This window comes from Limoniibacter endophyticus (genome assembly GCF_014652835.1).
GTDB lineage: Bacteria > Pseudomonadota > Alphaproteobacteria > Rhizobiales > Rhizobiaceae > Limoniibacter > Limoniibacter endophyticus.
The window spans coordinates 56,530-112,901 of sequence record NZ_BMZO01000001.1; the positions used below are offsets into that span (position 1 = coordinate 56,530).

59 protein-coding genes (1 of these 59 running past the window's edge) are annotated in these 56,372 nt (G+C 56.7%); 19 read left to right on the forward strand and 40 right to left on the reverse strand.

Annotated elements, in window-relative coordinates; all coding sequences use genetic code 11:
• The 3 genes in view from folP to folK are tightly spaced (at most 3 nt apart) and all read left to right on the forward strand, a layout consistent with a single transcriptional unit that may run on beyond the window.
• Positions 1-575: the 3' portion of a dihydropteroate synthase gene (folP, locus tag IE151_RS00290; RefSeq protein ID WP_189486674.1), read on the forward strand. 313 nt of this gene lie to the left of the window's left edge; only the last 575 of its 888 coding nucleotides appear in the window; the start codon falls outside the window, past its left edge; its stop codon occupies positions 573-575.
• Between the two features lie 3 nt (positions 576-578).
• Positions 579-938, forward strand: a complete 360-nt coding sequence (gene folB / locus IE151_RS00295) for a dihydroneopterin aldolase (RefSeq protein ID WP_189486675.1) — start codon at positions 579-581, stop codon at positions 936-938.
• Positions 922-1,446, forward strand: coding sequence for a 2-amino-4-hydroxy-6-hydroxymethyldihydropteridine diphosphokinase (gene folK, locus IE151_RS00300; protein ID WP_244636548.1), 525 nt, complete (start codon positions 922-924; stop codon positions 1,444-1,446). Before folB ends, folK begins: the two co-directional genes overlap by 17 nt.
• Here the strand turns inward: folK and IE151_RS00305 are convergent.
• The 4 genes from IE151_RS00305 to IE151_RS00320 form a co-directional block, all read right to left on the reverse strand.
• On the reverse strand, positions 1,443-1,982 hold the full coding sequence (locus IE151_RS00305; RefSeq protein ID WP_189486678.1) for a hypothetical protein: 540 nt from the start codon (positions 1,980-1,982) through the stop codon (positions 1,443-1,445). The two genes, folK and IE151_RS00305, sit on opposite strands and share 4 nt — an antisense overlap.
• A gap of 61 nt (positions 1,983-2,043) precedes the next feature.
• Positions 2,044-3,135, reverse strand: coding sequence for a YcjF family protein (locus tag IE151_RS00310; RefSeq protein WP_189486679.1), 1,092 nt, complete (start codon positions 3,133-3,135; stop codon positions 2,044-2,046).
• Positions 3,132-4,589 (reverse strand): YcjX family GTP-binding protein, encoded by a 1,458-nt coding sequence (locus IE151_RS00315; RefSeq protein WP_189486680.1) that lies wholly within the window; start codon positions 4,587-4,589, stop codon positions 3,132-3,134. The genes IE151_RS00310 and IE151_RS00315 overlap by 4 nt, the downstream gene beginning before the upstream one ends.
• Positions 4,590-4,713: 124 nt before the next feature.
• Entirely contained in the window at positions 4,714-5,235 is a 522-nt protein-coding gene (locus tag IE151_RS00320) for a SixA phosphatase family protein (protein WP_189486681.1), read from the reverse strand.
• Between the two features lie 212 nt (positions 5,236-5,447).
• Between IE151_RS00320 and dksA the strand changes: the two genes are divergently transcribed.
• Positions 5,448-5,864, forward strand: coding sequence for an RNA polymerase-binding protein DksA (gene dksA / locus IE151_RS00325; RefSeq protein ID WP_189486682.1), 417 nt, complete (start codon positions 5,448-5,450; stop codon positions 5,862-5,864).
• Between the two features lie 75 nt (positions 5,865-5,939).
• On the opposite strand, the gene IE151_RS00330 is transcribed toward dksA, so the two are convergent.
• The gene (locus tag IE151_RS00330) at positions 5,940-6,713 is read right to left on the reverse strand and encodes a flagellar biosynthetic protein FliO (protein WP_189486683.1); all 774 of its coding nucleotides are present in this window, start codon (positions 6,711-6,713) and stop codon (positions 5,940-5,942) included.
• A 284-nt stretch (positions 6,714-6,997) separates the two neighbouring features.
• Here IE151_RS00330 and cckA point away from each other — a divergent pair, with 284 nt between their 5' ends.
• On the forward strand, positions 6,998-9,568 hold the full coding sequence (cckA, locus tag IE151_RS00335; protein WP_189486685.1) for a cell cycle histidine kinase CckA: 2,571 nt from the start codon (positions 6,998-7,000) through the stop codon (positions 9,566-9,568).
• 132 nt (positions 9,569-9,700) lie between these two features.
• Entirely contained in the window at positions 9,701-10,360 is a 660-nt protein-coding gene (locus tag IE151_RS00340; RefSeq protein WP_189486687.1) for a YiaD family glycine zipper/OmpA-like lipoprotein, read from the forward strand.
• An 84-nt stretch (positions 10,361-10,444) separates the two neighbouring features.
• On the opposite strand, the gene IE151_RS00345 is transcribed toward IE151_RS00340, so the two are convergent.
• Both IE151_RS00345 and IE151_RS00350 read right to left on the reverse strand, forming a co-directional pair.
• Positions 10,445-11,371, reverse strand: coding sequence for a pseudouridine-5'-phosphate glycosidase (locus IE151_RS00345; protein WP_189486690.1), 927 nt, complete (start codon positions 11,369-11,371; stop codon positions 10,445-10,447).
• A gap of 13 nt (positions 11,372-11,384) precedes the next feature.
• Positions 11,385-12,332 carry a carbohydrate kinase family protein gene (locus IE151_RS00350; RefSeq protein ID WP_244636549.1) on the reverse strand — a complete coding sequence of 316 codons (948 nt, stop codon included), beginning with the start codon at positions 12,330-12,332 and terminating at the stop codon, positions 11,385-11,387.
• A 274-nt stretch (positions 12,333-12,606) separates the two neighbouring features.
• Here IE151_RS00350 and recA point away from each other — a divergent pair, with 274 nt between their 5' ends.
• From recA to IE151_RS00365, 3 genes are all read left to right on the forward strand, one after another.
• Positions 12,607-13,689 (forward strand): recombinase RecA, encoded by a 1,083-nt coding sequence (gene recA, locus IE151_RS00355; RefSeq protein ID WP_189486692.1) that lies wholly within the window; start codon positions 12,607-12,609, stop codon positions 13,687-13,689.
• A gap of 406 nt (positions 13,690-14,095) precedes the next feature.
• A complete protein-coding gene (gene alaS, locus IE151_RS00360; protein WP_189486694.1) occupies positions 14,096-16,747 on the forward strand; it encodes an alanine--tRNA ligase in 2,652 nt (883 codons plus the stop codon).
• 154 nt (positions 16,748-16,901) lie between these two features.
• The gene (locus IE151_RS00365) at positions 16,902-17,525 is read left to right on the forward strand and encodes a hypothetical protein (protein ID WP_189486696.1); all 624 of its coding nucleotides are present in this window, start codon (positions 16,902-16,904) and stop codon (positions 17,523-17,525) included.
• A gap of 81 nt (positions 17,526-17,606) precedes the next feature.
• Here IE151_RS00365 and IE151_RS00370 read toward each other — a convergent pair whose 3' ends face one another.
• On the reverse strand, positions 17,607-17,984 hold the full coding sequence (locus IE151_RS00370) for a RidA family protein (protein WP_189486698.1): 378 nt from the start codon (positions 17,982-17,984) through the stop codon (positions 17,607-17,609).
• Between the two features lie 134 nt (positions 17,985-18,118).
• Positions 18,119-19,330 (reverse strand): NADP-dependent isocitrate dehydrogenase, encoded by a 1,212-nt coding sequence (locus IE151_RS00375; RefSeq protein ID WP_189486700.1) that lies wholly within the window; start codon positions 19,328-19,330, stop codon positions 18,119-18,121.
• 224 nt (positions 19,331-19,554) lie between these two features.
• On the opposite strand from IE151_RS00375, the gene IE151_RS00380 reads away from it, so the two are divergent.
• Positions 19,555-20,328 (forward strand): RNA methyltransferase, encoded by a 774-nt coding sequence (locus IE151_RS00380; RefSeq protein ID WP_189486702.1) that lies wholly within the window; start codon positions 19,555-19,557, stop codon positions 20,326-20,328.
• Positions 20,329-20,331: 3 nt separating this feature from the next.
• Positions 20,332-21,117 (forward strand): glutamate racemase, encoded by a 786-nt coding sequence (gene murI / locus IE151_RS00385; protein WP_189486704.1) that lies wholly within the window; start codon positions 20,332-20,334, stop codon positions 21,115-21,117.
• Positions 21,118-21,138: 21 nt separating this feature from the next.
• Here the strand turns inward: murI and IE151_RS00390 are convergent, their stop codons facing one another.
• Complete coding sequence (locus tag IE151_RS00390; protein WP_189486706.1) at positions 21,139-21,909, reverse strand: extensin-like domain-containing protein; 771 nt, start codon at positions 21,907-21,909, stop codon at positions 21,139-21,141.
• Positions 21,910-22,230: 321 nt separating this feature from the next.
• Between IE151_RS00390 and rpsD the strand changes: the two genes are divergently transcribed.
• Positions 22,231-22,848 carry a 30S ribosomal protein S4 gene (gene rpsD / locus IE151_RS00395; RefSeq protein WP_189486708.1) on the forward strand — a complete coding sequence of 206 codons (618 nt, stop codon included), beginning with the start codon at positions 22,231-22,233 and terminating at the stop codon, positions 22,846-22,848.
• Between the two features lie 149 nt (positions 22,849-22,997).
• Positions 22,998-23,816 (forward strand): tRNA 2-thiocytidine(32) synthetase TtcA, encoded by an 819-nt coding sequence (ttcA, locus tag IE151_RS00400; protein ID WP_189487558.1) that lies wholly within the window; start codon positions 22,998-23,000, stop codon positions 23,814-23,816.
• Positions 23,817-23,890: 74 nt separating this feature from the next.
• Here the strand turns inward: ttcA and IE151_RS00405 are convergent, their stop codons facing one another.
• The 5 genes from IE151_RS00405 to IE151_RS00425 all read right to left on the reverse strand — a co-directional run bounded on the left by IE151_RS00405 (position 23,891) and on the right by IE151_RS00425 (position 29,615).
• Positions 23,891-25,150 (reverse strand): multidrug effflux MFS transporter, encoded by a 1,260-nt coding sequence (locus IE151_RS00405; RefSeq protein WP_189486710.1) that lies wholly within the window; start codon positions 25,148-25,150, stop codon positions 23,891-23,893.
• A 92-nt stretch (positions 25,151-25,242) separates the two neighbouring features.
• A complete protein-coding gene (grxD, locus tag IE151_RS00410; RefSeq protein WP_189486712.1) occupies positions 25,243-25,572 on the reverse strand; it encodes a Grx4 family monothiol glutaredoxin in 330 nt (109 codons plus the stop codon).
• A 49-nt stretch (positions 25,573-25,621) separates the two neighbouring features.
• Complete coding sequence (locus IE151_RS00415) at positions 25,622-25,855, reverse strand: BolA family protein (protein ID WP_189486714.1); 234 nt, start codon at positions 25,853-25,855, stop codon at positions 25,622-25,624.
• Positions 25,856-25,866: 11 nt separating this feature from the next.
• Positions 25,867-28,077, reverse strand: a complete 2,211-nt coding sequence (purL, locus tag IE151_RS00420; protein WP_189486716.1) for a phosphoribosylformylglycinamidine synthase subunit PurL — start codon at positions 28,075-28,077, stop codon at positions 25,867-25,869.
• 128 nt (positions 28,078-28,205) lie between these two features.
• Positions 28,206-29,615: an aminotransferase-like domain-containing protein gene (locus IE151_RS00425; protein WP_189486718.1), complete on the reverse strand. Its 1,410-nt coding sequence runs from the start codon at positions 29,613-29,615 to the stop codon at positions 28,206-28,208.
• An 83-nt stretch (positions 29,616-29,698) separates the two neighbouring features.
• On the opposite strand from IE151_RS00425, the gene IE151_RS00430 reads away from it, so the two are divergent.
• Positions 29,699-29,944: a DUF1127 domain-containing protein gene (locus tag IE151_RS00430; RefSeq protein ID WP_189486719.1), complete on the forward strand. Its 246-nt coding sequence runs from the start codon at positions 29,699-29,701 to the stop codon at positions 29,942-29,944.
• A gap of 4 nt (positions 29,945-29,948) precedes the next feature.
• Here IE151_RS00430 and IE151_RS00435 read toward each other — a convergent pair whose 3' ends face one another.
• Genes IE151_RS00435 through purC form a run of 5 tightly spaced genes read right to left on the reverse strand, consistent with a single transcriptional unit; the run spans position 29,949 to position 32,807 of the window.
• Positions 29,949-30,602 (reverse strand): Pr6Pr family membrane protein, encoded by a 654-nt coding sequence (locus tag IE151_RS00435; RefSeq protein WP_189486722.1) that lies wholly within the window; start codon positions 30,600-30,602, stop codon positions 29,949-29,951.
• Positions 30,571-30,981 carry a hypothetical protein gene (locus tag IE151_RS00440; RefSeq protein WP_189486724.1) on the reverse strand — a complete coding sequence of 137 codons (411 nt, stop codon included), beginning with the start codon at positions 30,979-30,981 and terminating at the stop codon, positions 30,571-30,573. The genes IE151_RS00435 and IE151_RS00440 overlap by 32 nt, the downstream gene beginning before the upstream one ends.
• 26 nt (positions 30,982-31,007) lie before the next feature.
• Entirely contained in the window at positions 31,008-31,676 is a 669-nt protein-coding gene (gene purQ / locus IE151_RS00445) for a phosphoribosylformylglycinamidine synthase subunit PurQ (RefSeq protein WP_189486726.1), read from the reverse strand.
• A gap of 50 nt (positions 31,677-31,726) precedes the next feature.
• Complete coding sequence (purS, locus tag IE151_RS00450) at positions 31,727-31,969, reverse strand: phosphoribosylformylglycinamidine synthase subunit PurS (RefSeq protein WP_189486728.1); 243 nt, start codon at positions 31,967-31,969, stop codon at positions 31,727-31,729.
• Between the two features lie 46 nt (positions 31,970-32,015).
• Positions 32,016-32,807, reverse strand: a complete 792-nt coding sequence (gene purC / locus IE151_RS00455) for a phosphoribosylaminoimidazolesuccinocarboxamide synthase (RefSeq protein WP_189486730.1) — start codon at positions 32,805-32,807, stop codon at positions 32,016-32,018.
• 244 nt (positions 32,808-33,051) lie between these two features.
• Here purC and IE151_RS00460 point away from each other — a divergent pair, with 244 nt between their 5' ends.
• Entirely contained in the window at positions 33,052-33,369 is a 318-nt protein-coding gene (locus IE151_RS00460) for a DUF1476 domain-containing protein (RefSeq protein ID WP_189486733.1), read from the forward strand.
• A gap of 57 nt (positions 33,370-33,426) precedes the next feature.
• Here IE151_RS00460 and IE151_RS00465 read toward each other — a convergent pair whose 3' ends face one another.
• Positions 33,427-33,978: an RBBP9/YdeN family alpha/beta hydrolase gene (locus IE151_RS00465; protein WP_189486735.1), complete on the reverse strand. Its 552-nt coding sequence runs from the start codon at positions 33,976-33,978 to the stop codon at positions 33,427-33,429.
• A gap of 189 nt (positions 33,979-34,167) precedes the next feature.
• Between IE151_RS00465 and IE151_RS00470 the strand changes: the two genes are divergently transcribed.
• A complete protein-coding gene (locus IE151_RS00470; protein ID WP_189486737.1) occupies positions 34,168-34,971 on the forward strand; it encodes a VOC family protein in 804 nt (267 codons plus the stop codon).
• Between the two features lie 68 nt (positions 34,972-35,039).
• On the opposite strand, the gene purB is transcribed toward IE151_RS00470, so the two are convergent.
• From purB to IE151_RS00485, 3 genes are all read right to left on the reverse strand, one after another.
• On the reverse strand, positions 35,040-36,347 hold the full coding sequence (purB, locus tag IE151_RS00475; RefSeq protein WP_189486739.1) for an adenylosuccinate lyase: 1,308 nt from the start codon (positions 36,345-36,347) through the stop codon (positions 35,040-35,042).
• A 113-nt stretch (positions 36,348-36,460) separates the two neighbouring features.
• On the reverse strand, positions 36,461-37,471 hold the full coding sequence (locus IE151_RS00480; RefSeq protein ID WP_189486741.1) for a P1 family peptidase: 1,011 nt from the start codon (positions 37,469-37,471) through the stop codon (positions 36,461-36,463).
• Positions 37,468-38,565, reverse strand: a complete 1,098-nt coding sequence (locus IE151_RS00485; protein WP_244636550.1) for a branched-chain amino acid ABC transporter substrate-binding protein — start codon at positions 38,563-38,565, stop codon at positions 37,468-37,470. Before IE151_RS00485 ends, IE151_RS00480 begins: the two co-directional genes overlap by 4 nt.
• Before the next feature lie 106 nt (positions 38,566-38,671).
• On the opposite strand from IE151_RS00485, the gene IE151_RS00490 reads away from it, so the two are divergent.
• Together IE151_RS00490 and IE151_RS00495 are read left to right on the forward strand one after the other, a co-directional pair.
• Entirely contained in the window at positions 38,672-39,175 is a 504-nt protein-coding gene (locus IE151_RS00490) for a flavin reductase family protein (RefSeq protein ID WP_189486743.1), read from the forward strand.
• A gap of 352 nt (positions 39,176-39,527) precedes the next feature.
• Positions 39,528-40,442: an alpha/beta hydrolase gene (locus IE151_RS00495; RefSeq protein ID WP_189486745.1), complete on the forward strand. Its 915-nt coding sequence runs from the start codon at positions 39,528-39,530 to the stop codon at positions 40,440-40,442.
• A 216-nt stretch (positions 40,443-40,658) separates the two neighbouring features.
• Here the strand turns inward: IE151_RS00495 and IE151_RS00500 are convergent, their stop codons facing one another.
• The 14 genes from IE151_RS00500 to IE151_RS00565 form a co-directional block, all read right to left on the reverse strand.
• The gene (locus IE151_RS00500; protein WP_189486747.1) at positions 40,659-41,438 is read right to left on the reverse strand and encodes a TSUP family transporter; all 780 of its coding nucleotides are present in this window, start codon (positions 41,436-41,438) and stop codon (positions 40,659-40,661) included.
• Positions 41,439-41,530: 92 nt separating this feature from the next.
• The gene (locus IE151_RS00505) at positions 41,531-43,162 is read right to left on the reverse strand and encodes an ABC transporter ATP-binding protein (protein WP_189486749.1); all 1,632 of its coding nucleotides are present in this window, start codon (positions 43,160-43,162) and stop codon (positions 41,531-41,533) included.
• On the reverse strand, positions 43,159-44,019 hold the full coding sequence (locus IE151_RS00510; RefSeq protein ID WP_189486751.1) for an ABC transporter permease: 861 nt from the start codon (positions 44,017-44,019) through the stop codon (positions 43,159-43,161). Before IE151_RS00510 ends, IE151_RS00505 begins: the two co-directional genes overlap by 4 nt.
• Entirely contained in the window at positions 44,016-44,963 is a 948-nt protein-coding gene (locus tag IE151_RS00515; RefSeq protein WP_189486753.1) for an ABC transporter permease, read from the reverse strand. Before IE151_RS00515 ends, IE151_RS00510 begins: the two co-directional genes overlap by 4 nt.
• A gap of 49 nt (positions 44,964-45,012) precedes the next feature.
• Positions 45,013-46,497 carry an ABC transporter substrate-binding protein gene (locus tag IE151_RS00520; RefSeq protein ID WP_189486755.1) on the reverse strand — a complete coding sequence of 495 codons (1,485 nt, stop codon included), beginning with the start codon at positions 46,495-46,497 and terminating at the stop codon, positions 45,013-45,015.
• A gap of 75 nt (positions 46,498-46,572) precedes the next feature.
• Positions 46,573-47,835, reverse strand: coding sequence for an acetylornithine deacetylase/succinyl-diaminopimelate desuccinylase family protein (locus tag IE151_RS00525; protein WP_382344705.1), 1,263 nt, complete (start codon positions 47,833-47,835; stop codon positions 46,573-46,575).
• Positions 47,836-47,958: 123 nt separating this feature from the next.
• Positions 47,959-48,897: a lipid A biosynthesis lauroyl acyltransferase gene (locus tag IE151_RS00530; RefSeq protein ID WP_189486759.1), complete on the reverse strand. Its 939-nt coding sequence runs from the start codon at positions 48,895-48,897 to the stop codon at positions 47,959-47,961.
• Between the two features lie 6 nt (positions 48,898-48,903).
• On the reverse strand, positions 48,904-49,932 hold the full coding sequence (locus tag IE151_RS00535; RefSeq protein ID WP_189486761.1) for a zinc-binding dehydrogenase: 1,029 nt from the start codon (positions 49,930-49,932) through the stop codon (positions 48,904-48,906).
• Between the two features lie 51 nt (positions 49,933-49,983).
• Entirely contained in the window at positions 49,984-51,249 is a 1,266-nt protein-coding gene (locus IE151_RS00540) for a beta-ketoacyl-ACP synthase (protein ID WP_189486763.1), read from the reverse strand.
• Between the two features lie 13 nt (positions 51,250-51,262).
• Complete coding sequence (locus tag IE151_RS00545) at positions 51,263-52,444, reverse strand: beta-ketoacyl-ACP synthase (RefSeq protein ID WP_189486766.1); 1,182 nt, start codon at positions 52,442-52,444, stop codon at positions 51,263-51,265.
• Between the two features lie 4 nt (positions 52,445-52,448).
• Positions 52,449-52,736, reverse strand: a complete 288-nt coding sequence (locus IE151_RS00550; protein WP_244636551.1) for an acyl carrier protein — start codon at positions 52,734-52,736, stop codon at positions 52,449-52,451.
• Positions 52,737-52,874: 138 nt separating this feature from the next.
• Positions 52,875-53,453, reverse strand: a complete 579-nt coding sequence (locus tag IE151_RS00555; protein ID WP_189486767.1) for a histidine phosphatase family protein — start codon at positions 53,451-53,453, stop codon at positions 52,875-52,877.
• Positions 53,454-53,583: 130 nt separating this feature from the next.
• Positions 53,584-53,793, reverse strand: coding sequence for a hypothetical protein (locus IE151_RS00560; RefSeq protein WP_189486769.1), 210 nt, complete (start codon positions 53,791-53,793; stop codon positions 53,584-53,586).
• Between the two features lie 59 nt (positions 53,794-53,852).
• Positions 53,853-54,914, reverse strand: a complete 1,062-nt coding sequence (locus tag IE151_RS00565; RefSeq protein ID WP_189486771.1) for a phosphotransferase — start codon at positions 54,912-54,914, stop codon at positions 53,853-53,855.
• Between the two features lie 127 nt (positions 54,915-55,041).
• On the opposite strand from IE151_RS00565, the gene IE151_RS00570 reads away from it, so the two are divergent.
• Positions 55,042-55,218 (forward strand): hypothetical protein, encoded by a 177-nt coding sequence (locus IE151_RS00570; protein ID WP_189486773.1) that lies wholly within the window; start codon positions 55,042-55,044, stop codon positions 55,216-55,218.
• Here IE151_RS00570 and IE151_RS00575 read toward each other — a convergent pair whose 3' ends face one another.
• Together IE151_RS00575 and IE151_RS00580 are read right to left on the reverse strand one after the other, a co-directional pair.
• Positions 55,219-55,569 (reverse strand): DMT family protein, encoded by a 351-nt coding sequence (locus tag IE151_RS00575; protein ID WP_210310846.1) that lies wholly within the window; start codon positions 55,567-55,569, stop codon positions 55,219-55,221.
• A gap of 101 nt (positions 55,570-55,670) precedes the next feature.
• A complete protein-coding gene (locus IE151_RS00580) occupies positions 55,671-56,357 on the reverse strand; it encodes an ATP-dependent Clp protease proteolytic subunit (RefSeq protein ID WP_210310847.1) in 687 nt (228 codons plus the stop codon).
• Positions 56,358-56,372: the final 15 nt, after the last annotated feature.

Genomic DNA, 56,372 nt, shown 5'->3' on the forward strand with positions numbered 1-56,372 from the left:
GGACCGAGACGCTTAACAAAGCACTTGAAGAAGGTGCACATATTATAAATGATATCAAAGGATTGCAGGGAGATTCTGATGTTGCGAATCTCGCAGCGCGCACTGGCGCGGGGCTCGTCATCATGCATAATGGACGAGACCGCGAGAAGCATGCAGATGTCATCAGGGATCAGCTTGTTTTCTTTGAACGATCGCTTGAACTTGCGGCCAAGGCCGGAGTGAAGGATAGCCAGATTGTTCTCGATCCCGGCTTCGGCTTCGCCAAGGATGAGCACGAGAACCTCGAATTGATGCACCGGCTGGACGAGCTACATGTGCTTGGCAGACCGCTTTACGTAGGGACGTCGCGCAAACGATTTCTCGGTTTCGCGACAAATGGACTGCCGGCTAACGAGCGTGACATTGCTACCGCCGCGACCTCCGTCATGCTGCGGGAGCGTGGGGCCGCTATTTTCCGTGTTCATAACGTTACGGCAACCCGCGATGCGCTTGCAGTCGTGGACGCAATGCGCGACACGCTTGAATTTGATGACCTGACCAGCATTGCCTCCAGGAAGGCAAAAAGGAAGAGCTGAGCGATGTACACGATCCGGCTGAAGAACTGCGCCTTTTTTGCGCGTCACGGCGTGCATGACGAGGAGGAGCGCCTCGGGCAGCGTTTCTATGTCGACGCAGTTCTGGACGTGGAGCCCAACATTGCCATTGAAGAAGACCGTATCGAAAGTACGGTAGATTACGGCAAGGCGTTCTCCGCGATCGAAGCCATTGTGGCTGGTCGGCGGAAATTTCTAATCGAAGCGCTTGCCTTGGAGGTTGCTCGCGAACTGACCGTCCTTTTTCCGCAGATCAAGCGCACGGAAATCACTATTCGCAAGCCCAATGCACCGGTGCAAGGCGTGCTTGATCATGTCGAGGTGACGGTTGCCTGGCCGCAGTGAGAGGAGCCGCGTCGCTTATCTTGGTCTAGGCGGCAATATCGGCAATCCCCGGCGGCAGATGGCACAAGCGATCGCGCTGCTGGACGCTCATCCTGAGATTGCCGTAGAGGCGGTGTCAGCGCTTTACGCTACACCGCCTTGGGGCAAACTGGACCAGCCGGATTTCCTCAACGCCGCCTTGCGGATTTCCACGCGACTGAACGCAAATTCGCTTCTGGAGGTATGTCTCGAGACGGAAAAGGCCTTACTGCGAGAGCGACGCGAACGCTGGGGCCCGCGCCTTATCGATATTGACATATTACTGATCGAGGGAGAGGTGGTGGAGGAGCAGGATTTGCAAATCCCACATCTACGCTTGCAGGAGCGGCTTTTCGCGTTGCTACCGTTACGCGATGTCGCGGGCGACGTCATCCTGAGAGATAAGCCTCTGTCTGGCTGGATTTCGAGCCTAGACGGGGAGGGTATCAGGCGCGACGATAATCTTGATTGGTGGCGCGAGGAGAACTAGTTTCGGGCGATGGCGCCGACAGCACCGCCGTCAACGCGCTTCAGCTGCATGCCGATAACGGGAACGAGCGTGTCGTCCACTTCCACGGAAACAGTGATTGTCATGGCATTGTTAGACGGTACACGGGCGAGCATTGCACCCTTCAGCTTTTCGCGAGCAAGACCGAGAACAATGTGATTGCCATCGACTTTTCCGGAAATGACGTCGAGACCTTTGCCGTCAGCTCCGTCCAGGAAACTGCCCTTGTAGCCTTTTCCCTTCCTTTCGACCGTTGCCTGCATTTTTTGCGTGAACATGCCAACCCGGCAGTGCCCATCGAGCTTCATGCCTGCATTCTTCGCGGCGGCGGAACCGTCAAGAGTGCAGGTGAACTTTGTGCCCTTGTATTTACCGGCGATAATTTCGCCTGGACCGACCCACTGGCCTGCGATCGATTTAAAAAAAACTTCGTCGTTGGCATGTGACGGAACAGTGGCAGCACCAACGAGGACTGCGGCGACTAGAGGAACAATTCGACGCAAACTGGTGAAAGACATCCGCACGACTCGCTGACTAAAGGATCGCTTAACCATGAGGAAGAATGGTTAACAAATGCCTTCAGTCAATGAGGCGTTCGCTGCTTTTGGCGTCTTGTTCACGTTGTTTCGCAGAGGCAAAAACCGAGAGTGGCGACAGAAAATCCTTTAAACGCGGGCGTTGTATCGCGTTGAAAGGGAGCGGTCGCACCGTTTCGATGGCCGCAATGCCGATCCGGGCCGTCATCAACCCGTTCACCACACCCTCGCCGAAGCGGGCGGAGAGGCGCGCTGCCAGTCCTTGGCCGATGACCTGTTGTACGATGCCATCGCCTATCGCGATAGTACCGGTGATCGCCAGATGAGAGACTACGGCGCGGAGCAGGCGACCAATGCCGAGAAGGCTGGGCTTTGCGCCGTAAAGCGTTGCGATACGCCGGATCAGGCGCAACGATTCGTAAGCCACATAACCAAGATCAACGAGCGCCCGCGGACTGACAGCGGTGACGACAGCAACACGCTTGGCCGAATCCAGCACCATACGATTGGCGATGCGATCGAGCGGCGAGAGTATCTGCTTCTCGGCAAGATCCAACAGCTGCCTTCCGTCGATGATCTCGCCATCCAGTTCGCCAATCGTTTTTCGGCCCGCAGCGGTCTCCGGAATCGGAGCGGTAAATGCCAGAAGCTGCCGCGTTGCCTTTTCCGCCTTTGCGTCGTTCTTCTCGTCTATCGCCTCGATTGAAAGTTTTTGCAGGTCCGCCACCGATGCAAGACGCGCAACGGCACGCAATTCGCGAAAGGCAATCACGAGCAGACTGACAAGGAAAACGGCTGCGGCTGTGGCAGCAAGCCAACCAAGCCAGTCGGAACGGGCGAAGAGATTACGGATGAACCCGTCGAGCCAGGTCGCAAAGGCAAGCGAAACAAGTATGCCCGTCGCGCCAAAAAAGAAGCGAGCGGCAAGCGAACGCTTCTTGCCGGGCAAAGCTGCCGCGGCGGGAGCCTCGCGGCGCTGATCGTCTTCTTCGTAAGCTGTATCGGGCGCGAATTCGATGGCGACAGCTTCACCCGGATCGATTGCCCGGGGAAGGCGCGTGACTGCTCCGGCTGCGGGCTTTTCCGCTTCCTTCGGTTCTACCTTGAAGGCAGCAGGCTTGCGCGGCTCACTCATACCAGTTGATCCCCGATCAGATACTGCAAGGCGCGGTCCAGGCGGATGTGCGGCAGTGAGAGCTTGACGCCATCCTCGGTTTCTTCGAGTTGCGGCGGACGAAAGCGAACAAACCGGATAGGCGCGGGTGCTTCCGCAGTGCCGGGCTGAAAAACGCTTGCCGGCTTTTCCGGTAGATCGCCGGGAAAAATCGCGGTTTCTGTCTCGCCGTCGAAGGTCTCATCCGCGATGGTTTCGCCCGCCATCGGCGTGCCGACAATGACAGGAAGACTGCCGGTGCGCTCCTTCACCGTTGCCTCCCGGGTGGCACGAACTGCTGCCATGGCAATGACTTCGACCCCTGCGCCAGAGAGATCGGCGCGTGCAATAACGCGTTCGGTCAGGCGGCGCACGATGGCTTCCAGCCGGCGATGGCTCTCATGATGAATATGGTCGGCCTTGGTGGCCGCAATCAGAATGCGATCGATGCGCGGGATGAACAGGTCAGTCAGGAAATTGCCCTTGCCGGCTCGGAAGCACGATAGAATGTCGGCAAGCGCCCGCTCCAGATCGACAACTGCCTCGTGGCCGGCATTCATGGCCTGCATCACATCGATCAGCACGATCTGGCGGTCAAGCCGCGCCACATGATTACGGAAGAAAGGACGCACCACATGCGTCTTGTAGGCCTCGTAACGCCGTTCCATCATCGCCTGCATCGACCCCGGCCTGACCACTTCCGAGAGCCTCGTGAGCGGTGCGAATGTCAGCGCTGGCGATCCCTCGAGATCGCCGGGCATGAGAAAACGGCCGGGGGGCAGCGTGGAGAGCGCTCGGCTGTCGTTTTTGCAGAGGCGGAGATAATCGGCAAAGCTTGTTGCAAGCTGTTGTGCGAGGCCTTCATTCGCGGGCGCATCCGGGTCGATGCCATCTGCCAGCATATGCCAATCGGTCGCCAGATCGGCACGCGAGGGTAGCTCCGCCAATTCTGCGCTATCGCGGGAGAAGGCGGCAAAATCCTTGCCAAGCAGAGGAAGATCGAGAAGCCACTCACCGGGATAGTCGACAATGTCGAGCGAAAGCTTTCCGCCAGGCAAGAGCTTGTTCCACAAGGACGCGGATTCATACTCAATGGTGACGCGCAACTGCGAAATCGCGCGGGTCGAGTCCGGCCAGATGCGTTTCTCAAGCATCGTCGCAATATGCTCTTCGTACTGGAAGCGTGGCACAGCATCATCGGGCTGTGGCTCGAGATAGGCGCGCGCAATTCGCCCCGACTGATGCGCCTCGAACAGAGGCAGCCGCCCTCCGTGCAGAAGATTGTGGACCAGGGAGGAAATGAAAACGGTCTTTCCAGCCCGCGAAAGACCGGTAACGCCGAGGCGGATGGAGGGAGAGACCAGCGACGTGGCCCGTTTGGCCAGAGTGTCGATCGCGATGCGCGCATCGTCTGTGAAATGGGTGCGGATGGCCAAGGACGCGTTTCCCCTTTAGCGCGCCGTCCGCCCCTCTGGACGCACATTGAACGCGCTAGCACTTTGAATTGCAACGGCCATGACAATATAGGCGCAGGTGCAATCGATGCAAACTGCCGATAGATCAGATGTCGATCGTCGCAGGAGTTTCGAAAAGAACGAGATTGCCGCGCCCGTCATCCAGAGCGGCGAAGCCTTCATCGAATTCGAATTGCGCAAGGCCCGAGGTAACGTAGCCGCGCTGTAGCTCGCGAAAAGCCTCTGAATCGCGTGAACCTGTCAGCCGATGAGCGAGATCCTCCATCATCGGGTTGTGTCCGACGACGAGAATTGTTTCGGCATTTTGTGCTTCTGTCCGGATCGTCTCAATATAGTCCGAACTGTCGCCCTTATAGAGAATATCGCCGTCAAAGACCTTGAGGCCCGACAAGCTGGCACCATCGTTGAAGCAGGCGAGCGTTTCACGCGTGCGTGCCGCTGGCGAGCAGAAAACGAGATCCGGCGACGGCAATTCCTCCTGGGCGAAGAACTTGCCCATAGCGACGGCGTCGTTGCGGCCGCTTGCCTCCAGGAAACGCTCAAAATCCGAACCACCCGCGCTGGCCGGGGCAGCTTTTGCGTGTCTGAGCAGGAAAAGGGTGGTCATGGACGATGCTCGCATCTCGTGTGTGGGCGTGCGAAATTCATAGCTAACAGAAACGACATCCCGCAAGCCTTTAAACTGTTTAAGTTTTCACTTTGGTTTTATACCGCGGGATAAAGCGCTAAAACTTTCGCGCGACCGATAGTTTCTCTTGTGACCTTGGGACGAGACGAATATATAGGCGCCTGTTAACGGAAATATCCGGGGTGAGTCTCATGACCCAAGTCGAACTGAGCGACTACGTGCCCTCTGATGCTGAACCGTTCATGAACGATCGGCAGAAGACCTATTTTCGGAATAAACTGCTCACGTGGAAGAACGATATTCTGCGTGAAGCGCGTGAGACGCTCGAAGCACTTCAGCGTGAAAACGCCAACCACCCCGACCTTGCAGATCGCGCTTCCTCCGAAACGGACCGCGCTATCGAGCTGCGTGCCCGTGATCGTCAGCGCAAGCTGATCTCGAAAATCGATGCGGCGATTGCCCGTATCGATGATGGCACCTACGGCTATTGCGAGGAAACGGGCGAACCGATTTCGCTCAAACGCCTTGATGCGCGCCCGATCGCAACCTTGTCGATCGAAGCGCAAGAGCGCCATGAGCGTCGTGAAAAAGTCTATCGCGACGATTGAAATCCGATAAAGAACTTTCCCATTACCAAGGCTGCGTTCTTCGGATCGCAGCCTTTTTTATAGATTGGGGGAAGCCTAGTTGCGGCCCTTCGCGAGATCATCGAGAAACCGCTGCATTTCCGCATCAATGGCGTCACGGTCGCTCGCGGGTCCTGTCGCGGGTTGCGATGACTGGGGCTCAGCCTTCTGTGCCGGTTCGCTCAGAGGCACCGGCGCAAAGTCCAGGCTCAGTTCCGACAAACGTCCCGATGCGCCTTGCGCTGGCGAAAGCGCAGGCGCAAGCTCGTCTGGTTGCGGATCGCGTTGCGGCGCGGCGGAAACGGGGACCGTCTCGCCCATCGGATGAGCGCTCGCCAGGGCTGAGGCTGGCTCGACCCTCGCTGGCACCTCCGGGTTGCGACGCGGTTCCGTCCCAGAAAGAGGCGTAGGTGCAGCAATCGGTGCCGCCGCGACAGGTGGCTGAGCGGGCCTGACTGGCACCGGTTCACGCAACGGGGCGGGCGCAGGAGCAGGAGCCGCCTGAACGGGTTGGCTTTGTGCCCTGCGGGCGTGACCTGCGCGATCTATACCGCTCTCCACCACTAGGTCGTTCGCCCCGCCGACCAGCACCAGATGCTCTACATCGTCGCGTCGCATCAGAACGAAAGAGCGCTGGTCGTCCAGATGGCTGATTTCGATTACCGAGAGGCGATTGCGTCGAGTGCTGTCTTGCGTGCCGCGGCGAACTGTACCGCCCTTGCGTTTGCGCAGCAAAAAAACCACGATAAAGAAAAGAACCAGCGCGCCGAGCGTGCCAGCAATGCCAAGCACATATTGTTGCCCGGCGGCGGTTTGCAGCCATTCGGCCATGGAGTCCTCACTGGATAATCTTCGTCCGCCTTATGCGAACTGCTGCTTCGATCATACAAAAGTCGGGGCTTAAGACGCAACTGAGGAGAGTTTGTGTTCAATTCTGTCTGTTTGTGCAGCATGCATGAGGGACGCGCAGGTGACGAATCGTATTCCAATAGGCTAGTACTGCGGGAACGATCGACTTGATCTGGTATATCCGGGCGTGACCGATGCGATGTGCCAAAGATTGGCGAATGAATGATTTCTTGTGCTGAAGGGCTGCATTTTTGAAGGATCGCGGCATGGCGAATGATGGCTCGCACGACTTTTATCCTGCGCCGGTGGTCGATCATGCGGGCGGGAGCAGGGTCATTCGCCGTCTTATGTTCTTTGCGATCTTCCTCGGCCTCCTGACGCTGGCGCTCGGATTGTTTCGCGACCAGTTGGGCGAACGAGTCTTGCTGGGTATCCTCGGCCTCCTGGCGATGGTGGGGGTAGGCTATCTCTTTGCCTCGGCCATCGGGTTCCTGCAGATCGCACCGAGCGAGACGTCGGATCATCTGGCTAAATCCTTGGTCAATTCCATGGATTTCGGCTTGATCGTCACCGATACGTCGGGGCGTATCATATATGCCAACCGCGCCTATGCCGAGATGACCGGCGCTACGGGACTGACCGATCTGCGAACGATCGAAACTCTGCTCGCAGATGTGCCCGAGGCCGCTGCAACCATCCAGCGTATTTCCCTCATGCTACGCGATGGCAAGGCAAGCGACGGCGAGTTTCGCGTCGCGGGAAGCCTCGACAATAACCCTTCATCAGGCGCGCGGTGGTATAGGCTGCGCGCGAGGCCGTTCCGCTCTCCCGACCATTCCGAACCGTTGCAGGCGTGGGAACTTGCCGACATCTCGACAGAACGCGCCGAACAGGAGCGTTTCTTCCTGGATCTGCAAAAGGCGATAGATCATCTCGATCATGCCCCGACAGGCTTTCTGGCCGCAAATGCTGAAGGCCGAATTACCTATCTCAACGCCACTCTTGCGGATTGGCTGGGTTACGACCTCGCGAGCTTTACGAGCGGCTCGTTGCGCATTGCTGATTTTGTCGCCGGTGAGGGCGCGTCTCTCATTCGCTCCGTGAAAGCTGATCCGGGAACGACGAGAACCGCTACGCTCGATCTCGACATGATGACGGCAAGTGGCAAGGCACTTCCCGTTCGCTTCCTGCACCGCGTAACGACGAGCCGCGATGGCCAGCACGGCATGACGCGCAGTATTGTGCTGAACCGCGAGACGGGCGAGGACGCATCTGCGGAACTACGTGCTTCGGAGACACGCTTCACGCGCTTCTTCAATTCCACCCCCATGGCCATCGCCAGCGTTGATAGGTCCGGCCGCATTTTGCGCACCAATGCGCCCTTCCTGTCGCTGTTTGGCGGCGTGGTCGATGCGGATGCGCTTGAACGCAAAATTCGCATGGACCAGGTGGTGCATGAGCGTGACCGGGCGGCATTCGCTACCGCGCTCGAGAAAGCAAAGGCTCGGCAGGCCGAGATTGCGCCGATCGAAACAGTAATGCCGGATAATGAAGAGCGTCACATGCGCTTCTACGTCAGCCCCATCGTCGATGATGGGCGCGACGAAGCGGATGAGGGCGCGATCGTTTATGCCGTCGAGACGACGGAGCAAAAGGCGCTTGAAGCCCAAATGGCGCAGAGTCAGAAAATGCAGGCGGTCGGCCAGCTCGCCGGAGGCATCGCGCATGATTTCAACAACGTACTGACAGCCATCATCATGGCGGCCGATCTCCTGCTGGCGAACCACCGTCCGTCGGATTCCTCCTTCCCCGACATTATGAATATCAAGCAGAACGCCAATCGTGCCGCTTCGCTGGTGCGGCAGCTTCTCGCCTTCTCGCGCCGCCAGACTCTGCGTCCGCAGGTGCTTAATTTGACTGATGTACTTGCCGACCTGCGCATGCTTCTAACGCGGCTCGTCGGCACCGAAATCTCGCTCAAGGTCGAGCACGGGCAGGATATTTGGCCAATCCGGGCAGATATTGGACAGTTCGAGCAGGTCGTCGTCAATCTTGCCGTCAACGCGCGTGATGCCATGCCCGACGGTGGCGCAATCGCCATCCGTACCCGCAATATCCTTCAATCCGAGGTGCCATCCTTCCAGTATCGGGAACTGGAGCCCGGTGACTACGTGCTGATCGAGGTTGCCGATACGGGGACCGGCATTGCGCCAGACGTTCTGAAAAAAATATTCGAACCGTTCTTCACGACGAAGGATGTGGGCAAAGGCACCGGCCTCGGACTTTCCATGGTCTACGGTATTATCAAACAGACGGGCGGCTTCATCTTCTGTGAATCGGAGCTCGGGGCCGGTACCACCTTCCGTATTTTTCTGCCGCGCCATGTTCCGGAAGTGAAGGCGGATATGTCCGCTGCCGCCGAAACCACGGCTGCACAGAAGGAAAAGGGCAAGGATCTCTCCGGCTCCGCGCATGTGCTGCTGGTCGAAGACGAGGACGCGGTGCGCATGGGCGGCGTGCGTGCGCTGACCTCGCGAGGCTATACTGTCCATGAAGCCTCTTCCGGCGTCGAGGCGCTGGAAATCTTCCACGAGCTGGACGGGGCGATCGATATTGTCGTTTCGGACGTCGTCATGCCTGAGATGGATGGTCCGACGCTGCTCGGCGAACTGCGCAAGGCTCGTCCCGATATCAAGTTTATCTTCGTTTCCGGCTATGCCGAAGACGCGTTCGCGAAAAATCTGCCTGCCGATGCGCAGTTCGGCTTCCTGCCCAAGCCGTTCTCGCTCAAGCAACTCGCGACTGTGGTCAAGGAAATGCTGGAAAAGGAAGAGTAGGGCCGGGTTTTTGCCGCATTGTCGGCTATCTGTCCGGATCAGTGAGTGGCCGCGATTCGCCGGCTGTTGAAGAAGTGGGTGGGAAAAACCACGACGCGACCAGCTTTCCGGTCGCTATACGGAGAGGATTAAATGACCAAGAAAATCATGGCCGCGCTTATCGCCGGCACCATGCTGGCGGGCTGCACCACCGATCCTTACACTGGTGAGCAGAAAATGTCGAAGACGGCTGGCGGCGCAGCATTGGGCGCAGGACTCGGCGCACTTGCGGGACTTGCAGTTGGTGGCTCGAGTAACGCGCAGCGTAACGCCGTTCTGATCGGCGCCGGCATCGGCGCGCTGAGCGGTGGGGCCATCGGCAACTACATGGATCGCCAAGAAAACGAACTGCGTGCACAGCTCCAGGGTACTGGTGTTTCGGTGACCCGTAATGGCGATCAGATCATCCTGAACATGCCATCCAACGTAACCTTCAACGTCGATCAGGATGCCGTTCGTCCTGATTTCTACAATACGTTGAATTCGGTTTCGCTGGTTCTGAAGAAGTTCAACCAGACGCTCGTCGATGTCTATGGGCATACGGATTCCACCGGCAGCGCCAATTATAATCAGGCGCTTTCACAGCGTCGCGCTTCGTCGGTTGCCAATTATCTCGGCGCTCAGGGCATTGATCCGCGTCGCTTCAATATTATCGGCTTCGGTCAGGACCGTCCGATCGCTTCCAACGCGACGGAAGAGGGACGCGCGCAGAACCGCCGCGTCGAAATTCAGCTTTCGCCGATCACCCAGTAAGTCTTCCGTTCTTGTCGACGTGATAATAAAAAGCCGCCGAACGTTTGGTTCGGCGGCTTTTTTGTTCGCTTGTCTCCCGACGGGTCAGTTCAACAGCGCGGCGGCGATCTTGGCTGCGAGGCGGGCGTTGTTCTCAACGAGAGCGATATTTGTCTTCAGGCTGCGGCCATCGGTGATCTCCAGCATCTTGCCGAGAAGATAGGGCGTTACGTTCTTGCCGGAAATATTGTCGGCGCGGGCCATATCCTGTGCCTTCGAAATATAGCCGGCCATTTCTTCGACGGGGATTTCATCTTCTGCCGGAACGGGATTGGCAATCAGCATGCCGCCGGAAAGTTCGAGCGCCTGGCGGGTCTTGAAGAAGCGCGCGATTGCCTGAGCGTCGTCAAGGCGCAAAGGGGCCTTGTGGGGCGAGCGGCGCGACCAGAATGCCGGCATCACGTCCGAGCCATACGCAACGACCGGGACGCCGCGCGTTTCAAGAACCTCAAGCGTTTTCGGAATGTCGAGAATGGCTTTCGCGCCGGCCGAAACGACGATTACGTCTGTTTGCGCCAATTCATCGAGGTCGGCAGAAATATCGAAGCTTAATTCGGCGCCCTGATGCACGCCGCCAATCCCGCCGGTAGCGAAGACCGTGATCCCGGCCCGTGCGGCTGCAATCATCGTCGCTGCGACGGTCGTACCGCCTGTCTTCTTTTCGGAAAGCGCGAAACCGAGATCAGCGCGCGACAGCTTCATCACATCCTTGGCCTGTGCAAGCGCGTCCAGCTCTTGCGAAGTCAGGCCCACCTTGAGAACGCCATCGACAATGGCAATGGTTGCCGGCATGGCGCCCTCGGCGCGAATGATTTCCTCGACCTTGCGCGCCATGCGGGCATTTTCGGGAAAGGGCATGCCGTGAGTGATAATCGTGCTTTCGAGCGCGACGACAGGCCTCCCGCGCTTCAAGGCATCGGCAACGTCTGCGTTGATATCGAGGAGGGCGTTGGGGATGTTTTTTAATGTCATGACGGGAACCCTCTCAGGCGTTTTGAAGAATGCGGATCTGACCAATCCTGGCAAGGCTTGGCGCGAAAATTTCAGGCGCAAGGTTCGGGACCGCCTTGTCGCTTGCTATGGTTATGGTTGCGGCGGCAAGTCCCTCGCGTGCGGCCCTAAAGAAGGACAGGCCGCGCATCAGACCGGCAATTGCCGTGCCGGCGAGAGAATCACCCGCCCCGGTGACATCAACGACGGTCGCATCCTTTGCCGGTGCGATTTCCGCAATTTCGTGAGCATCGAAGACAATCGCGGGGTGTGCGCCATTGGTGATTACCGCGCGGCGGATGCCGACATTGCGAAGAGCCGCAACAGTCCCAGCTGCTTCCACCGGGGCATCAGGGCAAAGCGCAGCCACTTCGCAGCGATTGAGAAACAGGCCATCAAAGGCAGTCAGGTAGGGAAGGGCGCGTACGACTTTGGCTGGCGAAATGGCGATTAGATAAAGCGGCTTTTCGTTTCGAGCTGCCTGCTGGACGACGCTCTCCAGCGCCGGAGATGGAAGGTTCGCATCGACCAGGACCGAATTGGCTTCTTCTATACGCTCGACCACATGGCGACGGCGCAGCTGACGGGCGAAGCAGCTGTCATAGATCGCCATGTCGGCAAGCCCGACCAGAAGATCGCCGTTCTGATCCAAAACAGCCGTATAGCTTGCTGTCCGGCGATCCAGAAATACAGCGCTATGGTCGGAAATGTTCCAGTCTGCCAGGGCAGCGGCGACACTTTCGCCTGCCTGATCTCCGCCGCGGACCGATAAAACGCCGCCGCGGCAACCGCGCTGAACCGCCGAGCGCATTGCATTGAACATCCCGCCACCAATATCCTCGGTCACGGCGCCAGGGTTCGAGGCTGCCGGTATATAGCTATCCAACAGTCGACCACGCCTGTCTATATGTGCGCCGCCGATACCCAGCAACAAGGGATTCACCCAGATCTCCATCATGCAAATTCACAAACGCGGCCGCTTAATTCCCGGCGCGAGCGATTCGTGTTATGGCGCAATCTTTCTCCCGGCGCAAAGTCACCCGTTAAAAAAGTCGCAAACATTACCGCCGGGGATCATGGAACAAGAAAAGAACAAAAAATGAAACCATGGAGATTTCAATAGGTTGTTCCTCTTGCGCTATAAGAACAAAAAGAGTACACATCGAAAGGGGAAAGTGCAGGCCAGACCTTCATAGATCATCAGCGGATGTAGTAGAATGTCACAGAATTCATTGCGGCTTATAGAGGGTAGTTCAGTGGACAAGACCAAGGCGCTCGACGCGGCACTGGCGCAGATCGAACGTTCTTTCGGCAAGGGCTCGATCATGCGGCTCGGCCAGAACGAACAGATCGTGGAAATCGGCACGGTGTCGACCGGTTCTCTGGGACTGGATATCGCGCTTGGCGTCGGCGGTTTGCCGCGTGGGCGCATCGTCGAAATTTACGGACCCGAAAGCTCGGGTAAAACCACGATGGCGCTGCACACGGTTGCCGAGGCGCAGAAGAAGGGCGGCATCTGCGCATTTGTCGATGCCGAGCATGCGCTCGATCCGGTCTATGCGCGCAAGCTCGGTGTGGATCTCGAAAATCTGCTTATTTCGCAGCCCGATACGGGCGAGCAGGCGCTCGAGATTTGCGACACGCTTGTGCGCTCGGGTGCTGTGGACGTTCTCGTTGTCGATTCGGTTGCGGCACTGACGCCAAAGGCTGAAATCGAGGGGGAGATGGGTGACAGCCTGCCTGGTCTTCAGGCACGCCTGATGAGCCAGGCGCTGCGCAAGCTCACGGCTTCGATCTCGCGTTCCAACACGATGGTCATCTTCATCAACCAGATCCGCATGAAGATCGGCGTCATGTTCGGCTCTCCGGAGACGACGACGGGTGGCAATGCACTTAAATTCTATGCATCTGTCCGTCTCGATATTCGCCGTATCGGCTCGATCAAGGAGCGGGACGAAGTTGTCGGCAACCAGACACGCGTCAAGGTCGTCAAGAACAAGCTTGCTCCCCCCTTCAAGCAGGTTGAGTTCGATATCATGTATGGCGAAGGCATTTCCAAGATGGGTGAGCTTGTCGATCTCGGCGTCAAGGCGGGTATCGTCGAGAAGTCAGGCGCATGGTTCTCCTATAATTCGCAGCGTCTTGGGCAGGGACGTGAGAATGCAAAGGGATTCTTGCGGGAAAATCCTGAAGTCGCACAGGAAATCGAGATGACGCTGCGCCAGAATGCCGGTTTGATCGCGGAAAAATTTCTCGAGGGAGACCGCGACGACAGTGATTTCGACGCCGCCGCAGGTTGATACCAGAATGCCAATGGTCGCTGGTAATCTGGCGGCCATATTCACCGGGAGAGGTATCCGCGGGCGTTAGGCGGTTGCTGGGGGGCGTGGGCGGTGAATTCAGCAATGCCCGGGCGGGCCCGGGACTTGCGCCTTTTTGTAAAAACGATTTTTCTTTAAGCGCACAATGCGCTAGATCAGCGGTCAAATAATCGGGTCGATTGGTCCCGCTCTGAAATGCACCTCTTCGAAAGGTTGCAATGTCGCTTCTGCGAAGCTTCGGGGCAGGTGCTTATTCTTCATTGACTTGACGTTGTGCTCTTGAGGCTGCCCAAGGCCAAGCGAGATTTTGCAACGATATTGTTCGGCCCGATAGAAAAATGTTCTACCGCGTGGCGGTACCTGGAAGCATGATTGAGGCGAGGGCATGAGCAGCGTAAACGATATTCGGTCGACCTTTCTCGACTATTACAAGAAAAATGGCCACGAGATCGTTGCCTCCAGCCCGCTTGTTCCGCGCAACGACCCGACGCTTCTCTTTACCAGCGCCGGCATGGTGCAGTTCAAGAATGTCTTCACCGGCGTGGAAACGCGCGACTACTCACGCGCAACCACCGCGCAAAAATGTCTGCGTGCCGGCGGCAAGCACAATGACCTCGACAATGTGGGTTATACGGCGCGCCACCATACCTTCTTCGAGATGCTGGGTAATTTCTCCTTCGGGGATTATTTCAAGGAAGAGGCGATCTCGTTTGCCTGGAACCTGGTCACCCGCGAATTCGCGCTTCCAAAGGAAAAGCTTCTCGTTACCGTGTATCATACGGACGATGCCGCCGCTGAGCTCTGGAAGAAAATCGCCGGTCTTTCCGACGACAAGATCATCCGCATCGCCACTTCCGATAATTTCTGGGCAGCCGGCGATACGGGTCCATGCGGCCCGTGCTCGGAAATTTTCTTCGATCATGGTGACAAGATTTGGGGCGGACCTCCCGGGTCGGCGGATGAAGACGGTGATCGTTTCATCGAGATCTGGAATCTGGTCTTCATGCAATTTGACCAGATGCCGGAAGGACGCATCGATCTGCCACGCCCGTCTATCGACACCGGCATGGGGCTCGAACGCATTTCAGCGGTCTTGCAGGGCGTACATGATAATTACGATATCGACCTGTTCCGCGCGCTCATCCGCGCATCGGAGGAGGCCACCGGCGTTGGCTCGGATAACAAAACGCGCGCAAGCCACCGCGTCATAGCCGATCATCTCCGTGCTTCGAGCTTTCTGATTGCCGATGGCGTCTTGCCGTCGAATGAGGGCCGCGGCTATGTTCTGCGCCGTATTATGCGCCGCGCCATGCGCCATGCCCAGCTTCTCGGCGCGCAGGAACCGTTGATGCACCGTCTGGTGTCGACACTCGTACGTGAAATGGGACAGGCCTACCCGGAACTGGTCCGTGGCGAAGCGTTGATCAAGGAAACGCTGGAGCTTGAAGAAAACCGCTTCCGTAAGACGCTGGCGCGGGGCCTGTCTCTGCTTAACGACGCAACGCAGGATCTGGCAAGCGGTGAAAGCCTCGATGGCGAAACGGCATTCAAGCTTTACGATACGTTCGGTTTCCCGCTCGATCTGACGCAGGATGCGTTGCGTCAACGCAACATCGGCGTTGATGTGGATGGCTTCAATGTGGCGATGGCCAAACAGAAGGCCGAGGCGAGAGCAAGCTGGGCAGGCTCCGGCGAGGCTGCCACGGAAGCCGTCTGGTTTGGTATCAAGGACGAAGCGGGTTCAACCGAGTTTCTCGGCTATGACACGGAAGAGGCCGAAGGCGTGGTGCAGGCCATCGTCAAGGATGGTGCCGTCATTCAATCGGCAAAGGGCGGCGATGAGATTGCCATCGTTTTGAACCAGACGCCCTTTTATGCGGAGTCGGGCGGTCAGGTCGGTGATCAAGGCACAATGTCGGCGGATGGCGTTCTTGTTTCCATCAGTGACGTGCAGAAGAAGGGCGACGGTCTTTTCGTGCATTTTGGCAAGGTCGAGAAGGGCAACCTGGCCAAGGGCACAGGTCTGCAGCTCAAGGTTAATCATGCGCGTCGTGCCAAGATCCGCGCCAATCATTCCGCGACCCATCTTTTGCATGAAGCCTTGCGCGAAACCCTCGGAACGCATGTTGCGCAAAAGGGTTCGATGGTTTCACCCGAACGTCTTCGTTTTGACTTTTCGCACCCAAAGCCGATCTCCAGCGAAGAGCTTGCAGCCGTCGAACAACTGGCGAATGAGATCGTCATGCAGAACACGCCCGTCGTGACCCGCCTGATGGCCGTCGACGATGCAATCGCGTCCGGTGCCATGGCGCTGTTTGGCGAGAAATATGGCGATGAAGTACGCGTCGTTTCCATGGGGACTGCGACGCAGGGCGAGAAGGAAGGCAGGGCCTATTCGGTCGAACTCTGCGGCGGTACGCATGCGCGGGCAACAGGTGATATCGGTCTTATTCGCATCGTTGCGGAGAATGCGGTGTCGGCTGGAGTCCGTCGGATTGAAGCACTGACGGGAGATACTGCCCGCCGCTATCTCGATGAACAGGACCAGCGGCTCAAGACGATCGCGGCCTCACTTAAGGTCTCGGCAGTAGATGCCGCGGAACGCGTTGCCGCCCTCGTCGAAGAACGGCGCAAGCTCGAAAAGGAGCTCGGTGAAGCGCGTAAGAAGCTGGCCCTGGGAGGTAGCGGACCGGCGGCGGCGAATGCCATAGAAACGGTGAACGGTATCGCGTTTTTGGGTAAGATCGTCGAAGGCGTTCAGGTCAAGGATCTGAAGCCGCTGGCTGACGATGCCAAGAAATCGGTTGGTTCGGGTGTCGTGGTCTTCATCGGCGGGTCGGAAGGAAAAGCCTCCGTCGTGGTCGGTGTAACGGATGATCTGACAGCGAAGTTCAGCGCGGTCGATCTTGTGCGTGAAGCCTCTGCGGCACTTGGCAGCCAAGGTGGCGGCGGACGTCCCGACATGGCTCAGGCTGGTGGTCCTGATCTTGCCGGTGCGGAAAAGGCCTTGGCGGCGGTGAAAGCCCAACTCGGCTAGCACTTCGACACATTGCATCTCGACAATCCCCGTTCGCGAAAGCGTGCGGGGATTTTATTAACGAGGCGATGCACGAGCGCATATTCACGTATGTACGCTGGGCTGGTCGAGTAGGATGATTTGCCAATTCAACCAGGCGCGTATGGGAAAGATCATGCATGACTATAAGAACGGCACCGATCTGAATTATATCCGAAAGGGAGGCGGCACACATCGGTTTGGTGATGGCGACGATATCATCTTTGTCGCCACAAACGGTCCGCACAAGATTTACGGTGGCGCGGGGAATGATCTTGTTGTTATGGAGGGCGCGGTCGCCGACTACTACCTGGTTCGCCATCCAAAGGCCCATTTGCTTTGGGGCGGCGGGAAAATCATTAAATTTGCGGACGTGGAGCACCTGCTTTTCAGAACAAGGACAGATGCGTCCTATGTCATAGACCTCGCCGATTTCCAGAAGGAGGATATGATCCGCTTCACCTTGAACAGGACGGATGTGACGGTTGCAGATGATGCTGGCGAGACTATCGTCGCTATAAATGACGGATGCAGCCTAAAGGGCGGGGCCGGCAGTGATCGCTTTGTTGCGATCGGGCGTAACACAAGGCTCATTCTGGACGATATTCCTGAAGCCTACAGCATCATCAACTATGAGGATGGCACCACGGTTTTGCGTCATCCGGCGTTCGGCGAAGATCTGGCAACAGGCGTCGAATTATTCGAATTCACGGATGGGAGTGTTTTACATGCAGCGGGATTGCCAACAGACGCAATCTGACAGGTCCTCAAGCTGAGAATTCATTGAGGAAGCGATGGCGAGGCTGGAGGTGAGCGCGGCGCCATCGCGGAAATTGCGCAATCAGCTGAGCGCTACAATCGCCTCGATTTCGATCTGGGCACCCTTGGGAAGGGCAGCAACCTGATAGCAGGCGCGGGCCGGGAAGGGAGCTTTGAAGAATTCGGCGTAGGCAGCGTTGACGTCGGCAAACTTCGACAGGTCGGTCAGAAGTACCGTCGTCTTGAGAACCTTCGACATGTCGGCACCGGCTGCTTCGACAACTGCCTTCAGATTGGTCAGGGCCTGGCGGGTCTGTTCAACTACATCCTGCGAATTGAATTCGCCCGTTTCAGGGACGACCGGCAACTGGCCGGAAACGTAGAGTGTGTCACCATGACGTGTTGCCTGGGAATATGGACCGATGGCGGCAGGAGCCTTCTCGGTGTGAATCGCTTCCATTTTTCTCTCCTTGAACGGTAGTTTTTGTGAAGCAACGCGAAAACGTGTCATTATCTTCAGAGAACGAAAGAGTGCAAACGCGGACGGCGCTCTTTTGGAGCGCCGCCTGCTTTATCTCAGGACGAAACGGCAGCTTATGCCATGGCCTTCTTGAGATTCTCATCGATCTTGTCGAGGAAGCCAGTGGTCGAGAGCCACGGCTGATCGGCGCCGATGAGCAGCGCGAGATCTTTGGTCATATGGCCGGATTCGACGGTATCGATGCAGACTTTCTCGAGGGTTTCGGCGAAATTCTTGAGATCGTCATTATTGTCGAGCTTGGCGCGATGGGCGAGACCCCGCGTCCAGGCGAAGATCGAGGCAATGGAATTGGTTGAGGTTTCCTGCCCCTTCTGATGCTGGCGATAATGACGTGTCACCGTGCCGTGTGCAGCTTCGGCTTCAACCGTCTGGCCGTCCGGCGTCATCAGAACCGAGGTCATCAGACCGAGCGAACCGAAGCCCTGTGCCACGATATCGGACTGAACGTCGCCGTCATAGTTCTTACAGGCCCAAACGTAACCACCCGACCACTTGAGCGCGGAAGCGACCATGTCATCGATCAGGCGATGCTCGTACCAGAGCTTGTTCTTTTCGAACTCGGCTTTGAATTCCGCGTTGAAGACTTCTTCGAAGATGTCCTTGAAGCGCCCGTCATAGGCCTTGAGGATGGTATTCTTGGTCGACAGGTAGACCGGAACCTTGCGCTGCAGGCCGTAGTTGAACGAGGCGCGCGCGAAGTCGCGGATCGATTCGTCCAGATTGTACATGGCGAGAGCCACACCGGCGGACGGCGCGTCATACACGTCATGTTCGATCGTCTGACCATCATCGCCGACGAATTTGATCGAAAGCTTGCCCTTGCCCGGGAACTTGAAGTCGGTTGCGCGGTACTGGTCACCAAAAGCGTGGCGGCCGACGATGATCGGCTGGGTCCAGCCCGGAACAAGGCGCGGCACATTCTTCATGATGATTGGCTCGCGGAAGATAACGCCGCCAAGAATGTTACGGATCGTGCCGTTAGGCGACTTCCACATCTTCTTGAGGCCAAATTCCTCAACGCGTGCTTCATCAGGGGTGATGGTGGCGCACTTGACACCGACACCATACTGCTTGATCGCGTTTGCTGCGTCGATGGTAATCTGGTCACTGGTCTCGTCACGCTTCTGAACGCTGAGATCGTAATATTTCAGGTCGATGTCCAGATAAGGATGGATCAGCTTGTCTTTGATGAACTGCCAGATGATGCGGGTCATCTCATCGCCGTCAAGCTCGACGACCGGGTTTTGAACTTTGATCTTAGCCATGCAGGAAAGCCTCTTTTGCAGGGAGGAAAAATGACCACCGGTTAGTGCGCGCCTTCCTTAGCAAAGCAAAACCTCGCGTGCAAACACTGGCGTGCGTGATCAAGGCTTGCTAGAGCACTTATCCGTCACTCTTTGGAGGCCTTACGCCTCTTTATTGAAAAATGCGCACGTTTCCCGTGCAGAAACGGCAGCCAAATGCGCCGATCAGGCGTCCCGGTCATGACATGATTACAAACGCTTCCGAACTCACCTCCACTCCCATCATCATTCTGGTCGAGCCGCAGATGGGCGAGAACATCGGCATGGTGGCGCGCGCCATGGCTAATTTCGGTCTTCGCGAGTTGCGGCTCGTCAATCCGCGCGACGGCTGGCCAAACGAGAAGGCTGTGGCTGCCGCTTCCAAGGCTGACCATGTGATCGAGGCGACGAAAGTATTCGACACGCTGGAGGAGGCGCTGGCCGATACGCAATATGTGCTGGCCACCACGGCGCGCCAACGCGACGGCTTCAAGCCTGTGCATGGGCCGGAAGCCGCGTGCCGCCAGGTCGCGACGCGAGTGGACCAGCGTTGCGCCATCTTGTTCGGTCGCGAGCGGTGGGGCCTCACCAATGAGGAAGTCGCACGCGCCGATGCTATTGTGACATTCCCCGTCGATCCGGATTTCACCTCGCTCAATATCGCCCAGGCCGTGCTCCTCGTGTCTTATGAATGGCGGCGCGCCGAGCAGCAGGGCGAGAAGCTGCCCTTCGTCGGACCGGAAACCTTGCCGGCGCAGAAACACGAGCTTTATGGCATGTTCGATCAGCTCGAAGATGCTTTGGATCGGCGCGGCTATTTCCGGCCGGAAACGAAGAAGGCAAAGCTCATCGACAATATGCGTGCCGTCTTGACGCGCCCGGGCTTTACCTCCGCCGAAATCAGCCTTTTACGCGGTCTTATCAATTCGCTCGATAGATTCTCCCCAGAACAGCCGAAGGGCAGACGCGAGGAGGATTGATCGATGCATGATGAAGGCATTCTCATGTTTGATTCGGGCATTGGCGGGCTGACCGTGTTGCGCGAAGCTCGGGTAATCATGCCGGACAAGCGCTTCATCTACGTCGCTGACGATGCCGGTTTTCCCTACGGAGATTGGGAGGAGGAGGCTTTGCGCGCCCGCCTCATCCCTCTGTTCGGCCAGCTTATCGAGCAATATCGTCCCAGAATCATTGTGATCCCGTGCAATACAGCTTCCACGCTAGTGCTTTCCGATCTGCGCGAGGCGTATCCTGATACGCCTTTCGTCGGCACAGTGCCGGCCATCAAACCGGCGGCGGAGCGAACGCGCTCGGGCCTTGTCTCCGTCCTGGCAACGGTCGGAACCGTAAAGCGCGCCTATACGCGGGAATTGATCGATTCATTCGCACATGAATGCGAGGTCAATCTTGTGGGCAGCCGAAATCTCGCACGCATGGCGGAAGCGCATATTCGAGGTGAACCCCTTGATCAGGACGCTATTCTTGCCGAAATCACACCATGCTTCATCGACAAGGAGGGCAGGAAAACCGACATCGTGGTGCTGGCTTGCACGCATTATCCGTTTCTCGCCAATCTGTTTCGCAAGCTTGCTCCGTGGCCGGTGGACTGGCTCGATCCGGCGGAAGCCATAGCTCGGCGCATCCAGAGCCTTGCGCCGATGGAGAACGGAAATTTTTATCACGCTGCCGATCTCGGCGTCGTCACGTCGGGCAGACCAGATTTCGCGACCCGCAGGCTCATGCATGGATTTGGTTTGACGGTCATCTAGTCGGCTGCCGCTAAGGCCGCGCTACTGGCAAATCCTGGCCATGCAATCCTTCCCATGGCAACCGAGATCGAGATGCAGATTATTTTCGTGCGCTGCGTCGCCATCCGGGCCGATCACCGTCATGAAGCGTTTGCACGATGCCTTATGTAGATCGCGCCAGAAAGCTTTTTCTGCACCCTTCGCGTTCCAGCCGCTTTTCAGTTCGGTTGTTTTGCCATTCTCGAAGGTAAAGGAAATAATGTCCAACGCGTTTGCGAAAGCATGTTCGGATGTGCGTCCGGAAGAGCCATTATTCACGCGCCGGCACTGATAATCCGAACCGGTCACGATCTTTTTGATTGGAGAGTGGTAATGCTTCTGCGCCAGCGCGCTCACGTTTGCGGTCCATTCCACCAACGCGGTTGCCATCGCGCAATTGATAATAACGGGCGCGGCGAGCCTTACAGGCGTTTCCTTGCCAAAGGCGTTGATCTTTAACGGTGACTGTTCTCCGCAATTGTTTTCCTTCAATGGCGGAATAAGCGTGCCGTCAATCTCTCCGCTCATCAACACGGGACAGGCGACCTGGTAGATTCGCTCATCTTTTTTCGCAGCACGTAAAACCTCTCCCGGAGGGGAGATAGGTCCTGCTTCTTCTGCTGGTTTGATTTTTCCGACGGATGACTTTGTATCAGGCCGCTCAACAGGAACCGGAACTCTCTGTGGAAGATCATGCTTTGCTTCCTGTGTAACCGCGGCATTCACGGCGACTGTCGAAAACGCAGCGATCATCCAGATGCGAATAAAACTCATGGCACCCCCCTTATATCCTGTAGCAATAATGGAGGGAAAAGGAGGCCATGTTCAGACACGAGCCATCAATCCGCGTGACAGTCTGTTGCGAAGCACAGAAATGCCCGGTTTTGCTTGACTTCGAGAAAAACCGCCGATAGAAGCCGACCAACGTTTGGTTCGAAAGGATCAGACGCATCACCAACGTGTCCCGTGATACGAGCCGCTCAGCGTTATGCGCGGCAGTTTCTGTCAGGATCTCAAAATAAGATCCAGAGGAGGGCGCGTTTCCTTGCTTCGTCTTTTATGAGACGGGGCGCATGTTACTGTTAAGGAAATGCGATGAGCAAGCGCCAATCGTCCAAGTACAAACTCGATCGCCGTCTTGGTGAAAACGTCTGGGGCCGCCCGAAGTCCCCGGTCAACAAGCGTGAATACGGTCCAGGCCAGCACGGCCAGCGCCGCAAGGGCAAGCTTTCGGACTATGGTGTCCAGCTGCGCGCCAAGCAGAAGCTCAAGGGCTACTACGGCGACATCTCGGAAAAGCAGTTCCGCAAGACCTATGACGAAGCATCACGTCGTAAGGGCGATACCAACGAAAACCTGATCGCTCTGCTCGAATCGCGCCTGGATGCCATCGTTTACCGCGCCAAGTTCGTTCCAACGATCTTTGCTGCCCGCCAGTTCGTCAACCACGGTCATATCAAGGTCAATGGTCGCCGCGTCAATATCGGTTCATACCGCGTTCGCGCCGGTGATGTTATCGAAGTTCGCGAAAAGTCCAAGCAGCTCGCCATCGTTCTGGAAGCAACCCAGCTCGCAGAACGCGACGTTCCGGACTATATCGAAGTGGATCATAACAAGATGGTCGCAACCTTCGTTCGCGCTCCTGGCCTGACGGACGTTCCGTATCCGGTCCAGATGGAACCGAACCTGGTCGTCGAATACTACTCGCGTTAATCGACTGCCTTATCGAATTGTCAGAAAGCCGCTCATTTCGGGCGGCTTTTTGCTATCGTGATATGACTATGTTTCAAGACGCCATCGGACGACGAGAGGAAGCCATGCAAGAGCTGGATGCCGAGACACAACTGCCGCCTGAATTTTCGATGTATGCGGATGTGGCGCAGTCGGGTGAATTCAACAAGCTGCGTAAGCGCCTACTCAGGCAGATGCGTCAGGCAATCGATGATTTCGGCATGATACGTCCGGGTGAGCGCTGGCTTGTGGCGCTCTCTGGCGGCAAGGATTCCTATGGTCTTCTGGCGCTGCTGCTCGATCTGAAATGGCGCGGCATGCTTCCAGTCGAACTGGTGGCTTGCAATCTCGATCAGGGACAGCCTAATTTTCCGAAGCATATTTTGCCGGATTTCCTGAATAAGCATGGCATTGCTCATCGTATCGAGTATCAGGACACCTATTCCATCGTCACCGAGAAGCTGCCGGAGACGGCCACTTATTGTTCGCTTTGCTCACGTCTGCGGCGCGGCCACCTCTATCGTGTCGCGCGCGAAGAGGGGTGCTCGGCTCTGGTTCTGGGCCATCATCGCGAGGATATCCTCGAAACCTTCTTCATGAACCTCTTCCATGGTGGCCGTCTTGCCGCAATGCCGGCCAAATTGCTCAACGATGAAGGCGATCTCTTCGTGCATCGCCCTCTTGCTTATTGCGCGGAGAATGATCTGGCGCGGTTCGCGGATGCTATGAAATTTCCGATCATTCCCTGCGATCTATGTGGCAGCCAGGATGGTCTGCAGCGCAACGTGATGAAGGCCATGCTCGATGATATCGAAAAGCGCATGCCCGGCCGCAAGGACACAATGATCCGTGCGCTTACCAATGTACGTCCGTCACATCTACTGGATCGTAACCTCTTCGATTTTGCTGGATTGACGCCGAAAGAAGCTTTCAGCGAAGCGGCCGAGTAGCCATATTCCCTGGAAGCAAAAGCCCCGTGTCGATTTTCCGACACGGGGCTTTTTCTGTTTTTGGCGAGATCAGATCAATCTTTCTCGGCAATAGGCGGGATCGGATCGTGATGAACGGCGAAAAGCTTGCCGTTTTCAGCGATCAGGATCAGAATGATTGCAATTGCTGAAACGAAGCAGAAGCCGCCGACCATAGGAATGGTTGTTCCGTCGAAAGCCTGGCCGATCAGCGCGCCGATCAGCGCTCCACCCAATGTCTGGATAAATCCAAAAACGGAAGACGCCGTTCCCGCGAGATGCCCAAGCGGCTCCATCGCGATCGTGTTCAGGTTCGAACCGATCCATCCGAACAGCAACATGGCGATCGCGAAGAAGCCGATAAAGACAGCAAGCGGCAACTGACCGTAGATCAGCGTGCAGGTCAGCCAGATCCCGGTCGTAACGAAATAGCCGATGATAGCCGCATGCGAGAGGCGGCGCATGCCGAGACGTCCGACCAGACGCGAGTTCAGGAAGGATGAAATCGACATGAGGCTGGCGATTCCGGCGAACACGACGGGAAACCAGACGCCGATGCCGTAAATTCCGACATAGACCTGCTGTGCCGAGTTGATGAAACCGAAAAGGGCGCCAAAGATAAAGGTCGTGGCAATCGTGTAGAGGATAGCCATACGGTTGGTGACGACGATCTTGAACCCTTGCGCGATGACGCCGAGATTGAGTGCGCGGCGATATTCCGGGTGCAATGTTTCAGGCAGACGTGTAGCGGTCCACCAGGCAATGAGCGCGCAGCCGATCGCCATCACGACGAAGATGTAATGCCAGTCGCCGAAGAGCATGATGCCCTGGCCGAGCAGTGGTGCGATAACCGGGATCACCATGAAGATCATGAAGATCAGCGACATGATTTCCGCCATGGCGCGACCGCCGAATGTGTCGCGCACGACCGAGACGACGATGACACGCGTCGCAGCAGCGCCGATTCCCTGGACGGCTCGACATATCAGGAGAAATTCGAAGGAGGGCGCAAAGGCGGCAGCAATCGAGGCTATGCTGTAAATTCCCATGCCAACGAGAAGCGGCCCCCGTCGTCCAAACGAATCAGACAGTGGACCGTACACGAGCTGCGCAAAAGCAAAGCCGATCAGATAGGCGGTAATGACGAATTGACGATTGTTCTCACTGGTGACGCCGAGGCTCGCGCCAATCTCCTGGAGCCCCGGCAACATAATGTCGATTGCCAGCGCGTTAAGCGCCATGAGCGCCGCGCAAAGCGCAATGAATTCCAGCCTGGGAATTGGAAGTTTGGTTTGTTCAGAAGATTGATTTTGCATTTTCACCCCAAAAAGCAAAACGCGCCGGAGAACCGGCGCATTTTCAAAGCCTGACGCAAAATGCCAGACCGAAAAGAAACTGCTATGACAGATCAGGCAGCCTGTTCAACGCCCTTGTCTGCCAGGAATGTTTTCAGTTCGCCCGACTGAAACATTTCACGAATAATATCGCAGCCACCGACGAATTCTCCCTTAACATAAAGCTGTGGGATGGTCGGCCAGTTGGAATAATCCTTGATGCCCTGACGCAATTCATTGGTCTCAAGCACATTGATACCCTTATAGGCAACGCCGAGATAGTCGAGAATTTGCACGACCTGGCCGGAGAAACCGCATTGTGGGAACGAAGGCGTGCCTTTCATGAAGAGCACGACGTCGTTCGACTTGACTTCATTGTCGATGATTTCGTTTATGCCGCTCATTTTTCTGTCCTTTAAAGCCGCCGGGAGTGCAGCCATCTGAATTGATTGCTTACTCGGGCGCGCTTGTCTGCAGGGCGAGGGCGTGCAAGGCACCGCCCATATTGCCCTTCAGCGCCTCATAGACCATTTGATGCTGTTGCACGCGCGTCTTGCCGCGGAAGCTTTCCGACACAACTTCGGCAGCATAATGATCGCCGTCGCCTGCCAGATCGCGGATTTCAACCCGCGCGTCGGGAATGCCTTCCTTGATAAGTTTCTCGATGTCGCGTGCGTCCATTGCCATGGTTTAGCCTATTATCCTTCCATGAAGCCGGGGAACCAGCTTTCATGCGCTTCTCTCAGTGCTTCGACAGATATGGCACGCGACTCACCCAGTTTCAATTCCTTGCCGCCAGTGGTGCCAAGTTCGTGAGCCGTCAAAGAAGCTGCCTTTGCAGCCTCGATTACGGCTGCCGCATCGGCCCTGGAGACGGTCAGAACGTAGCGACCTTGATCTTCGCCGAAGAACTGAGCCGCGAGATTGCCCCCAGGCGCCTTGATTTCAGCACCGACACTGCCTGCAATTGCCATTTCTGCCAGCGCGATAGCAAGGCCGCCATCGGAAACATCATGAACGCATTTGGTGGTGCCAGACTTGATGAGACCGCGGACGAATTCGCCGGCGCGGCGCTCGTGATCGAGGTCCACATGCGGCGCAGGACCTTCGGTCACACCAAGCGAGTCGCGTAAATAAATGGACTGGCCCAGATGCGTGCCCCATGCCTCGTCCTTGCCGATCAGCAGGATCGCACGGCCTTCACCATCGAAGGCAGTGCGGCTCATGGCTGCATAGTCGGCCAGCAGGCCTACGCCGCCAATCGTCGGCGTAGGCAGAATAGCTATGCCGTTGGTCTCGTTATAGAGCGAGACATTCCCTGAGACGATGGGGAAGTCGAGGGCACGGCAGGCTTCGCCAATACCTTCGATGGCTTTGACGAGCTGGCCCATGATTTCTGGCTTTTCGGGGTTGCCGAAGTTCAGATTGTCGGTTGCGGCAAGCGGTAGAGCGCCGGTTGCGGTGATATTGCGCCAGCATTCAGCAACAGCCTGCTTGCCGCCTTCGAATGGATCGGCCTCGCAATAGCGCGGCGTCACGTCCGAGGAAAAGGCGAGCGCCTTCTTCTCGTGGCCGTCGACACGAACCACGCCAGCATCGCCGCCCGGAATCTGGAGCGAATTGCCCTGGATGAGCGTGTCATATTGTTCCCAAACCCAGCGACGGCTCGAGAGGTTCGCCGTGTTCAGCAATGAAAGCAGCGTATCGGCAACATCGACATCGGCGTAGGCGGCGGCGTCGATATCCGACGCGACCTTGGGCGCAATCCAGGGGCGATCATATTCAGGAGCCTCGTCACCCAATTCCTTGATCGGGAGATTGGCGACTTCCTCGCCTTGATGGATGACGCGGAAACGCAGATCATCGGTAGTCTTGCCAACAATAGCGAAATCCAGACCCCACTTGACGAAGATTGCCTTGGCTTCCTCTTCCTTCTCCGGACGAAGCACCATGAGCATGCGTTCCTGGCTTTCCGAGAGCATCATTTCGTAGGCGCTCATGCGCTCCTCGCGCACTGGCACCTGGTCGAGCTGCAGCTCGATACCCAGGTCACCCTTGGCGCCCATCTCTACAGCCGAGCAGGTGAGGCCGGCAGCCCCCATATCCTGAATCGCGATCACGGCACCGGTTGCCATCAGTTCGAGACAGGCTTCAAGCAGGCATTTTTCAGTGAAAGGATCGCCAACCTGAACCGTAGGACGCTTTTCCTCGATCTTGTCGTCGAATTCCGCAGAAGCCATCGTGGCTCCGCCGACGCCGTCGCGGCCCGTCTTGGCACCGAGATAAACCACGGGGAGGCCGACGCCCTTGGCCTGAGACAGGAAGATGCCGTCGGTCTTGGCAAGGCCGGCAGCGAAGGCGTTCACCAAACAGTTGCCATTGTAGCGCGCATCGAAATTCACCTCGCCGCCAACGGTTGGAACGCCGAAGGAATTCCCATAGCCTCCCACGCCAGCAACGACGCCCGAAACCAGATGGCGCGTCTTCGGATGCGACGGCTCACCGAAGCGCAGCGCGTTCATGGCTGCAATGGGACGCGCGCCCATGGTGAAAACGTCGCGCAAGATGCCGCCAACGCCGGTTGCCGCCCCCTGATATGGCTCGATGTAAGATGGGTGATTATGGCTTTCCATCTTGAACACAACGCAATCGCCATCACCAATATCGACGACACCCGCATTTTCGCCCGGACCCTGGATAACCTGCGGACCCTTGGTTGGCAGCGTGCGCAACCAGCGCTTGGACGACTTGTAGGAGCAGTGCTCGTTCCACATGGCAGAGAATATGCCAAGTTCGGTATAGCTCGGCTCACGGCCGATCAGGTCGAGAATACGCTGATATTCGTCCGGCTTCAGGCCATGTGCGGCGATGAGCTCTTCGGTAATGGCGATGGAATTGGAAATGGTCATCTGCTGCCGTCTGCTCTTGCAAAGAGGGGAGATATTGGTCGCCTCTTTAGCCTATGCGCGAGGATGGTGCGACAGGAAAGTGCAGCTTTTCCGAAGCAAAACGCGCCTTTGCTCGGCCAAACACTGGCTCAGGCGAAACTTTCATGGCCAATCTCACCGCTGTCCAGAAGGCGCGTGATCGTTGCGAAACCGTCTGCGACGCTATCGCGACAGCGTGGCGACGAAAAACCGAGCCTTACCCGGTGGAAGGCCGTCGAAAGACGGGCCGATTTGAACTCGTCCTCATCGTCGATCAGGATGCCGGCATCGAGTGCAGCCTGTTTGAACGTGCCTGAAAGCCAGGGATCGGGAAGCTTCAGCCAAAGAAACGGAAGGCATGGCTGCGAAACAAAACCATGATTGCCGAGCGCCTTGCGTGCAATGGAGACGCGTTCTGCGACTTCAAGGCGTGACCGGTCGCGCAATTCCTCCGCTGCTGCGGACATGACGAGCTGGGCCGCGGTTTCTGCCATGAGAAACGGCATGCCACCCGTCATCATGCCATGTGCGATACGGATGCGGTCGGCGTAATGAGGTGGGCAGGCGATCCACGCACCGCGTACGCCGGCTGCTACAGATTTGGACAAGCCGCCGACGAGGAAGGTGCGCTCCGGCGCAAACTCGGCCAGATATGGCGTCGGGTCGAGGCTGATCGAGCCGTAGAGGTCATCCTCGATGAGAAAGACGTTGAACCGGCGGGCAATTTCCGCGATAGCCCGGCGACGTTCCAGGGGTAGGCGGGCGGCGGTGGGATTTTGCGCTGACGGCATGAGGAAAGCCACCTTCGGATGCTGCTGCGCGCAGACATGCTCGAATTCCTCCGGAATCATGCCCTGATCATCACTGGCAACTGTGATTGATCTGCGGCCGATCAGGTTGGCTGTGCGGTGGATCTGTGCGTAGGTCAGCTCTTCGAAAACAATCTTGTCGCCTGCGGCGGTGATTGCCGCAATGATAGAGCAGACGCCCGCGTGAGCTCCAAGCGTGGGTACAATATCCGCCGTATCGGGAACGAATGCACCCTTCGACAACCATTGCTTTCCTGCTTCGAACCAATGATCCGGATATGTACGTGTATAAAAAGGCACAAAGTCCGGGTTACTGTGCGTCACGCCGGTGACGATTTCATCCATGATCGCAGCCTGTCCGACATCGGGAGCACTTGTTGCGTCGAAACGTAGCTTGCCGAGAGTAGGGTGATTTTGTCGGACTCCGGCGATAACCTCGGCTTTGGACGTGGGGCGTGGAGGTTGCTGCCTGGCAAGTACATAGGTGCCGCGCCCGACTTCGCCACTGATCAAACCGCGCTGCCGAGCAATCGCATATGCCCGCCCGACCGTGCCTACGGTCACCCCGATATCATAAGCGAGATCACGCTGTGGCGGCAGCTTTTCTCCGTGAGCCAGAGCTCCGGCTGCGATTGCCCGTTCGATGTGATCGGCAAGTCGTAGATATATCGGACCCTCGCCGTCGGGAACTGATTGTATCCATTTTGTCATGGTGACAATTACGTATTTTACTTTGAGATAAGTGTCAATTATCAGAATTGCATCCCATGTTCCTGCGCGAAGCGAGAATATAAATGAGTACAATAGATACAATTTCGTCCGGTCCCGTCCCAACGAGGCGCGGGATAGTCAGCGCGCCATCGCGTCTCATCATCCGCACATTGATCACGGTGAGCGATTGGGTTTCAAACTGTGCTGAACGCCGTCGCTCGCGCCGTGCTCTCGCAGCACTTAGTGATGAGCATCTACGCGATATCGGTCTTTCTCGCGCAGACGCTGCCAATGAGGCGAATGTGCCGTTCTGGCGCTCAAGTCGCTAGCAAATCACCGCCGCAATCGGGCAATCGCACGGTCGGCGACGATGAACATGAGGCTGATCAGAAAGAAGAAGATGCTCATTGTCAGCACACCCTTGCCGACATGCGCCCATCCTCCGTTGCCGGGATCGATAAAGGGATAGGGCATTTCGTCAACGATGATCCAGCGCACGCAGATCAAAAGGAAGTAGAGAAGCGGATAGGTCAGCCAGGGTGCAAGGTCGCGGAGCTTCACCGTGCCGTCTGCCGCAAAGATTGCCCACCAGAGCACGAATACCGGCGGGCAGATATAATGCAAAAGAATGTCTGCCGTCAGGAACCAGCCTCGTGGCGCGTACAGGCCGGCAAGCATCGTTGCGTAGACGATCATGACCAGCGCGATCGAGGTGGCGGCGCAAGCGCGAACCGGCGGACGCGTGAAGAACTCCGGCTTGCCGCGCAAATACGCGACATAGACCAGAACAACGTAGATGTTCGTCAGAATGGTAAAGAACGAGAAATAGAAGACGAGGCTGGCGAAAAAACCGCGACCCGTTTCCATGGACTCCGGGATAGTTATCGAAAACTGAATGAGCAGGGCGGCCAGTCCGAGAACAAGACCGATGCGGGCAAGAAGACGCCCGCCCATTTTAGGCAGCCTTGCCGCAGGCATTGTTGCCATGCGCCCAATTTCGGATGTCGGCTGCGATACGGCTGCCTTGCGGGCTCTCCATCAGAGGGCCGAAGGCTTCAAGCCGTGCGGGAGTACCTTCTGCGTGCACGACGAGGAGTGGGCGGGATTCCGGGTTGCGCGCTGGTACAAGAAGGATGCGTGGGCGCCCGCTGTAGGAATTCAACTCATTAGCCATGCGATATGGCTTGAATGCCGCATCACGTGAGGCAAACCAGCATTTCTGCGCGGCAATCGCTATGCGCTCCATAGTCGGAAGTGCGGCGCTGGTGGATGATGTTGCGATAGATCCGGGACCTGTCGCTGAAGACTGGCATGCCGCCAGCAAGCCTAAAGCGAGAAGGGCAGAAAGAGATGCATGTCGAATCATTTCATTCTGCTCGCTTTTGGAAGTGATCAGGCTGCCTGACTAATTGCGCTTTCGAAGATGCCGCGACCATCGCTGCCGCCATGCGCCGCTTCGATCAGGTTTTCCGGGTGTGGCATCATGCCAAGCACATTACCGGCCTTGTTGGTGATGCCGGCAATGTCGTCTATCGATCCGTTGGGGTTCGTGTCTTCGGCATAGCGGAACAGGATCTGACCATTATCCTTGAGTGCGGACAACGTATCGGCATCCGCGAAATAATTGCCGTCATGATGTGCCACGGGACACCGAACGATCTGTCCCTGCGTATAGGTGCTGGTAAACCGGGTAGAAGCATTGGTGACTTCGAGCTTAACTTCGCGGCAGACGAAGCGCAGCGAGCTGTTGCGCATCAGCGCGCCCGGCAGGAGCCCCGCTTCAATCAGGATCTGGAAGCCATTGCAGACGCCAATGACAGGAACGCCCTTCGCAGCCTTCTCGGCGACGGCACGCAGAACCGGCATTCGTGCGGCGATGGCACCGCATCGCAGATAATCGCCATAGGAGAAGCCGCCGGGGATGACGATCAGATCGACATCCGGGATCGTCGTGTCCGTTTCCCATACCGTAAGCGGCTTCTGGCCGGAAATCTTGGTCAGGGCCGCGATCATGTCGCGATCACGATTGAGACCGGGGAGGAGGACGACAGCGGCTTTCATGATGGCGTACCGTACTGGAGAGAGTGACTATGTCGCGAACCTGTAACGGGTCAGGCGACCTCGACAGTGTAATTTTCGATGACCGTATTCGCCAGCAGCTTTTCGCACATGGCTTCGACGTCCTTGCGGACCTTGTCCTTGTCTGAACCTTCGACGGCAATATCGAAAACCTTACCCTGACGAATTTCGCCAAGACCCTGGAAGCCCAGACCATCGAGCGCATGGCCGATGGCCTTGCCCTGGGGATCGAGAACACCGTTCTTGAGGGTGACGACGACGCGGGCTTTGATCACGTTTGTATGCTCCGGCAATTTGTAAACGAGGGAGAGAAACGCAAGCTCAATGCTGCGTTTCGTTACCGTCGGAAGAAGCGACGAGGACAGGACCCGTCGGGCGGTTGGCATCGGTTTCATTCATGATTCCGAGGCGGCGCGCCACTTCCTGATAGGCTTCAACCAAGCCGCCAAGATCGCGACGGAACCGGTCCTTGTCCATCTTTTCCTTGGTGGCGACGTCCCATAGGCGGCAGGAATCCGGCGAAATTTCGTCGGCCAGCACGATACGCATCAGATCGCCTTCGAACAAACGGCCGCACTCGATCTTGAAATCGACCAGTTGGATGCCAGCGCCGAGGAACAGGCCGGAGAGGAAGTCGTTGATGCGGATCGCCATCGCCATGATGTCGTCCAGTTCCTGCGGGCTCGCCCAGCCAAAAGCGGTGATATGCTCTTCGGATACCATCGGATCGTCGAGCGCGTCAGCCTTGTAATAGAACTCGATGATCGAGCGGGGCAGAACGGTGCCTTCTTCAAGGCCGAGCCGCTTGGCAAGAGAGCCGGCAGCCACGTTGCGCACGACAACCTCCAGCGGGATGATCTCGACTTCCCGGATCAGTTGCTCACGCATGTTGAGGCGGCGAATAAAATGGGTCGGAATGCCGATCTGGTTCAACTGAGTGAAGATATATTCCGAGATACGATTGTTCAGGACGCCCTTGCCATCGATCACCTCGTGCTTTTTGGCGTTGAAGGCGGTGGCATCATCCTTGAAGAACTGGACCAGGGTGCCAGGCTCGGGTCCCTCATAGAGGATCTTTGCCTTGCCTTCATAAATGCGACGGCGACGGTTCATGGAACTGACTTCTCTGTTATGCGGCCGGAAGCCGCTGCGCATGGATCGAACGCCCGCCTGAGCGTTTATGCGCGCAAATAGCGCAAACTGGGCCAAGCCTCAATCGGAATCGTTGAAAAGGACAATTTTCGGCGTAGAATCGTCCAATATTCATCCAGCTTCCACAATGATACGGGAAGCTCTTCCCGTTATGGGCGAATTCGCGCTAATCTGGGATACAGAAATTTTTCGGAGATTTGCATAGATGAGCATGAAGGACCGCGAAAAAGGCTACGAGAACAAGTTCGCCCACGATGAGGCGACCAAGTTCAAGGCTATCGCCCGCCGCAACAAGCTGCTCGGCCTTTGGGCGGCAGGCCAGCTCGGATATTCCGGCGAAGAAGCCGAGGCCTATGCCAAGGAAGTGGTTCTGGCGGATTTCGAGGAAGCAGGCGACAATGACGTTTTTCGCAAGGTGAGGAGCGATTTCGAGAAGGCGCAGGTCGTCACCAGTGACGACCTGATTCATGCCAAGATGAATGAACTGCTGACGCAGGCCATTCAGGAAGTCGCAAACGACTGATCCGTTTTCTGATCACGTAGCTGAAAAGGCACCCAGCCAGGGTGCCTTTTTCATTGTTCAAAGCTTTGCCAGAAAATGCGCGAAAGTCAGTGTTCCTTCAGGCCAGGGACCGTGCCCGGACTGCGCATTTATATGTCCGGACTCTCCGGCATCCATGAGACGCGCGCCCCAGGCCTTGGCAATTTCCTCGGCTTTTTCGTAGCTCGAGAAAGGGTCGTTTCGGCTTGCGATGACCATGGTCGGGAACGGGAGGGCACCCTCCGGGTAGGGACCGAACGTTTGCAGATGTTGCGGGCGAATACCGGGATTGGCAACGTCTGGCGGCGCGACAAAGAAAGCTCCCGCCACCTTGGACGTGTCAATAAGCGGAACTGCATGCACAACCGTCGGAATGCCGAGCGAATGCGCAACAAAAACGACCGGCTTGGTCGCTTCCTCGACGGCTCTGACGACATTGGTCACCCAATCGTCACGAACCGGCTTTGACCATTCGGCCTGCTCGACGCGCCGCGCGGTCGTCATCTTGGCCTCCCAACGGGTCTGCCAATGATCCGGTCCGGAATTTGTGTAACCAGGAACGATTAGGATATCTGCGTCTTTGAGTTTCATGGCAGCGCATTTAGAGCGGAGTTGGCTCCGTTGCAACAATTTCACATAGCGTTTTTCATGCAGCGAGTGGCAGGAGAGCTTCATTGACAGGCTGTTTCCATTTTAGATGCTTGTGATCTGGCCTGCTTCCTACGATTTTTGCAGCAACGAAGCCGCCTTATCCAGACGGTAACAACACGGGCAAAGATTATGTCAAATCTCCCATTTTCGGCAACGACGCCAATTCATATCGGCTCGGTAGGCCTCATCGCCAAGGACGGCGAAAAGCTCTCGAGCTTCTATCGCAATCTGCTCGGGCTTGAAGAACTAAGCAATGATGGGAGCACGCGCATCCTGGGAACGCGCCAACGTCCGCTGCTGACCATAACGGAAGACAAGAACGCAGCGATTGCACCGCGCGAGCGGGCAGGCTTGTTTCATACGGCGTTTCTCTTCAAGGACCGCGTCGATCTTTCCCGCTGGGTGGGACATGTTGCTGAAAAGCGCATTCGGATCTCCGGCGCGTCGGATCATAATGTCAGCGAGGCTTTCTATCTCGATGATCCGGAAGGCAATGGCATCGAGGTCTATACGGACCGCGATGAGAATGGCTGGCGCTGGAATGATGGCCTCGTGGACATGGTGACCAAGCCGCTTGATATTCAGAACCTGATGGCCTTGGCAGAGAATGCAGACACCTGGATATCGGCACCGGACAATCTGGTGATCGGCCATGTGCATCTGAAGGTGGGCGAGATCTCGGCGGCCGAGACGTTCTGGACCGAAAAAGTCGGGCTGAAGACCGTGGCTTATTACGGAGACAAGGCGGTCTTTCTCTCAAGCGGCGGCTATCATCACCATATAGCGGCGAACATCTGGGGAAGCGCGGGTGCAGGTGAACGACCAGAGGGCGAAACGGGTCTCGATTTTGTCGAACTCGTTTCCCGCAATCCTCTTAGTGCTTCGGCTTTTCGTGATCCCTGGGGCACGAAAATTCAGATCAGCACGAACTGATTGAAGCCGTCGCTTTGAAATGGTGAGTTAAAAAATAGGAGGGCGGCTCGAGCCGCCCTTTCCATTGATCAGGCGTCGCCGAAAACGCGGCGGAAAATCGTATCGACATGTTTCGTGTGATAGCCGAGGTCGAATTTTTCGCGGATTTCAGCCTCCGAAAGCGCCGCACGAACCTCGTCGTCGCCCAGCAACTCCTCGAGGAAGTCGGCCCCTTTTTCCCACACCTTCATGGCATTGCGCTGTACCAGGCGATAGCTGTCCTCGCGAGAAACGCCAGCCTGCGTCAGTGCCAGAAGCACACGCTGGCTCATCACAAGGCCTTTGAACTTGTTCATGTTCTTGAGCATGTTGTCGGGATAAACGACCAGCTTTTCGACAACGCCGGCCAGACGATTGAGGGCGAAATCCAGGGTAATCGTCGTATCGGGGCCGATCGCACGCTCGACGCTCGAATGGCTGATATCGCGTTCGTGCCAAAGAGCGACATTTTCCAGCGCTGGCGTCACGGACATACGAACAAGGCGCGCAAGACCTGTCAGATTTTCCGTCAGAACAGGATTGCGCTTGTGCGGCATCGCCGAGGAACCCTTCTGGCCGGGTGAGAAGAACTCTTCTGCCTCCAAAACCTCGGTGCGCTGCATATGGCGGATTTCGATGGCGACATTCTCGATCGACGACGCGATGACACCGAGAGTTGCGAAGAACATGGCGTGGCGGTCGCGAGGAATAACCTGGGTGGAGATCGGTTCCGGCTTCAGACCAAGCTTTTCGCAGACATGTTCCTCGACGCGCGGATCGATATTGGCAAATGTACCTACGGCGCCTGAAATCGCGCCGGTAGCGATTTCGGCGCGCGCTGCCTGAAGGCGCTTCTTGTTGCGTTCCATTTCGGCATAGAAGCGCGCAAAGGTCAGGCCCATCGTCGTTGGCTCGGCGTGGATGCCGTGGCTGCGTCCGATCCGTACCGAATCCTTGTGTTCGAAGGCTCGTTTCTTGAGCGCTGCAAGCACGCGATCCATATCTGCAAGGAGCAAATCGGCGGCACGCACGAGCTGAATATTGAGCGTTGTGTCCAACACGTCGGAAGAGGTCATCCCCTGGTGCACGAAACGGGAATCCGGCCCAATGAATTCGGCCAGGTGCGTGAGAAATGCGATGACGTCGTGTTTGGTGACGGCTTCGATCTCATCGATGCGCGCAACATCGAACTTTGCCGTGCCGCCTTTTTCCCAGATCGTCTTCGCAGACTCTGCCGGGATGACGCCGAGTTCGGCTAGCGCATCGCAGGCATAGGCTTCAATTTCGAACCAGATGCGGAACTTCGTTTCTGGAGACCAGATGGAGACCATCTCCGGGCGCGAATAACGAGGGATCATGCTGTCAATCCTGGCAAAGGGGTGGAAAAGTTGAGCATGCCCTTAGCGCAAATTTCAGCAAATGGGAAAGCGTGCCGTACAAAAAGCATAGTGTTGCGACCAATTTCGAGACTTTACCTGTGCTTAAGCGATGCCCATACCGGCATTTTGTCATCGTCGAAGATTGTTGCTGCATGGACCCCGCGCGCAATCGCACGCGCCATGGTCGCGTTGGCGGCAGCGCATAAAGGCAGGAAATCTGCGGGATCTGGTGTGATCGCGGCTTTGCCTGTCGCTATCGCGAATACGAGATCACCGTCGAACGGCGTATGAGAAGGCCATATAGCGCGCGCGAACCCATCATGTGCAGAAATGGCCAGACGCTTTGCCTGTGCCTTGGTAAGGACGGCATCCGTAGCGATGATGCCGATCGTCGTATTGGTATTTTCAACCGGTTTTGCGTTGAACTTCGTGACGATTCGATCGGCGTTTCGCGGGTATGGCTGAGGCGCCCCAAGTCCGCCGAATTCCTCGCCGATCTCGAAAGCGTGCGCCCAGAAATACGGCGAGTCGCCAATGGTTACTGAGCCGAGAGGATTGACGGCGACCAGAGCTGAAACAGTAACTCCGTTTACGAGCACTGAAGATGCGGAGCCAAGTCCGCCCTTCAGGCCGGCCGTGAGTGCTCCGCTACCAGCGCCTACGCTGCCAAGGGTGAATTCGCTCGACGCATTCTGTGCAGCTTCGTAACCCAGTTGCCGGTAGGGCGGATGCAGGCCCCAGTCTTTATTGCCGCCGTTGGCCAGATCAAAAAGGATTGCGGCGGGTACGATCGGAACGCGGATGCCGCCCACCTCGAAGCCGACCCCGCGGTCGCGCAACGCTGCCTGCACCCCTGATGCGGCGTCGAGACCAAAGGCAGAGCCGCCAGAAAGCACCAGCGCATGAACATGCTCAACCGTGTTATGCGGCTCCAGCAGGTCTGTTTCACGCGTTCCGGGCGCGCCGCCCAGAACCTGAACTGCTGCAACGCATGGGTCATCGCACAGTACAACGGTGGTACCGCTTTTGAGCGCAGGATCCTCGGCATTGCCGACCCGCAGGCCTCCGACATCGGTAAGAAGATTACGTGGACCTGCTTTCATCGGTTCGCTTCCAGCGGTACAAAGCTGCTCCCATCGAAACGCAGAAGGCGATAGGCAAACAGATTGGCATCGCCTTTCGGGTCAAATTTCAGCGAACCGAGAACGGTTTCGAAAGTATGTTCGGAAAGGACATCGCGCTGCACCCCTCCGATCCGCGCAGCTTCTATCACGACTTGCGTCGCGGCGAAGGCAGGCAGAACATAACCTTCAATTTCAGTGCGCTGTAACGCAGCAGGAAGCGTGGCCGGCACATCTGTTTTCGGGGCTATCGCAAGCGTGCCCTCCGGCAGGGGCTGCGTATCCTGTAAAAGGCTTTCACCGCCGGCGATTGTCAGCTCATAACCCATTTCCTCGGCATTCGCGCCGATCACGGCAATGTCGGCCCTGTCTCCTCCGATAAAAACATGTGTAGCTCCAGCCCGACGCAGGCGTGCAACGAGTGCCGCCTGGCTTTCAAGCTGCGGGCGATAGGTATCGATGAAGACGGGCTTCAATCCCGCTCCATCAGCAGCGGCGCGCAGTGGTTCTGCAAGCTCGCGACCATAAAGCGTCCCGTCGTCGACTATGGCAAAGTGTACGTCACGCCATAGGGGAAGCAGCAGGCGCGCCGCCTCTGTGGCTTCTGCATCTGTACGCGGCGCCAACCTGAAAACAGGGAAACGGGTTGCCTCGCGTCGTTCCGTAATAGAAGGCGTGCGAATGGCAGGGGTGATGATGGGAATATTCGCGTCGCGCAACTTCGGGAGGGCCGCCAGGAGCGATTCTGTGCAAAGGAAGCCGACCACTGCGGTTGCCTGTGCGGCGACGAGTTGGTCGGCAATGGCATTTCCCGATTGTACGCTGCACTCTTCCGAAATTATTTCCGTCTCGATGGGGGAGTGCTCCGAGAGCGCTGCGCCAACGCCAACGCGCACCTGACTTCCCAATATGCCCAGATCCCCATCCATTGGCGCGACAATGCCCAATTTTATCGATTGTGCCTGTGCAGGCATCACGGAGCCCTGCAGCGCCAGCAAAGCCGACGCACCAAGAACGATCGATAGGGATGTCAGGCTCTGGATCATCTGGTCGAGCGTAGTTCGCGAGAGTTGCAATGCGGTTTAAACTCGTAAACACTGTGCCGCAACTGTTCAACTCTGCATTACGGGTGCGCGGCTTTCTCCCAGAGCCGGATTCTCCTGAAGCACCAGCGAGGCTTAAGTGCTGACCATGAATGAAATAGGGCCCCAGGCCTATCGCGACGCTATGGCGCGTTTCGCCGGTGCCGTTCACGTTGCAACGACGGACGGCAAAGCAGGCCGCCGCGGTACGACCGTAATCGCGGCTTGTTCCGTCTCCGATAACCCCGCAACCATACTCGTCTGCGTCAACGCCACGAGCGAAGCTAACCAGCGTTTTCTCGATAATGGCGTGTTCGCTCTCAACACCTTGAGTACGCCGCAACACGAAGTCGCCCAGGCCTTTTCCGGTATGGCGGATATTGAGCCGGAGGATCGTTTCAATATCGGAAGGTGGGACAAACTCGCCAGCGGTGCGCCGACGCTAGTCGATGCCATGGCAACTTTTGACTGCCGGTTGGTCGAAGTGAAGCGGATGCACACGCATTTTGTACTTTTCGGCGAGGTTGTGGCCCTGCGTACCGGACAACTCATCGAGCCGCTCCTCTATCTAAACAGGACGTACAGATCTCTTTCGAAAATATAGTAAAATCAAAGGATAATGCAGATGTTCTTGAGTTTTTCGTTGTGATTCTGACTGCATTGCGGCAGGCCCACCAGAAGCTTCATGCTATACACTCTAGAACCGTATATAAGCTGAAAACGTTCTTTGCATGATCCTGCTACGAGTTATCTGAGTGACGAAATCCTTGGTATGTGTTGCCGCGATAATGCATGGAAAGCAAAGGCTTAATTTATTTTGCTAAAGAATCGATAGGGAAGTAAACGCTCGGCGATCAGAGATATATCAATCTCGTTCATCCTGAGAATTAATGGCGCGGGACACAACACGAATTGCCCGATAGAGAATAGCAAAGAACGGAGGAAATCGCGCGCTCATGCCTTCATCCCGGTATTCGACGTCCGATCTGTTTGCGAGCCTGATTACTCTCGTGAAGATCGCAATTTGTGCCGCCGTCCCCTCGGTCATCTCCGTCGTTCCTGGACATGCCCAGTCTATCGCTTCCCACAAGGACAGGCTTTTTGCTTATCCGGCCATCATTTCAGAGAGTTTGAACGGCGATCACATCGTAGTCGATTACCAAGAGATGCGCGACATTAATGGCCGCGATCAGGTGCCTGAACGCCGGGTCAAGAACGTCTATGTCTCAATGGGCGTCCGTCGCCACCAAACCGAACTGCAGATCGAGACCCCGGCAGGCCCTGTGAAGCATTTCGCCATCGGCAAACGGGAGAACGCAGCCTTTATTCTCGTTTATCTGCACGGCAAGGGTGGCAACCGTCTCCAAGGCGTGAATGATTATACGTTCGGCGGCAATTTCAACCGTCTCAAGAATATCATCGTGCAATCAAACGGACTTTATCTTGTGCCCGATTTTGCGGATTTCGAAGCGCGAGGACAAGCGCAGATCGAATCCCTCGTTGATCATTACGCAGCCGCCTCGCCACGGGCAAGAATCATCCTTGCCTGCGGTTCAATGGGCGGCGCGCTCTGCTACGGGATGGCCGACAGCGGTAAATTCACGCTGGATGGCATGGTCATGCTGGGCTCCATGTGGCACTCCGCCTATCTCAAGAGCGCCGCATTCAAAGCCAGGACGCCCATTATTTTCGCCCATGGCAGCCGCGATCCAGTGTTTGCAGTCGAGAAACAGGAAGCTTTTTTCCAGCAATTGCGGGATGCTTCGCCAGGCTATCCTACGCGTTTCATTCGTTTCGAGACAGGAAATCACGGAACGCCCATTCGCATGATCGACTGGCGTTCGGTGCTCGGCTGGATCATGTTAAAATAATGATCCTAAACCCCCGCTCAAATGAGATTTAGCCAGAGAGCAAGTGTCATCATGAATGCGCAAAGCGACATCAGGGCGGCAAGGTCGTGCATCAGATCAGCCATGGAAAAGCTCCTTCATTTGCGTTGAAGGCAGAATGTTCCATTTATGTTCCTGCGTCAATTACAAAAGTTCTCTAAATGTTCTCATTAGTTAAGTTTCAGTAAAAAGACTAGGCTAGCTAAAACGGTCATATAGAATCTTTGCGGCCAGCACGGTACAGGTGACGACCAGGAGGGGCTTGATGAGGCGGCCGCCCACGCGCATTGCGAGAGTTGCACCAAGACGCGAACCAAGCATTTGGGCAATACCCATCATAAGCCCGACCTGCCAATTGATTGTGCCGGCAATGGCAAAGAAGGAGAACCCTCCGATGTTCGATGCGAAGTTGAGTAGTTTCGTATGCGCTGTCGCTTTCAGTAGCGTATAGCCAGACAGGGCAACAAAGGCGAGCATGAAGAAGGAGCCCGTTCCTGGACCGAAGAGGCCATCATAAAAACCGATGAGTGGTACGATCGTCATGCCGAAGACGAACGGACGGAGGCGTTCCACGCGCTCAATATCCTGTGCATCCGGCTTGAATGCAAAGTAGATGGCGATGCCTATGAGCAGGATAGGCAAGAAGGCTTGCAGAACGCTTGGCGGAATAATGGTTGCAATGATCGCGCCGACAAAAGATCCCGCGAAGGAAAGAACGGCGGGCCATAGTTGCTTTCGGACATCGACGTGTCCCTTGGACGCGTAAGTGATGGTTGACATGGCCGACCCGAACATGCCCTGCACCTTGTTTGTGCCGAGCGCCTCTACAGGTGCGAAGCCCGCGATGAGCAGAGCGGGAATGGTAATAAGGCCGCCACCGCCAGCAATGGCGTCGATGAAGCCTGCAAGGAGGGCGGCGCTGAGGAGGAGAAGGAGCAACGTACCGGAGAGGTCCGCGGGCAAAAGAAATTCGAGCATCGTGACGATCCGGCGGGCCGTTCCGCCTCAAGAAGATATAATTAACACGCTGCATTGATCACAGCGCGCGGGCCGGCACAAGGAAATTCCTTTCAGGCGCGCTTGACTTGCAGGCGCTGGTTCAAAGCACGCTCGAAATCAGGGGCAGCATCAACGAGCGCCTGTGCAGGTAGGCTTTGCGGTTGCATGAGAACGGTTTCCGTCGGTCCACGTTCGACGATCTTGCCCTGGTGCATGACAAGAACCTGATCGGAGATGGCACGGGCGACCGTGAGATCATGTGTGATGAAGAGATAGGCGAGGCCGAGCCGAGCGTTCAGGTCCGCGAAGAGATCGAGAACCTGCGCGCGGATCGACACGTCCAAGGCCGAGACCGGCTCGTCGGCAACGATCAGGCGAGGGCGGGTGATGATGGCGCGCGCAATCGAGATGCGCTGGCGTTGACCGCCGGAGAATTCGTGCGGATATTTCTGCATGTCGCTTGCGGAAAGACCGACGGACGCCAGAGCTTCACGAACCATTTCACGCCGCTCCGCCTTGGCAGGCGCCCGCTCCATCAGGTGCAATGGTTCGGCAACAAGCCACTCGACCGTCCGGCGTGGATTGAATGAACCGTATGGGTCCTGAAAAACGACCTGCATCTGTCGACGCAGCGAACGCATTTGTTCGGCGGTCGCATCAGCAAGCGACGTGCCGTCGAGCGTGATTTTGCCACCCGTCGGTCTGTCGAGGCCGAGGATCATCCTGGCAAGGGTCGATTTGCCGCAGCCAGACCGGCCAACCAGCGAGATGGACTGCCCGGGCATCATGTCGAAGCTGACGCCATCGACGGCGCGGAATTCTTTAGATTTGCTGAATAAATTGCGCGAACGCGCCGGATAGTCACGCACTACCTGATGAACATGTAAAAGTGGCTCGTCGGTCACAGATTGCACCGGATGCGCCGGAGCGCGTTCCGGCCGATGCGCCGAGGCTTTGGCGAGCTGCGCGGTATAGGGATGATTACGCTCTCGCAAAACCCGCGGCGCATCGCCTGTTTCCTGCACGACGCCATTGCGCATGACGCAGATTGTCTCAGCCATGTCGGCCACGACCGCCAGATCGTGGGAGATCAGCATCAGTCCCATCTTGCGCTCCTCGACGAGATCACGCAGCAATTCCAGTATCTGCTTCTGCAAGACGACATCGAGCGCGGTCGTAGGCTCGTCGGCGATCAGCAGCTTGGGATTAAGCGCGCAGGCAATTGCTATGACGACACGCTGACGCTGTCCGCCCGACAGTTGATGCGGATAGGCGCTAAGGGGATATCGGCCAGTTGGCAGGCCGACCCGGTCGAGCATCTGTCTTGCCCGCTCTTCCGCGACCGTTTTTGTTTCTCGCAGATGGAGCCGAATGCCTTCAGAGACTTGTTCACCAATTGTCTTTAGGGGATTGAGCGCAGTCATCGGTTCCTGAAAAACCATGCCGATTTCACGACCGCGCAATCTGCACATGGCCGCTTCCGGCGCGCCGAGGATCTCCATCCCCTCAAGCCTGATTGAACCTGTCGTGGTGGTGCGAACCGGGAGAAGCCCCATGACGGACAGGGCCGTCATGGATTTCCCCGATCCCGATTCCCCAACGATCGCCAGCGTTCGTCCTGCCTCAACCTCCAGAGAGACTTCCTTAAGAATTGGCGCTTTTGCTATGGAAAGATTAAGGTTTTCGACTTTGAGAAGACTCATCTCGACCGCCTCTGCTTCGGGTCGAGAAGATCGTTTAAGCCATCTCCAAGCAGATTGAGACCAAGCACACTGAAGACGATGGCCAGACCGGGAACCAACGCCAGATGCGGCGCGATCGCGATGCGTGTTTGCGCGTCGAAAAGCATGCGTCCCCAGCTTGGCATAGGCGGTTGCGCACCAAGACCGAGATAGGAAAGTCCAGCTTCGGCGAGAATACCGAGCGCAAACTGAATGGTCGCCTGCACCAGAAGCAATGTGCCGATGTTAGGCAGGATATGCTCGAACGTAATGAGCAGTTTGCCTTTGCCACTGGCACGCGCAGCCAGAATATATTCGCGCGGCCAAAGCGAGAGCGCGCCAGCGCGCGCCACCCGCGCAAATACCGGAATGTTGAATATTCCGATTGCGACGATCGCATTGATCGCGCCCGGGCCGAATACCGCCGTGATCATCAGCGCGGAAAGGAGCGCCGGGAAGGCGAAGACGAGATCGTTGAAGCGCATCAGCGCCTCGTCGACAAACCCGCCGCGGGCCGCCGCCCAGCAACCAAGCGGGATGCCGACGCCCATGCCGATTCCCACGGCTACGATAGCGACCGCTATCGAATTGCGCGCACCAACCATTATCATGGAAAGCATGTCACGGCCGAAGTGGTCCGTCCCTAACCAGTTGGTGCTGGAGGGCGGTATCATTCGATTGGCGACCGTCAAATCCTCAACATTATAAGGCGTCCAGAAAAATGAAACCAACGCCATTAGGGCAAGGATGAGAGTCAGAGTGCCGCCAATCACAAGCGAGCGGTTAGAGAGTGCGCGCCAAAGGAGGGACTGCTCATCGCGAACCGGGATGTCGCTCATCGCTCGCTCCGCAGTCTCGGGTCGATGAGGGCATAGGAGAGGTCCACGACGAGATTGACGAAAATGACGGCAGCAACGAGCAAGATCACGACGCCCTCGACGACCACAAGATCGCGTTGCGTGATCGCTTGATAGATCAGACGACCCAAACCGGGTAGGTAGAAGACATTTTCAATGATGATCGTGCCGGCAAGCAAAAAGGCAAACTGCAGCCCGAGAATTGTCATGACCGGAATGAGCGCGTTGCGCAGCGCATGTCTGCGCATTGCGGCGCGATGTGTCAGCCCCTTGGCACGCGCAGTGCGAATGTAGTCTTCGGCCATCACCTCGATCAGCGCCGAGCGCGTCACGCGTGCCAGAATTGCTGCCTGTGGAAGTGCCAGCGCTATCGCCGGCATGATGAGAGCTTTGATCCCGGGCCAAATGCCGCCGCTCCAGCCCGGAAATCCGCCGGCTGGCAGAAGGCGAAGCCAGACCGCAAAGAGGTAGACGAGAAGGAGCGCAAACCAGAAGTTTGGAATTGCGATGCCGATCTGCGCGACACCCATTGTCAATGTATCCGCCGTTTTTCCGCGCCGCGAGGCAGCGAACAGTCCGACAGGCAAAGCGATTGCCGTCGAGAGAAAAAGGGCGATCAGCGCTAATGGAAGCGACACGACACCTCGTTCCACAATGAGTTCGGAAACGGGAACATTATACGTATAGGAGCGGCCAAAATCAAAACGGAAAAGGCCCGTTAGCCAATCAAGATAGCGCAATAAAACTGGTTGGTTAAGGCCCATTTGTTCACGTAGAACTGCAACGGTTTCTTCGGATGCAGTAACTCCCAGCATCACACGTGCGGGATCGCCGGGCAGTATCTCCATGACGAAAAAAATGGCTGCGGAAGCGATGAGCAAAGTGAGGCAGCCGACAGCAATGCGTTTCAAAACGTATCGTGTCACGCGCAGCTGCCCCCTGTTCGTCTGGTTGAAATGCGTTGCCGCTATTCTATTACTCGGTCCAATGAACCTTTGTCAGGTCGTTTGCCTGTATCGGCATGTTCTCCCACAGACCCTGGATCTTTGCGTCCCATACGCCAACCTTCGGAAGCTCGAACAGGAAGCCGTTGACGGCGTCGCGCGCGAGGATTTCCTGCGCCTGCTTATAGAGCGCATTGCGCTTTTCCTGATCCGAATTCAGGTCGAGATCTTCGATGATCTTGTTGAATTCCGGGTTATTGTAGCCGAAATAATAATCCGGTCGCGCGTAGATATCGATATCGTTAGGTTCGGTGTGAGAGATAATCGAAAGGTCGTAATTCTTCTCGTTCAGCACCTGCTTGAGCCATTCTGCCCACTCCAGCGGGACGATTTCCAGATTGATACCGACCTTGCGTAGCTGCGACGCGATAATCTCACCGCCTTGGCGGGCATAGGCTGGCGGGGGAAGTTTCAGCGTCGCGCTGAAGCCCTCCGGCATCCCGGCTTCCGTCAGCAGGGCCTTTGCCTTTTCAATGTCGTGCGGATAAGTGCCTGTCAGATCCTCATAGGCGGGATTGTGCGGCGCGAAGTGCGAGCCGATTGGAACGCCATTGCCGGCCGATGCTCCAAGAATGATCTCGTCGCGGTCGATGGCATGAGCAATCGCCTGGCGAACCTTGAGATTGTCGAAAGGAGCCTTCTTGTTATTCGTAGCGAGGATGGTTTCGCCTTCGGTGGAGCCAATCACCACCTTAAAACGAGGATCGCTCTGGATCAGCGGCAGGGAATCACCAAGCTGCGCATTAGGAAAAGCCTGCACATCGCCGGAAAGCAGAGCTGGCATTGCCGCAGCTGCGTCCGGTATCACGCGGAATTCTACGTTTTCCAGCGCCGCCGGCTCACCCCAGTAATCGGCGAATCTGGAAAGGAAGATTGCCGAGCCTTTCGCCCAGCGGTCGAACTTGAAGGGACCGGTGCCGATCGGCTTTTCGCGATTGGTCTCCGCGCTTTCCGACGCTACGATGATGGCATCGCCAATCCCCAAATTATAGAGGAAGGCGCCTTGGGGGCGCGATAGCGTGACTTTGACGGTAGCCGGATCGACAACTTCTACCGACGAGATCACGGAATAAAGGGTCTTCTGCGGGTTGACGGAGCTTTCCGCACGCGCGCGGTCCAATGTGAATTTCACATCTTCGGCATTAAAATCCGATCCATCGTGAAATTTCACGCCCTCCTGCAATGTGAAGGTATATACCTTGCCGTCCTCGCTCACTTCCCAGCTCTTAGCCAGTTGCGGCTGCACCTGGCCCTTCTCGTCAATGCGGGTAAGGCCCTGGAAAACATTTGCATAAAGCACTTCATCAATGGCGCCGGCTGCCCCAGCGGTCGGATCGAGATGCGGAGGCTCAAGTACGACGCCGAGCACGAGATCAGTGCGAGCTGCAAAGGACGCCGCCGTCGCAGCCAAGGTTAGCGCGGTTGCTGCCAGAAGGGCACCAAGGATCTTCCTCATAATATGCGTTCTCCCATTGCGGCCATTTTCTTGCGTGATTTCGGGCCGGAACCTTCTTGTTTAAGGTTGATCAGATCAGCGCGTCCCTCGCAATAGAATGTTGAGGCCGATAGCCATGACCTTTGCCGCATCCACCATATCCTGAATGCCTACCCATTCATCCGGCTGATGCGCCAGGTCCAGAATTCCCGGACCATAGGCGATGCAATCATAGATATGGCCGATGCGCGCAATATGCTTCTGATCATAGGTTCCCGGCGAGACAACGAACTCCGCGTCCTTGCCGAAGATATCGTGGATGCCATGCCCGATCGCTTGAACGACGGGCGCATCCTTCTCGGTCATCGTCGGCATGACCTCCATCATGTCGCGAATTTCATAGCGGAAATTGGCACGATCCCGCGCAAGGCGATCGAGGAGCGAAATCACTTCGCTCTTGACCTCGCCAAGGTCCTCTTCGATCAGGAACCGGCGATCAATGACCATCTTGCAGGAATCGGGAACATTGGGCGAGGGCAGTCCCGGATAGAAGGCGTCCGTCTGTCCACCATGCAATGAATTGATATTCATGGTCGAGCGGCGCGCGCCTACCGGTGCGACCGGCATTGAGGTGACTTTCCGGTCCAGTGCGGGGAAGAGATCGCGCTCGAAAGCTTCCAGAACTGCGCCCATGTGTCGAATGGCGCTATCTCCCAGAAAAGGCATCGAGCCATGAGCGATGCGCCCCTTGGTTTCAATCTCCGCCCACCAGACGCCTCGGTGTCCGAGACATATCCGATCCTTGTTGAGCGGTTCCGGAATGATAACGTGATCTACGCGGGGTTTCGAAAAGTATCCCTGCTTCGCCAGATAGGCGACACCACCAAATCCGCCGGATTCCTCGTCTACGGTACCAGAAATCTCAATGGCGCCGGAAAAGTCGGGGTAAGCATCTATAAACGCCTCTGCCGCAATAATCGAGGAGGCAAGACCGCCCTTCATGTCGCAGGTGCCGCGCCCATAGACGCGGCCATCCCTGATGATCCCTTCGAACGGATCGACGCTCCAGCCCTCGCCAGCTTCAACCACGTCGATATGCGAGTTGAAATGGACGGTAGGGCCGGGCGAGCGGCCGTCAAAACGCGCAATAATATTGGTGCGCGGATAGCGATCATTGTCCCCCGGCGCACCGATGCCACGCACATATTCTACTTCGAAGCCACGTCTCTTCAGGCGATTACCGATATACTCGGCGCACGGTGTGTAAGCCTCACCTGGTGGGTTGACGGTCGGGAAGCGGATGAGATCGACGGTAAGCTGTGTCAGCTCGTCGATTCGTTTGTCGATAAGATCAAGCACCAAATCCTTCATGCTTGAAATTGAGCAGCAGTTCGAGCGATTGGCAAGCGGATTATGACATTATCGAGCGAAGCTAAGGACGTGTTCTAAGGCACTTCCATCATGCCAGCAGCTATATTCGCATCAACTTTTTTTGCGTCGTTTTGGTGCGCTGAGCTTCCAGCGTTTGTGAAACCACATCCACTGACCCGGATCTTCTCGCACCCATCGCTCAACGATGTCATTCATCATCTGGGCAGATGCAGCAACGTCTATCTTGCCTTCGCCATCGCGCGGCATCTCGATCTTGTCCTCGAGCTCAAGCAGGAAGCGATTGCCGGGCAAGCGCATGCAGCGTGCCGGAAAAACGTCGCAATCATATTGCCGCGTCAGCTTCGGCAAGAGCGGACTGGTTTCACACTCGCGTCCAAAGAAGGTGCCACGAATGCCGTACATGAATTTCTGATCGACCAACGCGCCAATATTCCCGCCCTCATCGAGAATGCGTGCCAGTTGCAGTGCAGCACCGGAACGCGACGCCAGCAGACTGCCGCTCGCTATGTTGCGCCGCTCCATGATATAGCGAGCAATGTAAGGATTGTTTGGCGGGCGAAACATTGCCGTCATCGGCAGGCCGAATGTTGCTGCCGCGACAGGCAATAACTCGAAATTTCCAAGATGACCCGTGAAGAAAATATGCGGTGCGCCTTTTTCGGCAGCGAGTCGTTCGAATATTTCGATGCCCCTGACTTCGACTCGGCCCGGTTTTTGATTATCGGGATGAAAATCGAAGAGCTTGTCGAGAAAGATGTACTCCGCCCCGAGTCTCGCCATGTTGCCCCACATATCGGAGGCAATGGCTTGTACTTCCTGCTCGGACTTTTCGGGAAAGGCCTTGCGGATGTTGTCGAGTGCAACGCGATGGCGTCCAAATAGAGGACCGATCTTTCGCGCCGCGCCGTCGGCGAAGTTGAGCGCCTTGTCGGCGGGCAGCAGGCGCAGACCGCGAATCACCGTTAGCGCCGCCTGAGCGATCAGCCAGTAATTGGCATTGCGCAGAGCCTGACCGATCGTGCTTGCCATAATAGCTCAGCTCATCCGCAGGATGATCTTGCCAAACACGTCGCGACCCTCCATGCGCTCCAGCGCCTTGCTGATCGTTTCGAAAGTTACTTCCGTATCGATGACAGGATGCACGACCCCCGCAGCCATCTTGTCCATGGCGTTGACCATGTTTTCCATGCGGCAGCCGAAAGAACCGAAAATCTTCAGTTGCTGCTGGAACAGCTGCATCAGGTTCATCTGCGTCGAGACACCGGAAGTCGAGCCGCAAGTGACCAGGCGCGCACCGCGCTTCATGCAGAGCATGGAGCCCGCCCATGTGTCGGCACCGACATGTTCGAACACGACGTCAACACCCTTCTTCTTAGTGATCTTGCGCACGACGCCTTCGAATCGGTCGGTGCGATAGTTGATGACGTGATCGGCACCAAGCGCCTTTGCCTTCTCGATCTTGTCGTCAGAGCCGACGGTAGTGATGACTTCGCAGCCCATGCGCTTGGCAAGCTGGATCGCGGCCGTGCCAATTCCCGAACCGCCAGCCTGAACGAGAACCGTCTCACCCGGCTGCAGCCGGGCATTGTCGAAAAGCATATGTTCGACAGTACCGAAGGTCACCGGCGTGACGGCCGCAGCGACGGCATCCACTCCGGGCGGGGCGGGTACCAGAAGACGGGCAGGGAGATTGACTTTCTCCTGCGCGAAACCGTCAAGGTGGAAGCCGTGCACGCCACTCACATGACCACAGAGATTGTCGCGTCCTTCACGACAGTTCTTGCATGTACCGCAAGTACGGGCGCCATAGATCGCCACAAGTTGACCCGGAACAAGGCCCGAAACTCCCGGACCGAGCGTTTCGACCGTACCGGAAGCCTCGGCACCGACAACGAGCGGCATCTTGCGCTTCGCGAAAGCCATGCCGCGCCAGCCCCAAACGTCGATATGATTGAGCGCCACTGCATCGATGCGTACAGTGACTTCGCCCTCGCCGGGAGCTGGAGGAGGGCTAAGCTCGACAGCTTCCAGACGACGATCCTCGACGAGTTGCAGTGCACGCATTTTGGGGGTCCTGTTTCATAGCGTTCGCGCGCCTCAGGGACGCGCAGAAAATTATCCGGCGTCGCGGCCCATGACCAGACAGGTGTTCTGGCCGCCAAAGCCGAAGGAGTTAGACAAGACCGTCTTTACCTCCGCTTTGCGACTCTGATTGGGAACCACGTCAAGTTCGATCGCTGGATCGGGATTGTCATAGTTTATGGTAGGCGGAATAATGCCTTCGCGCATCGTCAACAACGAGAATGCAGCCTCGATAGCGCCGGCTGCCGAAAGTGTGTGACCGATCATCGACTTGTTCGAGGAAATCGGAATCTGCTTGATGCGTTCGCCGAACACAGTCGAAAGCGACAGATGCTCCATCTTGTCGTTTTCAGGCGTGGAAGTTCCATGTGCGTTGATATAATCGATGCCGGTTTCATCCAGTCCCGCGTCGGCAAGCGCTGCACGCACGGCACCTATTGCCGGCGAACCGTCCGGCTTGGAACGTGTGCGATGGAAATCATCCGCTTTCTCACCGCAACCAAGAATGACGCCAAGAATGGTTGCACCGCGCGCTTCTGCGCTTTCCAGGGATTCCAGGACGAGTGCAGCACCGCCTTCCGCGATGACGAACCCGTCGCGATCCTTGGAGAATGGCTTGGACGCTTTTTCCGGCACGTCATTGGAGGTGGAGAGCGCCGATAGAAGAGAAAACCGAATCAATGCTTCGGCGGTCGCGGAACCATCAGCACCAACTGCCAGCGCCCGCGTGGCTTCACCGCGGCGTATGGCTTCGACGCCCAACTGGATCGCCGTCGCGCCCGAGGCACAGGCCGTAGACAGCGTGACCGGCAGACCGCTGATGCCGAAGCGGTCTGCGAGACGATCGGCGATCGTCCCGAACTGCGTCGTTTCGAAAATGTCCGTATCGTTCGAATCGCGCGAGACTGTCAGCAGAGTCTGGATGCCATTTGGCTCCCGTGCTTGCGAATAGAGCGCGATCCGATCGCGCCAGTCAATTTCGACGGGAGGAGCCGCCAGAAACAGCGGGCCGTCCAGCTCGTCAGCAAAACCGGCCTGTCCCAGTGCTTCCTCGGCAGCGCGCTCGGCCAGTTCGTAGGTGAGGGCAGCAGCACCGCTGTTACTCGACGGCAGATAGTCCACCATGCCGGAGATCGTCGTATTCAGATGGTCGTTTGGGAAACGGGTAATACGTTTGATGCCCGACTTGCCGGCAGTGAGTGCCTCCCAATTGGCCTCTTTGCCTGCTCCAAGCGAGGTGACGATGCCGATACCGGTGACGGCCACGATTGGCCTGCCCTGATGATCCGTTTTTGCCATTGTTCTATCGTCCTTACGCAACCGTGACGAGGGCAGCGCCCTCATAGCGGTGATATCCCACGGCGGTAGCAAGAATTGCATTCGGGCTCTTTTCGGCCGTTGCTTCCGCTGCCGAGAGTGCCGGGTAAGCCTTGCCGTTGGAAAGCGAAAGTGCCGCAAGCGCCACTGCAAACGGAAACTGCGCTTCCTTCAGATGTCCCGTCAACGTCGAAAAACCACGGAACGGTGCATCGATGGCCTTAAGGACTTTTGCTTCGGCAGCGGTCGCTTCATGCGCCCCCGACGCACCGGAAATGACGGCATCGGGCTTTAGATCACCCGCGACCTTGGCAAAAAGCGCCGCGAGCTTGTCCGAGAGCTGTGCATTGCCGCGGGCCGAACGTGCGCCTTCGACGCTTGCCAGCGTGGCATATATCTTGGCACCGCGCCTATGGGCATGTTCGCGCGACTCAAGCACCAGGAATGCAGCGCCGGAACCAGAGACAATGCCGCCGCCGGGTTGGCCTTCGCGTTCCCACACGGAGCAGTAGTCGCCGCGATGGAGATAGCGAGCAAGCTCGTAGCCCAGCAGCATGTCGGTGTGTTCAGTGTGGAAGGCACCGCCCACCAGAACATGCGAGGACTGGCCGGATCTGATGCGCGCGGCAGCCGTCGAAACGGCCGAAACGCCTGATCCTTCTTCACCCATGAAAGTGCGCGAAGAACCGGTTACCTTATGGACGATCGAGATATTACCAGCCATCAGATTGGAAAGCTGCGCAAGAAACAGCGTTGGACGCAGCTCGGTTGTCAGCTTCTCATTGAGCAACAGACCATAATCATTTCGCGAAAGAGCCGCGTCCATGATCGACAAGTCAACGGCTTCGTCGCGTTCGCCACCAGCGGCAGCAACGATCATGTCCATAGTCGAACAAAGCGCTTCGTCGCCCTTCATCCCGGCATCGTCGAGCGCCAGGCCAGCCGTATAGGTGCCGAGGCGTTGCCAGTTCTCCATTTGACGCAGATCGCCGCGTTTGGGAATCTGTTGGCTCCAGTCGATCTCGACCAGGGGATGGATCGTGTAAGGGGCGTAGCGGTCGCGGTCTGTGCGCAGCGCGGAAGAGGGCTCATTGAGAGCCTGCCAGTGCGCATCGACGCCTTCCCCGAGCGAGGAGGCCAGACCGATGCCGGTTATGACGACGTCGCGTTCGCTCATGAGATCAGGCTGCGTTCTTGGCGGCAACCAGCGCGTCGATCTTGGCGCAAAGGTTTTTCATGACGAAGTATTCTTCAGTGGAAACTTTGCCGTCGTTGACTTCCTGGGTCCACTTTTCGAGAGGAACCTTGATGCCGAACTCCTTGTCGATCGCAAAGACGATGTCGAGGAAATCGAGACTGTCGATTCCGAGGTCGTCAATCGTATGGCTTTCCGGCGTGATCTTGTCGCGGTCGATCTCGCTGGTTTCAGCAATGATATCCGCTACCTTGTCGAATGTCGTTGTGGACACGTGGTCTGCCTCTCGCATCATTGAAAACTATGGTTGTTCGGCTCTCTAATCGGTTTTTCAGGGCAGGAAAAGGGCGAAATGCCTTTTGCCCTCATGTCAATTGCTACAAAGCAACCGGAGAATTCTTGAAATCTGCCATCAGCGAAAGATAATTTTTCCCAGAACCCGCATGCTTTCGCCATCTCCTTCTACGATGACTGCTTCTCCTTCGCGGGCGCTCTGACCGGTCAGCGAACGGATGTTGGAAAGATGAGTAATGAAGATGGCATTTCCAGATCGCGGGCTTGCTGCAAGCGTCTGTTTCATCGTCGCTATCTGTCTTTCGTCCGGCGCGCTCTCGTCCAGGGAATCGAATGCCGTATTGATCTCTAGTTCCTCGTACGGAAATGCCGAACGCGCCGTTTCCACGGCTGCGCAATATTCGCTGGAGACGATACGCTCGATCGGGGCGGCACGTGTGGCAAAAAGCGCGCCCATGCGTCGCGCCTGCAGCTTTCCCTGTTCAGTAAGGCGATTCTGGGTCGAACAGTCGTTCGGGTCGACAAGAGCGTCGTTCGCGCCTCCCATCGTCATCGCATGCCGAATCAAAACCGTATGTCCACCGCTGCGCAACAAAGCCCAACCTGCCTCGGTCGCATTTGCGGAAAAAACGCCTGCTGAGAGAATGACAGCGGCAAGGCCGATCGTTGTTCTGATATGTTTAAAAACTGCCCTCATACGACCCCGTGCCTTTTCATTGAACATATAGGCACTCAAAGGGGGACGCAAAAGGCTTTGAGATTCTCATATCTCGAACAGAACCGGCCAGGAAACCCTGGATCGTTAAACCCGATGCCGATATCTGTGTTCAATCGTCATTGCTGGCGTTCAATTCTTCAGGGTGCGTACCTTCATCCACAATTGTCATGGAGCGGCCGGGCTTTGTTCGTGCCCATTCGTCAAGGACGGTGGCAATCGCGACCGAACGCGTTGGAGACGGTTGGCGTTTCACGCGCCAATCATCGAGAGCTGCGATGATTGTGTCCGATAGTTCGACAGTGATTGAGTTCCCGGACACAGTCGTTCCTCCTTCTTGCAATGGCTGAAAATCAAAGGGAAACGAGCCAAAAGGTTCCGTTACGTCTTCGAGCCGGAACCCTCTTCCTGCGTCAGGCGTCGGTCGGTGAAATTCAGACGGTTTGCGCTGATGGGCTCCACGAGACGGCGGATATCCGGCTCGCGTTCGAGGAGCGCGCCGAGCTCCTGCATCTGGTTTGTCGCGATGAGCTTGAGTATGTCGTCGCGTACCGTTCCGTCTCCGCGACGTGGCAGCTCTGAAACAGGCTGCACCAGTTCCACCTTCTGGCCCTTCAACTTCGAGCGTAAGCTTGCCTCATCCGCCGTCGTTTCGACGAAAGCGTAGATGCCGACGCCTTTTGCGGGGAGCGAATAAAGCGAGAGGGCAACATCGCTGACGCGCGCATCGGTACGTAGCGCGGAGATGATCGCCGGACCTTCGCGGTCGATCCGGTCGCCCGTACCTTCGCCATCCGACCAGTTGAATAACCCGCGTGTGACGAAATTATAGAGGCGCTTGCCGGTGTTGAACCAGATTTGCGATGGAAGGGAGCGCTTTGCCAGTACACGCTTCTCCATCGGCGTCATGGCTTCAGGGAAGAAGGCACGCTTCTGCTTCAGCAGGTGGCGAAAATCCTCATAGGCCATGAAGCGGTAGATCGCTCCGCGCGAACGATGCACGGAGGCGAGCTGAAAATCGATTACTGCCGCAAGCCCTTCTGGCGTCATTAGCCAATTCTGAGGTTTGGCGAGATCATTATGCGTCACGCCGCGCCGGCGCATGGCGCGCAGCAGCCTATGGGCGCTGCGATAGAATTCCGCGTGGGCGGGACGTGCCAGATGTAGTGGAGAGCCATCGGTCCATGAGCGGTAGAGACCATCCTTGTCGGTCGCAATCAGCTGCGGCACGCCCTCTATTCCTTTGACCTGTTTAAGGCCCCGAATCTCGCGCCTTGCCAGAAACCAGGCAAGTGGCTTCGACCACCAGGGTGCCGCGCTGACGACACGACGAATGATGCGCGTTTCCGGCTCGTTCTCGAAATGCCCAACTCGGGTCTCCGAAAACACGTCGCGCTTGAACACTGCGGTGGCGACAAATTTATGCACGGTGTTACGCGTCACGAATACGAGATCCTTACCTAAGCGATTTAGCGATCTTATGAAGCCATCCGCTGGAAATGACAACCGCAGGGCTGGTGGAACGCACGCGCTTCGGTTGACTTACTCCTTCATCATGAAAGGAAGGAAGATGACAACACAGCCCAATGACTGGCTCGAAGAAAAGACGCCTGAAGACCGCGCGGTCCGTTATCTGGTCGAACACACGGATGTTTCACCGTTGCAGGCTAAGGATCTCGTCAGCAGGCATGGCAGCGATATCAGCAAATTGATGGAGATCGCCAAGACCATCAAGGCTGAAGGCTGATCAGAACGGACCTTTAAAGATGAAGAAGGCTCCCAGGCAGATGAACGCGAAGCCGATGGCGTGGTTTATCGTGATCTGTTCGCCAAGATAGGTAACAGAAAATGCGACGAAGACCGTCAGCGTGATGACTTCCTGGATCGTTTTCAACTGCGCTGCGCTGTAAACCTCGTGTCCGATGCGGTTGGCGGGGACGGCCAGGCAATATTCCAGGAAGGCGATTAACCAACTTGCGACGATGACGATCCAGAGCGGTTTCGACGTGAATTTCAGGTGGCCGTACCATGCAAACGTCATGAAGATGTTCGAGACGAGCAAAAGCAGAACAGGGGAGATATATGGGCGCAATTTCAACTACTCAGGAGGGGGAAGCATGGCTATTTGACAAGATTCCTGGCGAATAGCCATGCCCGCTCATCCCAGATTCGCTAACGGAAACAAATTCTATTTTCCTGTCAGTTCTTTTCGCCGTCCTTAGGGTCATCATAGATGAAGGCCGAAGCAGCGCTCGCTGGCAGTTTCTCCAGAATGTCGTGAGATAGACCTATCCGCAACGCCTCAATGTCTCCGATATAGCGCGAGTAGAACTCACTGCGAAACATCGTGTCAATTTCATCTCCGCTCAATGTCATGCAGGAGGTGTAGGCTTTTTGCGTTGCGGCATGCATTATGTCGAAATGCTCGGCAAGCTTCTTTGCGCTGTCCGGCTTCAAATGCTCGATAATGTCCATCCCAACCGGGTGCACGAAGAAGTAAGCGCCATCTACGACGGCACGGTTTGCGCCCGCACAATAAATCTCAACTGCGGCTGACCCCGTTACTCCGACATTGATAGTCTGTACAGGAATGGGGGAACTCTTTATCGCCCAGAAAGCCGCGTGCGCGGCATTCACTTCGCCGCCCCAACTGTTGATGAAGAGATTGATTCTCTTCGTCCCGGGATAGTTGATATTGATGGTGTCGAGAACAGACTCGAGTTCTGAAACCTTGTGATGCGTCACGTTCCCGCTGAAGTGAATGCCCACATCATTGCCATCGACGCCGTTGGCATCATCAGGTCCGATGAAATTGGTGGCGGCATCGCCACCTGTGGCTGTGAAAGAAAGCAGGCTCGCAATGGCGAGTGTTTTGAATTTTTTCATGAAAATGCAATCAAA

What these genes read in the sequence shown, in the direction of transcription:
- folB (WP_189486675.1), top strand. Translation starts at nt 579, where the DNA reads ATGTACACGATCCGGCTGAAGAACTGCGCCTTTTTTGCGCGTCACGGC.
- IE151_RS00305 (WP_189486678.1), bottom strand. Translation starts at nt 1,982, where the DNA reads ATGTCTTTCACCAGTTTGCGTCGAATTGTTCCTCTAGTCGCCGCAGTC.
- IE151_RS00310 (WP_189486679.1), bottom strand. Translation starts at nt 3,135, where the DNA reads ATGAGTGAGCCGCGCAAGCCTGCTGCCTTCAAGGTAGAACCGAAGGAA.
- IE151_RS00320 (WP_189486681.1), bottom strand. Translation starts at nt 5,235, where the DNA reads ATGACCACCCTTTTCCTGCTCAGACACGCAAAAGCTGCCCCGGCCAGC.
- dksA (WP_189486682.1), top strand. Translation starts at nt 5,448, where the DNA reads ATGACCCAAGTCGAACTGAGCGACTACGTGCCCTCTGATGCTGAACCG.
- IE151_RS00330 (WP_189486683.1), bottom strand. Translation starts at nt 6,713, where the DNA reads ATGGCCGAATGGCTGCAAACCGCCGCCGGGCAACAATATGTGCTTGGC.
- cckA (WP_189486685.1), top strand. Translation starts at nt 6,998, where the DNA reads ATGGCGAATGATGGCTCGCACGACTTTTATCCTGCGCCGGTGGTCGAT.
- IE151_RS00340 (WP_189486687.1), top strand. Translation starts at nt 9,701, where the DNA reads ATGACCAAGAAAATCATGGCCGCGCTTATCGCCGGCACCATGCTGGCG.
- IE151_RS00345 (WP_189486690.1), bottom strand. Translation starts at nt 11,371, where the DNA reads ATGACATTAAAAAACATCCCCAACGCCCTCCTCGATATCAACGCAGAC.
- recA (WP_189486692.1), top strand. Translation starts at nt 12,607, where the DNA reads ATGTCACAGAATTCATTGCGGCTTATAGAGGGTAGTTCAGTGGACAAG.
- alaS (WP_189486694.1), top strand. Translation starts at nt 14,096, where the DNA reads ATGAGCAGCGTAAACGATATTCGGTCGACCTTTCTCGACTATTACAAG.
- IE151_RS00365 (WP_189486696.1), top strand. Translation starts at nt 16,902, where the DNA reads ATGCATGACTATAAGAACGGCACCGATCTGAATTATATCCGAAAGGGA.
- IE151_RS00370 (WP_189486698.1), bottom strand. Translation starts at nt 17,984, where the DNA reads ATGGAAGCGATTCACACCGAGAAGGCTCCTGCCGCCATCGGTCCATAT.
- IE151_RS00375 (WP_189486700.1), bottom strand. Translation starts at nt 19,330, where the DNA reads ATGGCTAAGATCAAAGTTCAAAACCCGGTCGTCGAGCTTGACGGCGAT.
- IE151_RS00380 (WP_189486702.1), top strand. Translation starts at nt 19,555, where the DNA reads ATGATTACAAACGCTTCCGAACTCACCTCCACTCCCATCATCATTCTG.
- murI (WP_189486704.1), top strand. Translation starts at nt 20,332, where the DNA reads ATGCATGATGAAGGCATTCTCATGTTTGATTCGGGCATTGGCGGGCTG.
- IE151_RS00390 (WP_189486706.1), bottom strand. Translation starts at nt 21,909, where the DNA reads ATGAGTTTTATTCGCATCTGGATGATCGCTGCGTTTTCGACAGTCGCC.
- rpsD (WP_189486708.1), top strand. Translation starts at nt 22,231, where the DNA reads ATGAGCAAGCGCCAATCGTCCAAGTACAAACTCGATCGCCGTCTTGGT.
- ttcA (WP_189487558.1), top strand. Translation starts at nt 22,998, where the DNA reads ATGTATGCGGATGTGGCGCAGTCGGGTGAATTCAACAAGCTGCGTAAG.
- IE151_RS00405 (WP_189486710.1), bottom strand. Translation starts at nt 25,150, where the DNA reads ATGCAAAATCAATCTTCTGAACAAACCAAACTTCCAATTCCCAGGCTG.
- grxD (WP_189486712.1), bottom strand. Translation starts at nt 25,572, where the DNA reads ATGAGCGGCATAAACGAAATCATCGACAATGAAGTCAAGTCGAACGAC.
- IE151_RS00415 (WP_189486714.1), bottom strand. Translation starts at nt 25,855, where the DNA reads ATGGCAATGGACGCACGCGACATCGAGAAACTTATCAAGGAAGGCATT.
- purL (WP_189486716.1), bottom strand. Translation starts at nt 28,077, where the DNA reads ATGACCATTTCCAATTCCATCGCCATTACCGAAGAGCTCATCGCCGCA.
- IE151_RS00425 (WP_189486718.1), bottom strand. Translation starts at nt 29,615, where the DNA reads ATGACAAAATGGATACAATCAGTTCCCGACGGCGAGGGTCCGATATAT.
- IE151_RS00430 (WP_189486719.1), top strand. Translation starts at nt 29,699, where the DNA reads ATGAGTACAATAGATACAATTTCGTCCGGTCCCGTCCCAACGAGGCGC.
- IE151_RS00435 (WP_189486722.1), bottom strand. Translation starts at nt 30,602, where the DNA reads ATGGCAACAATGCCTGCGGCAAGGCTGCCTAAAATGGGCGGGCGTCTT.
- IE151_RS00440 (WP_189486724.1), bottom strand. Translation starts at nt 30,981, where the DNA reads ATGATTCGACATGCATCTCTTTCTGCCCTTCTCGCTTTAGGCTTGCTG.
- purQ (WP_189486726.1), bottom strand. Translation starts at nt 31,676, where the DNA reads ATGAAAGCCGCTGTCGTCCTCCTCCCCGGTCTCAATCGTGATCGCGAC.
- purC (WP_189486730.1), bottom strand. Translation starts at nt 32,807, where the DNA reads ATGAACCGTCGCCGTCGCATTTATGAAGGCAAGGCAAAGATCCTCTAT.
- IE151_RS00460 (WP_189486733.1), top strand. Translation starts at nt 33,052, where the DNA reads ATGAGCATGAAGGACCGCGAAAAAGGCTACGAGAACAAGTTCGCCCAC.
- IE151_RS00465 (WP_189486735.1), bottom strand. Translation starts at nt 33,978, where the DNA reads ATGAAACTCAAAGACGCAGATATCCTAATCGTTCCTGGTTACACAAAT.
- IE151_RS00470 (WP_189486737.1), top strand. Translation starts at nt 34,168, where the DNA reads ATGTCAAATCTCCCATTTTCGGCAACGACGCCAATTCATATCGGCTCG.
- purB (WP_189486739.1), bottom strand. Translation starts at nt 36,347, where the DNA reads ATGATCCCTCGTTATTCGCGCCCGGAGATGGTCTCCATCTGGTCTCCA.
- IE151_RS00480 (WP_189486741.1), bottom strand. Translation starts at nt 37,471, where the DNA reads ATGAAAGCAGGTCCACGTAATCTTCTTACCGATGTCGGAGGCCTGCGG.
- IE151_RS00495 (WP_189486745.1), top strand. Translation starts at nt 39,528, where the DNA reads ATGCCTTCATCCCGGTATTCGACGTCCGATCTGTTTGCGAGCCTGATT.
- IE151_RS00500 (WP_189486747.1), bottom strand. Translation starts at nt 41,438, where the DNA reads ATGCTCGAATTTCTTTTGCCCGCGGACCTCTCCGGTACGTTGCTCCTT.
- IE151_RS00505 (WP_189486749.1), bottom strand. Translation starts at nt 43,162, where the DNA reads ATGAGTCTTCTCAAAGTCGAAAACCTTAATCTTTCCATAGCAAAAGCG.
- IE151_RS00510 (WP_189486751.1), bottom strand. Translation starts at nt 44,019, where the DNA reads ATGAGCGACATCCCGGTTCGCGATGAGCAGTCCCTCCTTTGGCGCGCA.
- IE151_RS00520 (WP_189486755.1), bottom strand. Translation starts at nt 46,497, where the DNA reads ATGAGGAAGATCCTTGGTGCCCTTCTGGCAGCAACCGCGCTAACCTTG.
- IE151_RS00530 (WP_189486759.1), bottom strand. Translation starts at nt 48,897, where the DNA reads ATGGCAAGCACGATCGGTCAGGCTCTGCGCAATGCCAATTACTGGCTG.
- IE151_RS00535 (WP_189486761.1), bottom strand. Translation starts at nt 49,932, where the DNA reads ATGCGTGCACTGCAACTCGTCGAGGATCGTCGTCTGGAAGCTGTCGAG.
- IE151_RS00540 (WP_189486763.1), bottom strand. Translation starts at nt 51,249, where the DNA reads ATGGCAAAAACGGATCATCAGGGCAGGCCAATCGTGGCCGTCACCGGT.
- IE151_RS00545 (WP_189486766.1), bottom strand. Translation starts at nt 52,444, where the DNA reads ATGAGCGAACGCGACGTCGTCATAACCGGCATCGGTCTGGCCTCCTCG.
- IE151_RS00555 (WP_189486767.1), bottom strand. Translation starts at nt 53,453, where the DNA reads ATGAGGGCAGTTTTTAAACATATCAGAACAACGATCGGCCTTGCCGCT.
- IE151_RS00570 (WP_189486773.1), top strand. Translation starts at nt 55,042, where the DNA reads ATGACAACACAGCCCAATGACTGGCTCGAAGAAAAGACGCCTGAAGAC.
- IE151_RS00580 (WP_210310847.1), bottom strand. Translation starts at nt 56,357, where the DNA reads ATGAAAAAATTCAAAACACTCGCCATTGCGAGCCTGCTTTCTTTCACA.